The following is a 54,018-nucleotide window of genomic DNA, read 5'->3' as shown; positions in this document are numbered from 1 at the left end:
CCAGTAAGGACTGGCAGCGCTGATTAATACCACGGATTTTTGGCGTTAGGGTTAACGGCATATCCCATGCATTTGTACTGGATAGTCACGGTCTCGTTCAGACACACAGACCCGCTAATAAGGGTACAGGTTTTAATGGGCTGACCGTAGGCGGAGGCGGTGGCATATCCCATGGTCTGACACGCTTTTGCTGCAGTGCCGTTATTAACATACCCATCGGATTGGGCGTTTTGCAGTATCGCCTGGCCGTAATCAAGGCGGACTATCCCGTTTGGTGCGTCCAGACTGCTTACCTCTGCCTGGCGGTTAATGCTACACCCCGCGAGCAGCAGGATCGTACCGACAACGAATACTCTTTTCATAGTTCACTCTGAGTGAATGGAAATACGTTATCGTACCCGCAGACGTCCGGCGCAATGCCTGGAATAGCCGGACAATCTGCCCTTTCTCTTTGCAACGGGCCGGATTAGTCGGCAAGACTGTCAAAAATCGTTTTGAACTCAAGATGATGCTTACGGAACAGTGTAATAAGCTGCGGGTCAAAATGACGGCCAGCGCCCTCAAATATCACTTCGCAGGCCTGCTCGTGGGTAAAACTCGGCTTATACACCCGTTTTTGTCTCAGGGCGTCATACACATCCGCCAGCGCCAGAATGCGAGCCTCAATCGGGATTTGCTCGCCGTGCAGCCCCTCGGGATAACCGCTACCGTCCCATTTTTCATGGTGCAAGTGGATAATATTTTCTGCAACTGCTCCCAGCCCAAGCCCCTGAATGATTCGCCACCCCTTAACGGTGTGGAGTTTCATCTCAGCAAACTCTTCGGCGGTCAGTGGGCCTTGCTTACGCAGAATGCGATCCGGCACGGCGATTTTCCCGACATCATGCAGGGAAGCGAAATGTCCTATCTCACGGATCATTTGCCGTGATAGCCCAAGTTGGCGCGCCATTAATTCACAATATCTGGAAACGCGCTGAATATGGCTACCGGTTTCGTCGTCATGTGCGCGGTTTACCTTCTCCAGCGCCTGCACCATATTACGGTTAACAATCCGGCTTTGCCTCATATGGCGGCGCATCATAATGAGCATGCTGATACTGAACAGCGCAACGATCAGTAAAATTAGGCTAATAATTTTCAGCGTATTTTTGGTTAAATCGGGGAACCATTTCTGCTCTTCCTGACGTTCAATCTGGGTGCGGAATTCGGACAACCGATGGATCTGCATAAACAGATGAAAGAGAGGGTGGTTCGGTTCCACCCAGGGGCCAATGACAAACTCGGAGCGGGTGACGCCCGCCACTTTCAGCACCCCACGAAACAGCTCGTTGCCGCGAAGCGTTGATTCCAGCGAACTGAGATCGCCAAGAATATAATCAATTTTATTGTCCTCCATTGCATCAATAAGGCCATCAATGCTGCGGTGGGGCACGATTATCACATCACTACCAAAATGCTGGCGTAAATAATTCGCGGCAAAAGACCCATCCAGCACGCCTACACGCTGGCTTCGGATACTTTCTTCATTCCACAAAAATGGCTTGTCGATGCGGTTGTAATAAACGTTATGCCAGGCAATGTCCGGGCCAATGCGCCCCTCTGTGTGTTCTTCGTTGTACCGGTCGGCAATATCAACCAGCCGGATGGGCCACTGCTGCCGGGAGAGGTTCGAATAATTATCGACAAAATTGACATCGACCTTCATACCTAACAAATCACGCATGTCGTTAATCATATCCATTGCCGTGCCGTGGTAGCCCTTGCTGTCACGCCAGATTAGCGGTGCAAAGTTTTCATTTTTAGGCAGGGTGATGCGCAGACGGTTATTTGCAATCCAGGCACGTTCACTTTCCGACAGCGTAATACGGCTTAGCAGGTAATTGCGCTTACTCTCCTCCAGCATTTTGTGCATTTCGCCATTGCGATACCAGAGGCCAATGATGTCGTTGATGGGTTCACGCAGGGGCAGGAGTTCAGGGCTGAATGCCAGAACAACCGGAGTACGTAATTCAGGAAACGGTCGCGAAATGAGGTAGTAGCGTTGGGTGTTTTCCATCTCGGTGGCATCATTAATATAAAAATCAGCCTGATGTTCACCCAGTAAACGGAAGGCCTCGTCGCTGGTGTCCACGAGCCGCAGAGAGCGGAATTTGAGATCGGGATAACGTTGTTGCACGCTTTCGAGCGTCGCGTCATCTTTACGGAACAACACACGGGCATGGCTTAGCTGCTCTGGCGTTGCCGCTGTCATCGACAGGCTGGCGGCAACCACTTCATTATCAAATAATCGTGACGAGAGTATCTTGGTTTTGGCTCGTTTTTCGGTACGTAATACGCCCGCATACACTCCATAGCCATCATGCGCAAAACGTTGACCGATATCCGCACCGGAAAGCGGCCTGAGCTGTAAATTCATCCCCGTTTTTTGATTGATGGCATTAATTAAATCGGGATAGAACCCCTGTAATTCCCCCTGCGGTGTATGCCAGGATTCAAAATCATTGGCGTCATAAATCCAGACCGGGACAGGTTCTCCGGTCTTGGCTGCCCACAGAGCAGGGGGACAGATCAGCAGAAGACCTGTTAATCCGAATAAAAAGAGAATGCGAAGCTTCCGGCAGCGCGAATTCACAGGTGTTCACCAGGCGGTTTTTAGGGTGTTTTGTTGCAGTCTAGCTAACAGTTTCTACTGATGACAGATTTTTTTAACTTTTAAATAACGTCCAGAAGACCGTTGAGGCATAACAGAATTGTGAACACATTCTTCTTGTTTAAAACGCAATTTCATTTAATTTGAAAGTTGGTTTTCTTGATAGTAAGGTGAGTGCCAAAAGGTATCTACGGCGGGTTGACCCGCGTCGCACTCGGGAGAGACAAGATGAAAATTGCACTGATGATGGAAAACAGCCAGGCGGCTAAAAATGCCGGCATCCTTGCTGAGTTAAAAACGGTAGCCGATGAAAAAGGCTTCCCGGTTTATAACGTGGGGATGAGCGACGAGAACGATCACTCGCTTACCTATGTCCATCTGGGGATTATGGCGAGCATTTTGCTGAACGCTAAAGCGGTTGATTTTGTTGTGACGGGGTGTGGTACAGGCCAGGGCGCACTGATGTCTCTGAACATCCATCCCGGCGTTGTCTGTGGCTACTGCATTGATCCGGCTGACGCTTTCCTGTTTGCCCAGATTAACAACGGTAACGCGCTTTCCCTGCCGTTTGCAAAAGGGTTTGGCTGGGGAGCTGAACTGAATGTTCGTTTTATCTTCGAAAAAGCCTTCACTGGCCGTAAAGGTGAGGGCTATCCGCCAGAGCGCAAAGCACCACAGATACGTAATGCTGCGATCCTGAACCAGGTGAAAGCGGCGGTGGTGAAAGACAACTATCTGGACACCCTGCGTGCAATTGATCCTGAGCTGGTGAAAACTGCCGTCTCCGGCTTGCGCTTCCAGCAATGTTTCTTTGAAAACAATCAGGACAAAGAGATCGACGCGTTTGTGCGTGCAATTGTCGGTTAATCACGTGTCTGGTGGGGATGATGCTCTGACAAAAACCTGCACTGGCAGGTTTTTTTGTACCCATCAGCGATGAGAAGGAGATGAAAGGGCGTGCGTTTTGCTACTATGGCGGCCTTTACATGAGGAGAAAGTCCATGTCACAAAACCTGAGCGCCGATCAGGAACTGGTGTCTGACGTCGTTGCATGCCAGCTGGTTATCAAACAAATTCTTGATGTGTTAGATGTTATCGCACCCGTTGAAGTGCGCGAGAAAATGTCCACCCAACTGAAAAACATTGATTTCGCCAGTCATCCGGCGGCCGCCGACCCGGTTACGCTTCGTGCGATCCAGAAAGCCATCGCTCTGATTGAGCTGAGATTCACTCCGCAGGGTGAGTCTCACTGAGACAGGCTGATACGTTGAACCTGGTTTTCTGAGACAACGTGAAAGGGCGACAGTCTCTGTCGCCCGGAGAAGGGTCAGAAGAAGGCTTGTACCAGCAGATAGCTGGCCGCGCACGCGCAGCTCACGCCAATCAACCCTGGCAGAATAAAGCTGTGGTTGATGATAAATTTGCCGATACGGGTCGTACCTGAACGGTCAAACCCGATGCAGGCCAGGTCGCTTGGGTAGGTTGGCAGCACAAAGTATCCGTAAGACGCGGGGAAGAAGGCGATCAGCATTTTGGGTTCGATTCCCAGCATTAAGCCCATTGGCGCAACAGCGGTGAGCGCCGCCGCCTGGCTGTTCACCAGCTTAGAGACCAGGAAAAGCACAATGGCATACGTCCACGGGTGACTTTTCACCACGCCTTCCAGCGCCATTTTTAGCTCGTCGAGGTGTGCCTGGAAAAACGTATCACTCATCCACGCGACGCCAAACACCGAGAAGATTGCGACCATCCCCGCTTTAAACACCGCTCCGTTAGAAATGGCAGAGGCTTTTACCTGGCAGGACATCAGCATAATGGCCCCGGCAATGAGCATCATCATCTGTATGACAAGGTTCATCGACAGCGCTGTCATTTTGCCTTTCACCTCGAAGGCAGGGCGCAGCTCAGGCAGTGCCCCCAGGAGGACAACAACGGCAATCCCGGCGAAGAAGATCCAGGTTGACCAGTAAGCTTGCTTAGGAAAACGCTGATTCATCAGCGTTTCAGCCCCACCGTAGATAAACTCGCGCTGTTTCGGATCTTTCAGCTTTTCCTGAAACTCCGGGTCATCCGCCAGATCTTTACCCCGGCGCAAACTCCACAATGCGGCAATAGCGACGCCAAATAGCGAGGCAGGAACCGATACGGCGAGAATTTCGAGGATCCCCCACGCGTGGCCGATACCGTGTTGCGCACCCAGGATGGACACCAGTGACACGACGGCAACCGAAACCGGGGAGGCAGTGATCGCCATTTGCGACGCTACCGACGCCACGGCCATTGGTCGTTCCGGGCGGATCCCTTTTTTCAGCGCGATATCCGCAATAATGGGGAACATGGTGTACACCACGTGCCCGGTTCCGCACAGAAAGGTCAGCATCCAGGTGGTAAAGGGCGCGAGAAGGGTAATGTGTTGAGGATGTTTACGCAGCAGACGCTCTGCAAATTGCATCATCACATTCAGACCGCCAGCGGTCTGTAAGGTGGCCGCACAGCCAATGACGGCCAGGATGGTCAGCATCACGTCAACCGGTGGTTTGCCGGGTTGCAGGCCAAAAATAAAACTTAAAATAAACAGGCCGATACCGCTTATCAGCCCAAGCCCCATGCCGCCGAAACGCGTACCAACCAGCAGGCAGAGAATAATGACAATAAACTCAATGGTGATCATGATGCTCCCTCGTCAATAATTATGTAACTAAATAAATCATTACATGTTGTGAGGTTATTCATTGGGAGCAAGATCTGATTTGTTAAAAGTCAGCAAAAGCAGAGAGTTGGTAGTAAAAGCGGAGGGGGGGACGTGGGGCTGCCTGCACCTGGGTACAGGTACAGGCGGCAGAATCAGTGATGCTGGTAATTAACGACGTTGAGCACGTGCTTGTCGGTTTGTTCAGGACATAATCCGGCGCGTTTTGCATTGCGGATTTCGTTGGCCAGCGTTTTTAGCAGTACACCATCCTGTTGTTGCTCTTTGTCCATATCACGCAGGAAATTGAGCGTGGTACTGTCTTTTTGCGCTTTGGCTTCATCGGTCAGTTTGCTGAGGGTTGCGCAGCGTTGTTCATACTCTTCCAGTGTTTTCTGGAACAGGTCTTCCAGACAAGAGTAATCATCGTTCATGACATCCAGCGCTTTCACAATGGGATTTGCACCAGAATCTTTCATAAAATCAAACACGCGCATCATATGTGTGACATTGCTTTGTGCCTGGGTGCGGAAGAAGGTGGCGGTACCGGTGAGACTGTTCTCTGAGCACCATTCACTCAGGTACAAGTGCAAATTTGAGGCATAGAACTCAAGGTTCATCTGTGCATTGAGCTTTTGAATCATCGCTTGGGTAGCCATACTAATATCCTTATTTATGTGGGACGCAAAGTCAGCTGCTTAACCTGGCTCTTCAGGCTGGAAATACCTATCGCGCATCACCATTACGCACGATAGCGGGTAACAGAATAGCGTTTTACTCTTTCTCCGGATGGTCTCGAATATTCACATCCTGTGTTCGATATCCACAAGCATACGCTGGTTATTCCTTTAAGAAAACTCCTGGTTTCGATAATTTTACGCTACATTACAAAATTTAATGAAGTTGAAGTTTTGTAATAAGGGAATGTGGATGGGTTTATTGTAATTTATTGAAATTTATAAGTTTATATATTTTATTTTTCGTTTTGATGGAAATGGTAGAGGTTCTCACTATTCACTGCATGATAATAAAAAATAAGTGCTGTTAATGTTATCAGATATATTCTTCGCTTTAAAAATTGCGCTAGATCATTTTTATTGACTACCCGACCAGGTCGCTCCTGCGCACGGTTATTTTTGTTTCAGATGAAAAAAAGGAACAAGGGTTTACATTATTTTTCCGGCTGAGGGGGGATGTGACGAAAGTTGCGGTGCCGTAACTACCAGGATTTGAGGAGCCAGAAGGCGTTACCACTATTCAGGGATTTCTTAGCTAATCTTATGGATGATTCTGCTCAGTGTATTTTTATTTGTCTGACAATTACTGCCATTTTTATGTCATTTTTCGCTGAATTTATGTACGCAATTACTGTAATTCTGCGGTGTGATGGCGCTCTCTTATGGATGATTAATTTCCCGCTAAAACTATCACCAGCACTAACGCTTATGACGAGGTAAGCGCTAATGTCTTGTTTTAAGTCCGATTAAATAAGAAGTACGCACGTATTCCCTACAGAAAAGATTGCTAAAGCTGGAGTTTACCATGCACAAATTTACTAAAGCGCTGGCGGCCATCGGTCTGGCTGCTGTTATGTCACAATCCGCTATCGCAGAAAATTTAAAACTCGGTTTTTTGGTCAAACAACCTGAAGAACCCTGGTTCCAGACCGAATGGAAATTCGCCGATAAAGCCGGGAAAGATTTAGGTTTTGATGTGATTAAAATCGCCGTGCCGGATGGTGAAAAAACGCTGAACGCCATTGATAGCCTGGCAGCCAGCGGCGCGAAAGGGTTTGTTATCTGTACGCCAGATCCAAAACTGGGGTCAGCCATTGCAGCCAAAGCGCGTGGTTACGGCATGAAGGTCATTGCCGTTGACGATCAGTTCGTCAATGCCAAAGGCAAACCGATGGACACCGTACCACTGGTGATGATGGCGGCGACCAAAATCGGCGAACGTCAGGGCCAGGAACTCTATAAAGAGATGCAAAAACGCGGCTGGGATGTGAAAGAGACTGCCGTGATGGCCATTACTGCTGATGAGCTGGACACCGCGCGTCGCCGCACTTCCGGTTCAATGGCCGCACTGAAAGCAGCCGGTTTCCCGGAAAAACAGATCTATAAAGTTCCGACCAAATCCAACGACATCCCGGGGGCTTTTGACGCGGCGAACTCCATGCTGGTGCAGCATCCAGAGGTGAAACACTGGCTGGTGGTCGGTATGAATGACAACACCGTGCTGGGTGGCGTGCGTGCAACGGAAGGTCAAGGCTTCAAAGCACCTGATGTTATCGGGATCGGTATCAACGGCGTTGATGCCGTCAGCGAACTGTCTAAAGCACAGGCAACAGGTTTCTATGGCTCTCTGCTGCCAAGCCCGGACGTGCATGGCTATAAATCCAGCGAAATGCTCTACAACTGGGTGACCAAAGGAGCCGAACCGCCGAAATTTACCGAAGTGACCGACGTGGTGCTGATCACCCGCGATAACTTCAAAGAGGAGCTGGCGAAAAAAGGACTGGGCGGTAAGTAATACGCTGTGATTGTGCCCCTCACTCACCGTGAGGGGCCTGACGTACACACTACAGGAATTACGGAGACGTTATGCAACAGTCCTTACCGTATCTCTCTTTTCGCGGCATCGGGAAAACGTTCCCCGGTGTCAACGCGCTGACCGATATCAGTTTCGACTGCTATGCCGGCCAGGTTCACGCCCTGATGGGGGAGAACGGCGCGGGGAAATCCACGCTGTTGAAAATCCTCAGTGGCAACTACACGCCAACGACCGGAACGCTGGCCATTCGCGGCGAAGACGTTGCTTTTGCCGATACTACAGAGGCGCTAAACGCCGGGGTTGCCATTATCTATCAGGAGCTGCACCTGATCCCCGAGATGACCGTGGCGGAAAATATCTATTTAGGACAGCTCCCGCACAAAAGCGGCGTGGTTAATCGCTCGCTACTTAATTATGAAGCGGGGCTGCAGTTAAAACACCTTGGTCTGGATGTCGATCCCCAGACGCCTCTGAAATATCTCTCCATCGGCCAGTGGCAGATGGTCGAAATTGCCAAGGCGCTGGCACGTAATGCCAAGATCATTGCCTTCGACGAACCCACCAGTTCGCTTTCGGCGCGTGAAATCGAAAATCTGTTCCGCGTGATCCGCGAGCTGCGTCAGGAAGGCCGTATTATTTTGTACGTTTCGCACCGTATGGAAGAAATCTTTGCCTTAAGCGATGCCATCACCGTGTTTAAGGATGGCCGCTATGTGCGCACCTTTACTGATATGCAACAGGTTAACCATGATCAGCTTGTTCAGGCGATGGTCGGACGTGAGCTGGGGGATATTTACCACTGGCAGCCACGTGAATATGGTCCTGAACGCCTGCGTCTGGATAACGTGAAAGCACCCGGCGTGCGGACACCGATTTCGTTATCGGTGCGCAGCGGTGAAATCGTCGGGCTGTTTGGTCTGGTGGGGGCGGGACGCAGTGAGCTGATGAAAGGCTTGTTTGGCGGCACACGTATTACGCAGGGGCAGGTCTCTATTGACGGACAACAGGTTGATATTCAGAAGCCTGCTCATGCCATTAACGCAGGCATGATGCTCTGCCCGGAAGACCGCAAAGCAGAGGGGATCATTCCGGTGCACTCTGTGCGCGACAACATCAATATTTCTGCAAGGCGTAAATATATTCGGGCGGGATGTTTAATCAACGACAGCTGGGAATCGAGCAATGCCGACCACCACATTCGTTCACTGAACATCAAAACGCCGGGTGCTGAGCAACTGATCATGAATCTTTCCGGTGGTAACCAGCAAAAGGCCATTTTAGGCCGCTGGTTGTCGGAAGACATGAAGGTCATTTTGCTCGATGAGCCGACGCGCGGTATCGATGTGGGGGCAAAACACGAGATTTATAACGTGATTTATGAACTGGCAAAACGCGGTGTGGCGGTGCTGTTCGCCTCCAGCGATCTGCCCGAGGTGCTTGGCGTTGCTGACCGTATCGTTGTGATGCGTGAAGGTGAAATTGCCGGTGAATTGCTGCATGAACAGGCGAATGAACAACAGGCGTTGAGTCTCGCCATGCCTAAAGTTAGCCAGGCTGTCGCCTGAGTAAGGAGTTAATGATGTCCTCTGTTACTACATCCGGAGTGCCGAAGTCGGCTTTCAGTTTTGGACGCATCTGGGATCAGTACGGCATGCTGGTAGTTTTTGCCGCACTGTTCCTCGCCTGCGCGATATTTGTACCTAATTTTGCCACCTTCATTAATATGAAAGGGCTGGGGCTGGCTATTTCCATGTCCGGCATGGTGGCCTGCGGGATGCTGTTCTGCCTGGCGTCCGGTGATTTCGACCTGTCCGTGGCCTCCGTGATTGCCTGTGCAGGCGTCACGACGGCGGTGGTGATCAACATGACCGAAAGCCTGTGGATTGGCGTGCTGGCAGGTCTGCTGCTGGGTGTCATCAGTGGCCTGGTGAACGGTTTTGTGATTGCGCGTCTGAAGATTAACGCGCTGATCACGACACTCGCGACCATGCAAATTGTGCGCGGTCTGGCCTATATCATCTCTGACGGTAAAGCCGTGGGGATTGAAGACGAGCGCTTCTTTACCCTGGGCTATGCCAACTGGCTGGGCTTGCCTGCGCCAATCTGGCTGACGGTGGCCTGCCTGATCCTGTTCGGTTTCCTGCTCAACCGTACTACCTTTGGCCGCAATACGCTGGCTATCGGCGGTAATGAAGAAGCGGCACGCCTGGCGGGTGTTCCGGTTGTGCGTACCAAAATCATTATCTTTGTGCTTTCCGGACTGGTATCTGCTGCGGCGGGGATTATTCTGGCTTCACGTATGACCAGCGGCCAGCCAATGACCTCCATCGGTTACGAGCTGATCGTGATTTCAGCCTGCGTACTGGGGGGCGTTTCCCTGAAAGGCGGCATCGGAAAAATCTCATATGTGGTGGCCGGGATCCTGATCCTGGGGACCGTTGAGAACGCCATGAACCTGCTGAATATCTCTCCGTTCTCGCAGTATGTGGTTCGCGGTCTGATCCTGCTGGCAGCGGTGATTTTCGACCGTTACAAGCAAAAAGCGAAACGTACCGTATAACGCGATCCCTGCCTTTTTATTGCTCAACTTATAACCATAGTTGACTTCTCAACCGCTCCGCCAGTTTTGCTGGCGGGGCGGTGGTCAAATGGCGAGCAACGTCACACTGTCTATACTTACATGGCGATGATTGAGGTAATGGCTTTTACCTCTCGAAAACTGTAAGGAGGAAAAGGGTGGCTGACTCGTTAACCGCACCGCCTGTACTGCCCGGAAATTTTGCATTCTTTTTTGACCTCGATGGCACGCTTGCTGAGATAAAACCACATCCTGACCAGGTGGCGATCCCTGCCACGGTTCTTCAGATGTTGCACCAACTCTCGCAGATGAATGAGGGAGCACTGGCATTGATATCAGGGCGCTCAATGGCTGAGCTGGATCAGCTCTCCAGGCCTTATCGCTTTCCGCTAGCCGGTGTACACGGAGCGGAGCGCCGCGACATCCATGCTCACACGCATATCGTTTCACTCCCCGATGCATTAACACAAACGCTACAGGCGCAGCTCTCTTCGGCACTGGCTGAACTGCCAGGCACGGAGCTGGAAGCCAAAGGTATGGCGTTTGCTTTGCACTACCGGCAGGCCCCACAGCATGCCGACGCGGTACTTGCGCTGGCCGCTGAGATCGTCAGCAGGTACCCACAGCTGGCCCTGCAGCCGGGAAAATGCGTGGTGGAACTGAAGCCCAAAGGGGTTAATAAAGGTGCGGCGATTGCCGCGTTTATGGTGACGCCGCCTTTTCGCGGCAGGACGCCGCTCTTCATGGGAGATGACCTGACCGATGAGGCAGGGTTTTGCGTGGTGAACCAGGCCGAAGGGATCTCAGTCAAAGTGGGGCCAGGTGAAACCATCGCCGGGTGGCGTCTGGCCAATGTCGCCAGCGTCTGGCAGTGGATCACTGACGTCGCCAGCCAGCAACAACACATAGCGCGAAACAACGGGGGAAACCATTATGGGTCGTTTAATCGTCGTTTCTAACCGTATCGCAGTGCCTGATGACAAAAAGGTCAGTGCCGGTGGACTGGCAGTAGGCGTTTTAGGTGCCTTAAAAGCCGCTGGTGGGCTGTGGTTTGGCTGGAGTGGTGATATCAGTGATGAAGAAAAACCGCTCAAAAAAGTGACGCGCGGCAATATCACGTGGGCATCCTTTGCCCTGAAGGAGAAAGATTACGAAGAGTATTACTCCGAGTTCTCCAATGCGGTGCTGTGGCCTGCATTTCACTACCGTCTTGACCTGGTAAAATACCAGCGCGATGCCTTTGATGGCTATATGCGGGTAAATGCACTACTGGCGGATAAACTGCTGCCCTTAGTCGGGAAAGACGATATTTTATGGATCCACGATTACCATCTGCTTCCCTTCGCCAGAGCGTTGCGGGAGCGGGGGGTGAATAACCGGATTGGCTTTTTCCTGCATATTCCGTTTCCTACACCGGAAATTTTTAACGCCATTCCGCCACATGAAGATCTGCTGGAGGCGCTGTGTGACTACGATTTGCTGGGCTTTCAGACGGAAAATGATCGGCTGGCATTCCTGGACTCTGTATCAGGCAAAACGCGGCTGGTGACAAAAGGCGGTAAAACGCACACAGCCTGGGGAAAGGCATTTCACACCGAAGTGTATCCGATCGGTATTGAGCCGGAGGAGATTGCCGAACAAGCATCCGGGCCATTGCCACCAAAGCTGGCGCAGCTCAAGAACGAACTGAAACACGTAAAGAATATCTTTTCAGTGGAACGGCTCGATTATTCCAAAGGGTTGCCGGAGCGTTTTCTGGCGTACGAAACCCTGCTGGAAAAGTATCCTCAACACCGCGGTAAGATCCGTTATACGCAGATAGCGCCAACGTCGCGGGGTGAAGTTCAGGCTTATCAGGACATCCGCCATCAACTGGAGATGGAGGCGGGGCGGATTAATGGTCGCTATGGACAGCTAGGCTGGACACCGCTGTTTTATCTGAATCAGCATTTTGAACGCAAGATCCTGATGAAGGTGTTCCGCTACGCCGATGTTGGTCTGGTCACGCCGCTGCGTGACGGGATGAATCTGGTCGCAAAGGAGTATGTGGCAGCACAAGATCCTGCTGATCCTGGCGTGTTGGTGTTATCTCAGTTTGCAGGAGCCGCGAATGAGCTAACGTCAGCGCTTATCGTTAACCCTTACGATCGCGATGATGTTGCTAATGCGCTCGATCGTGCGTTAACAATGCCGCTAACGGAACGTATTTCCCGCCATGCTGAGATGATGGACACTGTCCGTAAGCATGATATCAACCACTGGCAGGCGCGTTTTATTCACGATCTGCGCAAAATCATCCCGCAAAATCACGCCATGCAGTTGCAAAAAAAGATCGCAACATTCCCTAAACTGGCGTGATATTCCTCCTGGGGGTTAATGGCCCCCAAGAGGCACTAACAAAACATCAACCTGGCTTGAGGCAACAATCGATTTTGCCGCACAGGCTGCGCGAGAAAAAAAACTGTGGTTATGATTACCGCAAATAACCAAATCAATATTCTGCTTACGGCACATGCTAAGAATATGTTCGTTTAATTCCCCTGTTGCAATGACAGTCTGGTGAACAGGGTATTGAGCCTTTTCGACCAGCTCCAGCAGAAATTGCTGCGTTTCCTCCTGAAGAACGTCACGAATATCTTCAAGCATGGGCGCTGCCAGTTGATTATACATTTCAGGTTCTGCTGCAAGGGTGATCAGGCTGATACGGGCATTGTTCGGTCTGGCGATGGAGACAGCACGGGCGACAAGCTGGTGGCTTTCCGGTGAAACAGCAACAGAAACAAGAAGATGAGTGTAACCCATCGCATACTCCTTAGACGTCTGAAACACGGTGTTTTAGCCAGCTTTACCGCGAATCTCCCGCTTCTGCAAGAGGTGAATACGACATTAGTGTGAAGCTTATCATAATTATTCATTAATTATTCTTATAAGAAGAATAATTGAAAACGAAGTCTCGATGAAAAAAATTAACAACTTAACGTAAATCACACAAATTTCTGTTTGCAGCATGAAATCGTTGTGGCGGGGGATAAACACAATTCGAATGATTAGGGTGCGAAATTGTTACCTTGCGCACCGATTATAACTATATGTTTTTTATGAATAATAAAAATCACCCTCCGGGTGTGGTATGACCTGTTCAGGTGGCGTAGTCAATAATGCGCAATAAAGCAATTGGTGCTACCCCGCCAGACCATGCTTTTGCATGAGTATTCGTCTTCTAAGAATACAAAATAGCATTTTTTGTTTAAAAAACGACCAAATTACAAGTCGCGCTGATGGATTTATGGGTAATATTCACTTAAATTGTGTGATGTGGATCACATTTTTTTAAATTTGGGAGTGGCTGCATTGTATGTGGCAAAACTGACGAGTAGAGTTTGCGTCGAATTAGGAAAAATCTTAGTTATTTGTAAGAAATGATAAAGCGTGTAAGGGCACATTTTTGTGTACCTGTTGCGCGTTTTGCTGCATACAAACCTTAATTCAACTATGCATTTGGCCTTTTCTTTTTTTTTATACCGGGTGTTTTCCCGGCGACATCACGGGGTGCGGTCTTTCCGCATAAAAATAATAGTTGGTTATTCGGGATGGGAAAAATGCATACATCCGAGTTGCTAAAACATATCTATGACATCAATTTGTCATATTTACTGCTTGCACAGCGTTTGATTAGTCAGGACAAGGCGTCCGCGATGTTTCGTCTTGGCATTAACGAAGAAATGGCCACCATGCTGGGCGGATTAACGCTCCCGCAAATGGTAAAGCTGGCCGAAACGAATCAACTTGTTTGTCAGTTCCGCTTTGATAATCCGCAGACCATCACACGTCTGACACAGGAATCCCGTGTTGACGATCTTCAGCAGATCCATACCGGTATTCTTCTTTCCACTCGCTTGCTCAACGAAATCAGCCAGCCTGATGACGTAGCCCGTAAGAAAAGAGCTTAAAAATGAGCGAAAAAAGCATTGTTCAGGAAGCGCGTGACATACAGCTGGCAATGGAACTGATTACGCTGGGTGCTCGTTTGCAAATGCTGGAAAGCGAAACTCAGCTGAGCCGTGGTCGTCTCATCAAACTGTATAAAGAGTTACGCGGTAGCCCTCCGCCAAAAGGGATGCTGCCGTTTTCAACAGACTGGTTTATGACCTGGGAACAGAACATCCATGCATCCATGTTCTGTAACGCCTGGCAGTATCTGCTAAAAACCGGTTTGTGCAGCGGCGTTGATGCCGTGATCAAAGCGTATAAACTCTACCTTGAGCAATGCCCACAGCAGGAAGATGGCCCCCTGCTGGCGCTGACCCGCGCATGGACGCTGGTGCGTTTTGTTGAAAGTGGAATGCTTGAACTGTCGCGCTGTAATTGCTGCGATGGCAATTTTATTACCCATGCTCATCAGCCTGCTGGCAGCTTCGCCTGTAGTTTATGCCAGCCTCCATCCCGTGCAGTAAAAAGACGTAAACTTTCCCGGGATGCTGCCGATATTATTCCACAACTGCTGGATGAACAGATCGAACAGGCTGTTTAACCCGAACGTGTGGGCAAGATTCCAGCAGCGGTAAGCAATTACCGCTGCTTTTTTTTACCCCGCGTTCCGGTAACACACTCGAAATGAACGTCCTGCCTTAGTCACTAGCGGAAGGATGATGTCGTGCTTATCTTATTAGGTTACCTGGTAGTTCTCGGTACAGTTTTCGGCGGTTACATGATGACCGGCGGGCACCTTGGAGCACTCTATCAACCGGCTGAACTTATTATCATTGGCGGCGCAGGGGTAGGGGCTTTTATCGTTGGTAACAACGGTAAGTCGATCAAGGGAACGCTGAAAGCGATTCCGTTGCTGTTCCGTCGCTCGAAATACACCAAAAGCATGTACATGGACCTGCTGGCGCTGCTCTATCGTCTGATGGCGAAGTCCCGTCAGCAGGGGATGTTCTCGCTGGAGCGAGACATCGAAAATCCAAAAGAGAGCGAAATCTTTGCCAGCTATCCGCGTATTCTGGCTGATGCCATGATGCTGGATTTCATCGTCGATTACCTGCGTCTCATCATCAGCGGCAACATGAATACCTTCGAAATCGAAGCACTGATGGACGAAGAGATCGAAACCCACGAGAGCGAATCCGAAGTGCCGGCAAACAGCCTGGCGCTGGTGGGCGATTCCCTTCCTGCCTTCGGTATCGTTGCGGCAGTGATGGGGGTGGTCCACGCGCTGGCCTCCGCTGACCGTCCTGCGGCAGAACTGGGCGCACTGATTGCTCACGCGATGGTGGGAACCTTCCTCGGTATTTTGCTGGCGTACGGCTTTATCTCTCCGCTGGCCAGTGTTTTGCGCCAGAAGAGCGCCGAAACCACCAAAATGATGCAGTGCGTGAAGATCACGCTGCTCTCTAACCTCAACGGTTATGCACCACCGATCGCCGTGGAATTTGGCCGTAAAACGCTGTACTCCAGCGAGCGTCCGTCGTTTATCGAACTGGAAGAACACGTGCGTGCGGTGAAAAACCCAAACCAACAGACGACAACTGAGGACGCATGAAAAATCAGTCCCATCCGATCGTCATCGTAAAAAAGCGCAAGCACAAGGGGCATGGGCACGGTGCGCATGGCTCCTGGAAAATTGCTTACGCCGACTTTATGACCGCTATGATGGCGTTCTTTCTGGTGATGTGGTTGATTTCCATCTCCAGCCCGAAAGAGCTTATCCAGATTGCGGAATATTTCAGAACGCCGCTGGCGACTGCGGTGGCTGGTGGGCCACGCATTTCTAACAGCGACAGCCCAATCCCCGGTGGCGGCGATGATTACACCCAACAGAAGGGTGAGGTGAAAAAAGAGCCTAACATCAACGAACTGAAAAAACGGATGGAGCAGGCGCGTCTGAAGAAACTGCGTGGCGACCTGGACCAACTGATTGAAGCCGACCCGAAACTGCGCGCACTGCGACCACACCTGAAGATCGATCTGGTGCAGGAAGGTTTGCGTATCCAGATTATTGATAGCCAGAACCGCCCGATGTTCAAAACTGGCAGTGCGGAAGTTGAACCCTACATGCGCGATATTTTGCGCGCAATCGCACCGGTGCTGAATGGTATTCCAAACCGGGTGAGCCTTTCTGGACACACGGATGATTTCCCGTATGCCTCGGGTGAAAAGGGATACAGCAACTGGGAACTTTCAGCCGATCGTGCCAACGCCTCGCGTCGCGAGCTGGTGGCGGGTGGGCTTGATGATGGCAAAGTACTGCGCGTAGTCGGCATGGCAGCAACCATGCGCCTTTCCGACCGCGGGCCGGGTGATGCCATCAACCGTCGTATCAGTCTTCTGGTGCTGAACCAACAGGCGGAGCAGGCCATCCTGCATGAAAACGCCGAAAGTCAGAATGAGTCACTGGACGATTTAAAACAGCCTGGGGCCGTTCCTTCGGCTGCCGTTCCAACATCGCCACCAGCCAATCCGAGGTGATAGCGTGAGCATGGATATTAGCGATTTTTACCAGACATTCTTTGATGAAGCCGACGAATTGTTGGCCGATATGGAGCAACACCTGCTGGATCTGGTGCCCGAAGCACCAGATTCAGAGCAGCTCAATGCCATCTTCCGTGCAGCGCACTCTATTAAAGGCGGAGCCGGAACGTTTGGATTTACCATTTTGCAGGAAACGACCCATTTAATGGAGAACCTGCTTGATGAAGCACGACGCGGTGAGATGCAGCTCAATACCGACATTATCAACCTGTTTTTGGAAACCAAAGATATTATGCAGGAACAGCTCGACGCCTATAAAAGCTCGGCAGAGCCTGATGCCGCCAGCTTTGAATACATCTGCAATGCACTGCGCCAGTTAGCGCTGGAAGCAAAAGGTGAAGTGACCGCAGCCGTTGTCCCCGCGGCGAAACTGAGTGTTGTCGATGCCGTTGCCGGACAAGATGCTGCTCCGGCCGCAGCACAACCGGGCAAATTGCGCGTTGTGCTGTCTCGCCTGAAAGAGAGCGAAGTTAACCTGCTGGAAGAAGAACTGGGTAACCTGGCGACATTAAGCAATGTGGTGAAAGGCAAAGACAGCCTTGCCGCGACGCTTGACGACGGTATCAGCCAGGACGACATCGTGGCGGTGCTGTGCTTTGTTATTGAAGCGGATCAGATTGCTTTTGAAACCGAAGCCGCGGTGGTGGAAGCACCTGCCGGGGTGGAAGAAGTGGCTGTGGTTGCACAAGCGGCTGCACCTGCCGTGGTGCCAGCTGCGCCTGCACTGAAAGCGGTGCCAAAAGATGCCGCTGCACCAGGTCGTGGTGAAAAACCGGCCGCCCGTTCCAGTGAGTCCACCAGTATTCGCGTAGCCGTTGAGAAGGTTGACCAGCTGATTAACCTGGTTGGCGAACTGGTGATCACCCAGTCGATGCTGGCGCAACGTTCTAACGAACTGGACCCGGTAACCCACGGCGATCTCATCACCAGCATGGGGCAGTTACAACGTAACGCCCGCGATCTGCAGGAATCGGTGATGTCCATCCGTATGATGCCGATGGAATATGTCTTCAGCCGCTTCCCGCGTCTGGTACGTGACCTGGCCGGTAAGCTGAACAAGCAAATAGAACTGACGCTGATGGGCAGCTCTACCGAGCTGGACAAGAGCCTGATTGAACGCATTATCGACCCGTTAACGCACCTGGTGCGTAACAGCCTCGACCACGGGATTGAACTGCCGGAAAACCGCATAGCCGCAGGGAAATCGCCGGTTGGTAACCTGATCCTGTCAGCGGAACACCAGGGCGGTAACATCTGTATCGAGGTGACGGATGACGGTGCGGGTCTGAACCGGGAACGTATCCTGGCGAAGGCCATTTCGCAGGGAATGGCTGTTAACGAAAACATGACCGACGAAGAAGTGGGCATGCTGATCTTCGCACCGGGCTTCTCCACGGCAGAGCAGGTGACGGACGTCTCCGGGCGCGGTGTCGGTATGGACGTGGTGAAACGTAACATCCAGGAGATGGGTGGCCACGTTGAGATCAAGTCTAAGCAAGGTTCAGGTACCACCATACGCATTCTGCTGCCGCTGACGCTGGCGATCCTGGACGGTATGTCTGTCAAAGTGGCGGACGAAGTCTTTATTCTGCCACTGAACGCGGTGATGGAATCGCTGCAGCCGCGTGAAGAAGATCTGCACCCGCTGGCGGGTGGTGTGTCCTCGAAGTGCGTGGTGAATACCTGCCGCTGGTGGAACTGTGGAAAGTCTTCGAAGTGGACGAGGCCAAAACCGAGGCCACGCAGGGTATCGTTGTGATCCTGCAAAGCGCGGGTCGCCGCTATGCGCTGCTGGTCGACCAGCTGATTGGTCAGCATCAGGTGGTGGTGAAAAACCTCGAAAGTAACTACCGTAAAGTGCCAGGTATTTCAGCCGCCACCATTCTGGGTGATGGTAGCGTGGCGCTGATCGTCGATGTGTCGGCGCTTCAGGGATTAAATCGTGAACAACGTGTGGCGTACACAGCCGCCTGATTAAGTAAAAGGTAATAACATGACCGGTATGAGTAATGTAACGAAACTGGCGGGCGAGCCATCAGGACAGGAATTCCTGGTATTCACTTTAGGCGATGAGGAGTACGGCATCGATATCCTGAAAGTGCAGGAAATCCGTGGTTACGATCAGGTGACCCGCATCGCTAACACGCCTGCATTTATTAAAGGTGTTACTAACCTGCGTGGCGTGATTGTGCCAATCGTTGACCTGCGTGTGAAATTCAGCCAGGGCGACGTTGACTACAACGACAACACCGTGGTGATTGTCCTGAATCTGGGTCAGCGCGTGGTGGGTATTGTGGTGGATGGTGTGTCTGATGTGCTGTCGTTAACGTCTGACCAAATCCGCCCGGCACCGGAGTTCGCGGTCACGCTGTCCACCGAATACCTGACAGGGCTGGGTGCGCTCGGCGATCGTATGCTGATTCTGGTGAACATTGAGAAGCTGCTGAACAGCGAAGAGATGGCACTGCTGGATATCGCGGCGAATCACGTAGCGTAGGTAAAAGCAAAACGGCAACTTCGGTTGTAATGCCGATCAGTTAAGGATCGGTTGACCGATCCAGTGGCTGTGTAAGAATCCGGAAATGCTCACCCGTTTCCGGATTTTTTTATGCACATTGGACAGGCTCTTGATCTGGTATCCCGTTACGATCCTCTGCGTAACCCGCTGACTTCTCTGGGCGATTATCTGGACCCGGAGCTCATTTCCCGCTGTCTGGCCGAATCAGCTGAGCTTCTCAGAATCATGCGGAATGGTCATGAGAATGCTGATGACCCTGCAGGGAGCGTCACCAGGTCGTATCCCTGAGCTAATGCGAGATCTGGAAAGTATGGGGCAGATGGTCAGGTTGCCGACAAGAAGGGAAAGGGCCTTCCAGAGGGTGGTGAATGAGAGGCCCTGGAGATACCCCACAGCCCCGAAAAAGGGCCAGTCAGTTGCTTAACTGACTGGCATTACAACTGAGGTTGCTGTTTTTAGTGTTTGCTCCCTCTCCCGTGGGAGAGGGTTGGGGTGAGGGCAACAGACCTCACCTTTTTTACATCTTAAGCTTCCTGCTCCACCAGCTCCGTTTCCGCTTCCCGCTTCCCTTCATTTTGCGACAGCATCGCAGTAGCAATACCGTTACCCAACACGTTAATAGCGGAACGGCCCATATCCAGGAAGTGATCGATACCCATCAGTAACAGAATACCTGCCACCGGAATATTGAAGCTTGGGATAGTCGCTGCCAGTACCACCAGAGAAGAGCGTGGTACGCCTGCAATCCCTTTTGAAGCCAGCATCAGGGTCAGCATCAGTACCGTAACTTCCGAGAAACTCAGGTGAATGTTGTACGCCTGTGCAATAAACATCGAGGCAAAAGAGCAGTACACCATTGAACCTACCAGGTTAAAGGAATAACCAATTGGCAGGACGAAAGAGGCGATATTGCGTGAGCAGCCAAAACGTTCCAGCTGTTCCAGCGTTTTTGGATATGCTGCTTCAGAGCTGCTGGTGGTAAACGCAACCAGCACCGGATCTTTCAGCATGCTGACCAAACGAAACACCTCTTTTTTCAGCACCATGTAGCCCACTGCCAGCAACACCATGCAGGTGAGGAAGATCGCCACATAGTAACCGCCAATGAAGGAGGCATAGTTCAGCAGGATGCCGAGACCCTGTGTGGCAATAACGGATGAAATGGCGGCGAAAATTGCCAGCGGTGCCACGTACATCACGTAACCGGTCACTTTCAGCATGATGTGAGAGACGACGTCCAGCGCTGCCACCAGCGGGGCGTTGAATTTCTGCCCCAGAGACGCGCCGCCAATGCCGAAGAACATGGAGAACACCACGATCTGCAGAATTTCATTGTTCGACATTGCCCCGGCGATGCTGGTGGGAATGGTATGAGACAGGAAGGCTTTCAGCGTCATTCCGCCGACTGCCAGGCCGGTATCCACCGCTTCCGTTGGGATTGTCAGGTTCAGACCACTACCCGGGTGTTCCAGGGTGACAATAAACAGCCCCACCAGAATAGACAGCACGGATGAGCTAATAAACCACACCATCGCTTTACCGCCTACGCGACCAATGGTGGACGTTTCGCCCAGTTTCATGATACCGACCGTTAACGTACTGAAGACCAATGGTGCAATCACCATTTTAATCAGTCGCAGGAAAATATCGGTCAGGAGTGTGATGTTATCCGACCAGGTTTTGATGGCATCCGGTGAGGCATATTCATGAATTGCCGCCCCTGAAAGAATACCCGCCAGCATGAATATCACAATGAAGAGTGTGAGTTTGTTTGCACTTGCCACGAAAAAAGACCCTCTATGCGCTTAAGAGTGAGCCCACGCTGCTACATATAGAATTTTTATTACAGCGCAGGAAAAGATTCGGCACATAAATTGAAGTAAAGCGGGGGGAGATACAACTGATTTTTAATTTTTATTAAATTTGTTGTCGCTGTTACGACGATATATTGTGAGGTAGATCACATTTTCATGGGTATATACTCAGACTCTGGAAAGAAAATTTTCTTTAAATCATTATAACGAATTGTATTTAAAGTAAATTCCTTGTCAATACAACAAATGTAGCAGGGGGTGGTTGAAGTAGTAACCATAAACTAGATTCTCAATAACCCCCCTTTGCGGCGTATTTAGCGGGGCTAACATGCTGAGCGGTATAAATAAAATTTGGAAAGCGAACGGAAACGTCTTCTGGAGGTGGGTAAATGAAAAGAAAACGCCTTTTGATATGTGCAGGAGCCTTGCTGCCCGTCGTAACAGCCCCGCAGGCGCTGGCGGTAACCAGTAGTGGCACCATCGGGGTAACGCTGACACTCACCAATGGCTGTCTGATCAACAGCTCGCCAACCCAAAACGGCATTAACTTCGGCACCCTGGATTTCGGGACCCATCCTGCAACCTTTTCCACGCTGACCACCCAACTGAGCGGAGCCAGCGGCGGCAATACCTTCACCATCCAGTGTACAACTGCCAGCTATTCGGTGGCGATCACCGGCAACACGAATGCCACGGCACCAGGCAACGTTGTTGGCACGCCAGGCACGCCCGAGCGTTATCTGATTAATACCGCCAATGCGGCGCAGGGGGTGGCCTATAGCCTTTACAGCGACGGTGGGTTTAACACCGTGGTTGCCAATAACGTCGCTCTGCCGGTTGCGTCGACGGCAGGCGGGGTTGATAGCTATACCCTCTACGGGCGGATCACCGGGGGTGGCAACAGCGTCACGGTTGTGCCAGGTACCTACACCGATACCATTAACGTTAGCGTGACCTACTAACTTCAGAGTCAGTCATGAGGGAAGCCATTTCGCGTTTGCGCGCGGGCGCAAAGGGTGTGTTGTGCACGTTTTTTACGCTGGCGATGGGGGGAATGGTGGCTCTCCCGGCTCTGGCAGTGACTTCTCAGTCCTTTAAAGTCAGCGCGACCATTGTGCCGGGATGTTCGGTCTCTACCGGAACCGGAGGGCTACTTGGCTCGCTGGATTTTGGCACGCATAACGGCGTGGAGAGCGCCCCGGTTAGCACCAGTTTTGTACCCAGCGGTGCGTTGTCTATCGCCTGTACGCCTGGCGTGTCGTTGAGCATGACTATTGACGGCGGGCTGCATTACGCCTCAGTACGAAGGATGCAGCGTGCCGGTGGCACTGACGTGGTGGGTTATCGACTTTATAGCAGCAGTTCGCTGGCCGCTAACAGTGAGATTGGGGTCAACCAGGCAATCGCGGTGACCTATACCAACAGTAATAACATCGCGCTACCGCTTTTTGGCGTGGCGCTTATGACGGGGTTCAGCCCCGCAGGCACGTATTCTGATCAACTTACTGTGACATTGTCATGGTGATAAAGGGAGATAATCGATGAAGCTGTCTGTCTGGCATTTGTGCCTGGTGAGTCTGTTGGGGGTGACCGTCGCAAAGAATGATGCAAATGCAGCGGCGACCATTCTGTTATGGCCCATTGATCCCTGGCTGTCGGCAGACGCCAGTGCGACGGAGTTATGGATCCAGAATCAGGGCAACAGTGCGACAACCATGCAGGTTCGCATCGTGCGCTGGCAGCAGGAGAATGGCTTTGAACGTTATACCGCGCAGCAGGATGTCGTCGCCAGCCCGCCGATTGTGACAATCGGCACAGGAAACAAGCAGCTTATCCGCCTGATCCGACAGGGCACGATCCCGAAGGGGGTTGAACAAGCCTACCGCATTATTGTGGATGAAATTCCCCAGCCTGATGTGAAAGCGAGCCCGGCTATTGGCCTGCGGCTACAGATGCGATATTCCATTCCACTCTTCGTTTATGGTCAGGGGATCCCGACGGTCAAAGAGGGCGCATATCATGCGCTGGTTGATACTAAAAACCTGAGCTGGCGGGTGATGCAGGAAGGTGGTCACCCCGTACTTGAGGTGCGTAATCAGGGGGATGTTCACGTCAGGCTGAGCCAGGTGGCGCTGGAACAGGGGGGACAGACGCGTACGGTGGCGCAGGGGTTACTGGGTTATGTTCTGCCAAACAGCTTTCGCAGCTGGCCAATACCAGCAGGAATACGCCAGCCAGATCAGATAAGCGCGCAGATTAATGCCAGGGATGCACAATGGCAGTCGACGCCCGTCAACTGAAGCCGCTGATGATGATTCTGCTTTGCGTCAGTACCCGCTCCTGGGCCGAACCCGGTGATGACCGTTTACCGCCACCACCGGATGCGCAGGCGATCAATAGCGAGGCGGTATTCCAGCTTGCCATCGTACTGAATCACTATGACACCGGTCTGGTGGTACCTGTGACGCAGCGTAGCGGTGCGTTTTTTATCTCCAGTGCCGATCTGCTACGCGCAGGGTTGCCGCCAGAGCACGTACCGACAGGCGAGGTTAATCTTTCCACGCTGTCGCAGGTTCGCGTGGAGTATGACAGCGCAGCACAGCGTTTACTGCTAACGGTTCCCCGGGACTGGGTGGCTTCCCGTGTCACCTCCTTTAGCGAACAAACGGCGCAAAACAAACCCCATTTTGGCCGGGGGGCGCTACTGAATTACGATCTCTATACCAACCGTACCGAACATCTCGGTGGACAGGCCTCCCTCTGGCATGAGTTTCGTTATTTTAACGAGAAGGGTTCACTCTCTTCGACCGGCTATGTCCGGGAAAATTTCGACGGTAATGCGGATCAGCAGCAAGGGTATGTACGCTATGACACCACTGTGCTGATGACCAACGAGGAGGATGCAATCACCTGGAGCGCAGGGGACGTGATCAGCGACGCGCTGAGCTGGAGCTCCAGCGTGCGGATGGGCGGGGTCAGCTACGGGCGTGATTTTTCCCTGCGTCCTGACCTGGTGACCTGGCCGTTGCCTGAATTCTCCGGTGAGGCTGCGGTTCCTACCTCGGTTGACCTTTTTATTAATGGCTACCGCTCCGGCTCGACCCAGCTGCAGCCTGGGCCGTTCACGCTCACCAATCTGCCGTATATCAACGGCGCGGGGGATGCGGTACTGATCACCACCGATGCGCTGGGTCGCCAGGTGAGCACCACGCTGCCGTTTTACGTCACCAGCGATTTGCTTAACGCTGGGCTGAGTGATGGGGCTATGACGCTGGGAAGTCTGCGGCGCAACTACGGTATCAAGAACTTTGACTATGGCCCGGCGGCAGGCAGTGGCTCGTATCGCTATGGGATGACGGACTGGTTAACGCTGGAAGGCCATGCCGAAGGGGCAGAAGAGCTGGCGCTGGGAGGGGTGGGGACGGTGGTAAAGCTGGGGCGCTTTGGTGTGGTGAACTCCGCGTATACCCGCAGCCACATGCGCGGGGAAGATGGTGGGCAAATCAACTGGGGGTACCAGTACAGCACCAGCACATTTAGCGTGGCCACGCAGCATACCCGGCGTGACCGCGAGTTTGGCAACCTGGCATTGTATGACCAGCCGACCGTCTATGATGAAAACGACAAACCCATCGCCAGCCTTAGCCGCAATACCGACCAATATTCCCTGACGTTTAACCTCGGCCAGTACGGCAATATTGGTACAGCCTGGATAGGCGTCGAGAGCTTTGACAGGCAGAAAACCGAGCTGTTGAATCTCTCCTGGAGCCGCAATTTGTGGGGCCGTAGCAGTGTTTATCTGGCGGCCAGCCGCGATCGGCAACAGGGTGACTGGACCTTTGCGCTGTCACTGCAGGTGCCGCTGGGTGAACGCGAAAGCGCTGCTGTCTCTTTTGAGAAAACACCAGATGCCGGCAGCACGCAGCGCATTAACTACAACCACTCCATGCCATCCGACGGCGGGTTCAGCTGGAATATGGCGTGGGCCAACCAGTCGCAGTCGGACAACTATCAACAGGCCACGCTGGGCTGGCGCAACAGTAACATTGAACTGCAGGGGGGCGGCTATGGCGAGCAGGACATGATGACCTGGTGGGGTGAGGCGATGGGCTCCCTCGTGCTGATGGATGGCGAGCTGTTTGCGGCGAACAAAATCAATGATGCTTTCGTGGTGATCAGCACCGACGGTCATCCGGATGTCCCGGTTAACTATGAAAACCAGCCGGTCGGGAAAACCAATAATCATGGCTATCTGCTGGTCAGCGGCGTGTCAGCCTATTACCCGGCAAGCTACAGCATTAATACCCTCAACCTGCCCGCCGATACCCGCCTGAAAGAGACGGAACGGCGGGTTGCTGTTCGCCGTCACAGCGGCTATCTGGTGGATTTCCCGATGGAGCAGGAGCGGGTGGCCAGCGTTATTCTGCATGATGCGCAGGGGCAGGTTCTTCCTGTGGGAAGTCTGGTAAGTCGAGCTGCGCGTAGCAATGCCGTTGTGGGATATGACGGTATTGCCTGGCTGGAAAATCTTGATGATGTGAATGCGCTCGACGTGACAATGCCCGACTGTGGGGAGGTGATTGTTTCTGCATGAGGGAGAGAAGCTTGATAAATCGGCGGAAGCCTTGGATAGCAAGGGATGCGAGGCGCGAGGGGTATTCCGCACGGCTCGACGAAAAATGATAAATTATGAGGAAAATTGCACTAAGTTTTGCACAGTAATGATAGCGAGTGGATCGCTATTAAACACATTTTAAAGCCTACTAAATTACTCTTCCGTACCAGACTACTTTACCAATCACGTCGAAATCACTTGGGATGTTATCCAAATCAATCAGGAAAGGCTCAAAGGCTGGATTTGTGCTGCTAATCCTGAGCTGAGCACCCGGTAAGCGCTGCACACGTTTGACAAGTAATTGACTATCCAAGCGAATGACATAAATGCCCTCATGAGGATCTCTATCCCCATGGTTAACAAGGATGACGTCTTTATCATTTAGGACCCCCATCATTGAGTCACCTATGACACTGATAACTGATAATTTCCTAGGGTCAGCCTTAAGATGATTCACAACCCAATATCGGCGGAAGCTGACAGTAAACATCGGGCTTTCATCGTCATTTAAAGCCCCGTAACCAGCCGATGCAGAGACATTGTATCTAGGTACAAAGACAAACTCTTCTAGGTCCACTTCGTTGCCCTTAACATCAATAGCAGTTGACCCAGATGTTACTACTGGCAAAGAACTGGAGGGCTCTGCCACTTCATCACCTGCGACTAGCCATGCTACAGATGCATTCAGGCACTCAGAAAGCTTGAGTATATGAGTAGCACTAGGTTCCCTGTCTTCATTCTCCCATGCTTGGAGCGTTGATAGCGCGACCCCAAGCTTATCCGCAACATAACTCCTCGAAAGTTTTAAAGCCTCTCTCTGAGTTCGAATACGAGTACCAATTTCACTCTTTAGTTCGTTTTCAGGTTTGTTGGCCATATCTGGAAAAATCCCTCAACTTATTTTCAAGTTTTTCATGTTTGATGTAAGAGATTGAATTCAAAACAAAACAGTCTGTTTTTTGGCTGTTTTGATGACGTGAGCAACCTGAAAACAGAAAATTTAGTTTGTTTTCAGGTTTACATAACTCGAATTCGATCATATTGTACTTATGAGTTGAACCACGGAGATTAACTAATGAGTACATTCGAGAGCGCAAAAAAAAGCCAGAAAGATTCTGACTGGCATAGAGCCGATATCGTTGCAGCTCTTCATAAGCAAGGTTGGTCACTTCGTCGTTTGTCTTTGCACCATGGATACAAAAGTGCTGGGGCACTGAAAAACGCATTGGACCGACCGTGGCCGAAAGGTCAGCAAATCATTGCTGAAGCTATCGGCATCGCACCAGAAAGCATCTGGCCTACTCGTTATCATAAAGCATTTTCAGGTGAATGGAATTAATCATATGAACCAGATTAACCTGAAAACACATTATACAGCTCAAGAGTTGGCCTTGTTGCGCTTACCGGGATTACCGGAGACACGACCAGGTATAGCTGCAAGAGCTAAAAAGCACCAATGGATTTCACGATCAAGATCTGGTCGGGGGGGCGGTATTGAATATTCAGTAGATAGCTTACCTCTTACTGCCCAAGAAGCCCTACGTGACCAGCTCTATCAGAGCATACTCACAACAAAAAATGATGTTTGTGAAGTGTCACGAAAAAAAAGCTCAGTCAAACCGCGCGAAGAATTGGTATTAATCCGCCAGTGCCCGGCTCTTCTTGAGCGTGAAGTGGGCTCTCTGACTGATAAACAGAAAGAGATCGCCGATGCTCGTGCCGTTCTGGCAATGGAAGTGGAGAAACTGCGCGATGCCGGGATGTCCCGTACCGCAGCGGTTAACTACATCTCTATCGAGTCTCGTAAAGGTACACTGCCTGCACATCTGCTTAAGGCTGCTGAGATGGCCAATGCCCGCAAAGGCTCCAGCCGTGCCGGTGTTGGTACCCGTAGCCTCCAGGAATGGCTGACCATTTTTGAATCCACAAAGCCTGGCGTTGAGCGTATGGCCATGCTGGCCCCTGGCCATCTTAAAGCGAAGAAGCCTGAGCAGATTACCTGGCTCCCGGCGTTCCTTGCTCACTGGCGTAACCGCAAAGGCCCAACCCTGCGCGAGGCATACCGGGATTTCCAGGAGGAATGGTCTGTTATCTATGCTGACCAGCCTGCAATGGCTGCTGCATGTCCCTCTTATGATGCCGTTCGTCGGGCCATGGAGAAGCTGCCACGTCGCGAGAAAGCCCGTGGCCGCGTAAGTGGCTCTGCTGCGCTGGCTTATGAATGCTTCCAGAAGCGTGACTGGTCCCTTATGCCGGTTAATGGCTGCTGGATTGCGGATGGTAAATCCCTGGAGATGAAAGTGGCACACCCTGACCATGGCCGCCCGTTCACTCCAGAGCTGACGTTAATTATTGATGGCCGGACACGCTTTATTACGGGCTGGAGCCTGGCACTTTCAGAAAGCGTTATTGCTGTTGCTGATGCCTACCGTTACGCCATGCGTCATTTCGGCAAACCGTTATTTGTGTATTCCGATAACGGCGGCGGTGAAACAAACAAAACGCTTGATGCCGATGTGACGGGTATTTTCAGCCGCCTTGGTATTGAGCACCCTACCAGTATTCCGGGACGTCCTCAGTCTCGCGGCATCATCGAACGGCTTAACAAGGGTGTTCCCCGCCGTGTGGCCATGCAGTTCGATACGTTCAGCGGCGACAGTGCTGACCGGGAGCATGCCCGCATCACGTCGCGTGCCATCCAGTCAGCCATCAAGGCGCAGGAGAACGGACGGGAGCTGACGCCAGTACAGCGTAATGCCCTGGGTAAATTGCCCTCCTGGCAGCAGCTGCTTGACGCAATCGCCAGCGAAGTTGATGCATACAACAACACGCATGAACATCGTGAGCTTCCAAAACGTAACGGGCGTCACATGACTCCGGCTGCCTATCGTCGTGCCGTTCTCGAAGCTGAAGGTGACGATATTGAATATCTGACTGATGTTGAGCTGCGCGAAGCCTTTATGCCGGAGATGGTGCGTACCGCGCAGCGTGGCTGGTTGCGTCTTTTTAACAACGACTACTTCTCTGAAGAATTGATCCAGGTGGATAGCGAAGAGGTGCGGGTGGCTTTCGATATTCACGATCCCTCTTCCGTTATCGTTCGCCGGATGGATGGTACCTACGTCTGTACTGCGATCTGGAACGGTAATAAACGTGCCGCAATACCGGTGAGCGCAATGGATGTGGCAGTTGAGAAACGCCGCCAGCGCCGCCTCAACCGTATTGAAGACAAACGCCAGGAAATTGAGGCAGAGGGCCGCTCTGTATTACCGGGCCAGCGCTTCGACGATCTGGGGAGCTTTATCCCGGCTGAATTCAGCCGGATTACGGAAGAAGAACATTATTTCTTCCTCGAAACCGACCGTGAAGAATATCTGAAAAAAACCGGTAATACCCGGTAAGTGAGAGACATATGAGCCTACAAACAGAACTGAATGAACTTATGTCCCGCAAGGGTTACAGCCAGACACAGGTGGCCCGCGCTTTTGGTAAAAGCCCGGCAGTGGTTAATCAGTACCTGCAGGGAAAATATCAGGGTGATGTGGACAGCATCGACGAGCTGGCCCGCAGCTTCATTGCCCGCGAAGCCGACAAGGAAAAATCGCGGCGCATCACGCCGCGCTATATCCCCACAGTGACCTCCCGCAAGGGTATTGAGGTCATTCGCCTGGCGCACCTGGATGGGGAGATTAACGTTCTCTATGGCGCTGCTGGCCTGGGTAAAACCATGATTTTGCGTGAATACGCGTCCAGGCATCGTGATGCGCTGCTGATAGAGGCCGACCCCGGCTATACCGCCCGTGTTGTGCTCGAAGAGCTGTGTGGGCTGCTTGGCCTCAGCAAACGCGGCAACATGCATGAACTCAGCGAAGCCTGCATTGCTGCCCTGCGTGATTCAGGTCGCCTCCTGATGGTCGATGAGGCTGAGAACCTTCCATACCGTGCGCTGGAAACACTGCGCCGCATCCACGACAAAGCCGGTATCGGTGTCGTTCTGGCCGGGATGCCTCGCCTCATTATCAACCTTAAAGGCAAGCGCGGTGAGTATCAGCAGCTTTTCAGCCGCGTGGGTCTGGCGCTCAACATCGGCGAATCCCTGCCGCAGGCCGATATCAGCGATATCGCGATCAGTATGCTGCCGGATGCTGAGAACCCTGACGTATCTGAGGCGCTATTCCGGGCGAGCAACGGAAACGCCAGACGTCTTTTCAAACTGGTGCGCGGTGTCAGCCGTCACAGCGATATCAGTGGCCATGCAGTCAGCGCAGGCGCTGTCCGCAAGTTCGCAGAAATGCTCATTAACTGAGGATTTAACCATGACCAGAACATCAGGAAACACCGACAACGCAGGCGTTATCTCTGCGTTGATCCGGGCAGAAACGCTGATTTTATTTCTGTCAGCACAGGGAGTTCAGGTGAAAAGTGTATCCCTGCGCAACACACAGCCGGTCATTCGTATCGTGCGCCATGCATGGTGCGAGCGGATGAAAAAAGAGGGTCTGGCTCGGTTTGATATCACAGGCAATGACCGCCACGGGCGCTTGCGCCAGGGCGTCTATCAGGATGAAAGCGGGTGTCGGGTGGTCTGGTCTGAATCACTTCATTAAGCAGAGGGATATATGGCAAAGATTGTTATTGAAATAAAGGACAAATCTCGCGGTTTTGAAGTCGGTTGCAGGGTTATCCCTGATGACGGCGACAGCGATATCGTCAGCAAAGTGGCTGACAAAGTGGGTAAAGGTCTGGCTGGTCATGTGCTGGCAAAGGTTAACGAAGTCGTTAAGAAAGTAACGCGTCAATTTAAGGAGAGTAAAAATGTCCACTGAAAACAAGCAATTCACTGAAAAAAAAGCGCCAGAGGGTTACTGGATTGACGCCAAGGGCGTACTGACCCCTGTCAGTCTGATCAAAGATACCGACCAGATGCGTGACGATCTGGTGCGTAGCATCGTCGAAAAAGCGACGGCCCTGAGTGCTGCACTGGCAGAGTTCAAGCTTAGCGGCTTTTCCGATATCGGAGCCTTTGTTGATATCTCCGCCAGTCAGTACGGCGTCAGCCTGGGCGGCAAAAAAGGTAACGTCACGCTCTACAGCTATGATGGCCGCTATAAGGTTCAGCGTGCCATGCAGGACCGTATCGCATTTGACGAGCGCCTGCAGGCTGCTAAATCACTGATTGATGAATGTCTGGCAGACTGGACCGAGAATGCCCGCCCGGAGATTCGCGCCATCATCACCCGTGCATTCCAGACGGAAAAAGAAGGTGAAGTGAATACCGGCGCGGTTCTGGCATTGCGCCGCCTCGATATTACAGACGCTCGCTGGGTTAAGGCGATGGAGGCCATCGGCGAGGCTGTTCAGGTTGTCGGCAGCCGTTCTTATATCCGTGTTTATGAGCGCGTTGGTGAAAGCGATCAGTATCGCGCCATTCCTCTCGATATCGCTGGCGTGGGGGTGTGAGATGGCCATTCTGTTTGATCGTGCTAAATCGGACAAACCATGCAGCCCTTTCATGTCGTATGCAACCAGCGCTGTCATTGCCGAACAGAACGGCGAGTTTCAGCGGGCGGCGGATTCATGGAAACAGGCATTCAGTCTGGCAAAAATGGAGGTGAACTCTATTTATGCGGCTTCGCGTATGGAGTTCTGTCGTCATGCCGCACATCGTGGCTGGGGTGTTCCAGATGAAAGCTAAAGAATTCAATGCCCTTTACCCTAAAGGCAGTTCATTTATCTATCAGCCAGCCACAGGTTTACGCGGTGGCCGTGTAGTCAGAACGGTAGATGTGGCAAATGACCTTTATAAGGTCACGGTCGTGGAAATAAATCAGGAGCCTTATTTCGCGAATATTAAATCGCTGAAACCCGTCAACTGATTTTAACCGTAATTTAAATCACTTTTAAAAATGGCGTAAACCCGCAGGGGCTGGCTTACGCCAAATTCAGGAGTTGAACAATGGAAAATAAAGAGAAATATATCCAGAGAATTAAAAAGCTGATCGCGATGGCGCGTAATAACTCCAGCGCTGAAGAAGCTGCACTTGCCCTGCGCCGTGCTCAGCGTCTGATGGAAACCCACAAGCTGACTGAGGCTGATGCTGATTTGATTGATATCAATGAAGCTTCTACCCAGAAGGCCCCCTCTCATGCTGAGAAGATGCCGGAATATATGGCAATACTGGCAGAGATGGTCGCCCGCGTTTTTGGCGTGAAGTTTTACACCAGCCATGGCACTGAGCAGTGGGGCAAGCCAGCAAAACGCACCATACACTATTACGGCCCCGACGAACGCCCTCAGATAGCGGCATACTCATTCGAAGTTCTGGGTAAGCAACTGGTGAAAGCCCGCCGTGATTACCTATCCACATTACGCAAGAACATCAAACAGGCCACAAAAGTTGCCCGCGCCGATACCTTCTGCTCCGCATGGGTCAACGGTGCTTATGCCGTTGTCAGTGATTTCGCCGTCACGGAGGCGGAGACAACTCTGATGGAGTGCTACCGCAGCAGGAAATTAAGCGAAGGCATGAAAAGGCTGGAACCGCGCAAACCCGGCAAAGCCAGAGGAACGGATAAGGCGGAAAGCGAGGGATATCTGGCTGGACGTAATGCGCAGCTACATCACGCGGTAAGCAGTTCAGCTAATAAATGCGAACAGATCGGAGTGACAAAATGAAAACCTCGCCTCAACTGGAAACTACGCCAGTCAAAGAACTCGTAGCAGCCGGGCATGCGCTGGCGAAAGAACTACATTGCGCTGAGTCTGCCGCGCTGGTTCGCAATCTGGCTACAGCGCTTGATGTCCAGTTTGCTCGTGCCAACGCGCTAACGGTTGTTGATGTTTGTGACCCTAATGTGCTGGCGCAGCTGGATGAGCTGGAAGCTGTGAACGAGCTGTTTTTACGTGCAAGGCAGCTGATGTATCAATCAGGAGGGGCACCAATCGAAAACTCATTGAATCCGATTGATGCATGGCTGTATGACGCAGAACGCGTTGCCGGTAAAGGATAGTGACATGGCTACCAACGAAATTCTCATAGTTAACAAAATTGGGCGCGCTGATGGTGATTACGGATGCTACTGCCCTCACTGCGGAGAGCCGATGTTTTTCAGCGATGATGAACTGGAAGATATCCGAGGCTCTCAATACCAGCATTCTCGCGTGATAAATCTCAGAACCGGTGAACGGTGTGATGGATGGCTGGAAGTATCTACCAATGCGGGTTACTCGCGAATCTTGTTCGACCAGGGAGATGAATAGAGAAATGACAATCACCGAAATTTTGAATACCGGGCTCGCCTTCATGGGTTGGCTATTCATCATGGTCCAGACCGGTAAGTGGTTTACCTCTGCTGTTCTGAAATCGTGGGATAAACACCGCAAGTCATCACGTCGTCAGAAGGCTATTGATGAGTTATACGACGCTTTCGAACTGCAGAGCATTGAGCCTGGTACAACCGTTCGTCTTGCCACAAAGGGCGCTCTGACAATCATGATGTTTCGCTCTGAGGAGGCTGCCAAATGACAAACCGCAAAGCAAGAAGACTGCTGCGCATGCCTTTCAAATTCAGTAACCGTAAAGCGATGACAGGATGGCCGGCAACGATACCCCAGCCTGGCAACGAGTGGTGCGACAAGAAGAAACGCAGCGCTGCACAGAACCGCTGGAAAAATCATGTGAGGTATCTCTGATGAATTTAAACAAACATTCTGAGCGTAAGCCGGTGGTTTTCATTGCAGGTCCAATGACCGGGTATCACAACTTTAACCGCGATGAATTCAACGCTGAGGCTCGCATCCTGGAAGAGCGCGGCTTCACCGTCCTCAATCCGGCCATTCTTCCTGACGGCCTGCAGCATGAGCAGTATCTGCAAATTACATTGTCCATGCTTGAGCAGGCTGATGCTGTTTTCCTCCTGAACGGCTGGGAAAAGAGCACAGGCGCAACCAGGGAGTTTGATCGCGCCTGTGAGCTTGGTCTGTTGTTTCTTTACCAGGACTGGGAAAGCGTGTCGATTGCGATCCACCGTAAACGTCACCCATTAACGGAGGTGAGTTATGCATAGCGTAACGGGTTGCCAGTTCCAGGATAACGGCAACCGCCGTGTCTGGTTCTTCCGTGATAACAGCCAGGTTGTTGAGTTGTTGTCGGTTCCTCTTAAGTTGCGGTTCAACTATTACGACGCGAGTAACCGCAACGTTCTTAATAAGGGGATTCAGGCTGATATGAGAAAGGCGATTGAGTCTTTCAAGAAACTTCGGGGAATACAGTGATGGATATAGCTTTCATCCTCATATTTCTGGCGATGTATTTGACACTTGGCTGGTGTTGGGCATGCATCCTGGTCCGATTGGTGGGATTGGCTAATTTATCCTGCCAGAATTGCTGGTTCGCATTTCTCTTATGGCCATTAAGCATTATTGCAACCGATGCACATATGGAGGAGAACGATGAAAAGTCTGCTCAGAAACCTGACGGCGAAGACATTTAACCAGCGTTTTCCTGTCGGCTCCAGTTTCCTGTATCACCCGACACCAGGTATGCCCGAACGGGAGACCGTAATAACCCGCTCAGAAGCCTGGCATATGCGCAATGGTCGTCTGGTTGTCAGGGTTGAAGGGAAAATCGGTGGTATATCCGTCAGCAAAATGGAACCTTTAAAGTAAGTCATTACAGCAGGCACTTCACAAAGTGCCTGCGATAATGGCAACCAACAGGAGAAATATTATGTCCACGCCAGCAAAACGAGGCCTTATCGGGGCTATTAAAGCGGGTCAGGCATATCTTGGGTGGGATGATGTAACCTACCGTAGTGTTCTGTCTCGCTTATGCAACGGTAAAACATCATCCACTAAATGCACTCTCGACGAACTGCAGGCTGTCAGGGAATATATGCATGGTAAGGGCTTTCCTCGCTACTCAGCAAAACATGGTCGACGTCCAAAGGTTGCCAATACGCGCGAGTCAATTCTTGCTAAAATTCATGCATTACTTGCAGATGCAAAACGTCCGTGGAATTATGCCGAGAAAATGTGCGATCATATGTTCCACGTCAAATACATCGAGTGGTTGACGACAGAACAGTTAACCAAACTCATGCAGGCTCTCAGCATTGATGCGAGTCGGCGAAAAAAGCGGGAGCGTAATAATGAATCTGGAACAGGTAACGGAGCTGCTGCCATCAGCAGTGATACAAATAGCTGACCTGATAGGCTTCCCGGCGACCGAGCAGCTTCTTTCTGCTTTTGGTGGCACCACGTTCCCGATAGGTAAAGGCCTCCGCGCTATGGGGGCCAGCCGCGCAGCCCTCCTGCGCGATACTATCGGCGATGAGAAAACCCAATTACTCATCAAGAATTTTGGCGGCGAAGTTCTCTATTTACCCCGCTGTGATCGTGCCCTTCGTGAATTACGTAACCGTCGCTTTCTAGCCGAGTTCGCCGAAGTGCGTGGACAAGGTTCATCCTCTCTTATGGCCATGACCTTTCTTTGCCCTAAGTATGGTTTTAGTGATCGCTTTGCGTGGGAACTTCTTGCACAGCAGAAAAACAAAGATTGTAACAGTCAAGGAAAATTATTCTAATGGGCAATGCAATGAGATATGTGGCATTTTTCTTGGTGGTATTTAGTACTACTGCAGTAGCAAAAACAGTACCCAATACAAAAGCAGTTGAGACTTATAAAAATCAACTTGAGGAAACTAAGAGAATATTTAATGAAACGCAGAGCACTTTAATGGGTGCAACTGCTGTTTTTGATATGTACAAGAGTCTGGGATATCTTACACCTGAAGTTGTTGCAGTGAGTCGTCATTTCCTCCTCCTTGATGAGGATGCGAAAAAATTGTATGGGGAGAATCTTCTTTTAAACCCTACACCTTTTAGCTCTTGCGCTACGTTACCAGCAGCAGCTTACTCATATTGGATATCAAGGCTATCTTCATTAAAAACTGATAATGTTAAGGCTGTGAATGCGCAGGGTGAATCATACATAAAACAGGGTAAGGAATGTAAATTTGCAATTAACAACCCACCTCCTGCGCATATTGAAGAAAGTGACGATGTAGAGATAATTGATGTTAGTCAATAAGCCACTGAACCCCTTCACCTGATTATTCACCTAACCCGATGAAATACTGACGCCATCCCTTTTTAACCGGATGGCGTTATGCTTTTAACACTCCCACAATTTCAGCGAGCAGCGGGCCTTTCGCCAGTGATGGCGCAACGCTGGTTTGAACCATTCAGTAAAGCCACCGCTGAATTCCAGATTAATACACCAGCCCGGCTTGCCGCCTTTATTGCTCAAACCGGCCACGAGAGCGCGGGCTTCAGTCGGCTCAGTGAAAATCTCTATTATTCAGATGCTGAGCGCGTGGCGCGTATTTTCCGCAGCGACTTCGATCTCAATAAGAATCGTATTATTGAGCCCAGCGAGATTGAATTTGCCCGCCGCTATACCCGTAACCCTGAAAAAATGGCGAATTATGTTTACGCAAATCAGGGTGGTAACGGTAATGAAGCATCAGGCGATGGCTGGCGCTTTCGCGGGCGTGGCCTGATTCAGATTACCCTGCGCAATAATTACCTGCTTTGTGGTAAGGCGCTGGGTCTCGATCTCATCGCTAATCCCGATTTGTTACTGGAGTATCTCAACGCAGCCCGCAGCGCGGCCTGGTACTGGAAGGCTAATGGCTGCAATGAGCTGGCGGACAAAGGCGATTTTCTGGCTGTCACCCGCCGTATCAACCCTCCGGCTGAAGGTCAGGCCGACCGCGTGGCGCGGCTGAATGTCGCCAAGGCGGCGCTATGACGATCTCTCTGCGCGATCTGGTGACGAACCCGGCCACCGGTCGTCTCTCAACGTCAGACACCATCGTTTTTCTGGCCTTTCTGGTCAGTTCCTTCGTGCTGGTCTGGCTCACCGTTACCCGTCCAGAAACACCTGGTGAGCTGTATCTCACCTATCTGGGCGCATGGGTGGCACAGAGCCAGGCATCAAAACACATGTCCATCAAACGAGCCAGAGAGGTGCGCGATGTGGGAAGCAGCCCTGAAAATCCTGAAGGTTAGCTGGAAACCGCTGCTCGTCGTCGTGGTGCTGACAGGCTGCGGGATATGGTTCGGCACCTTCATCACAGGCAACAAGCTGGACGCTCAGGCGCTGGCCTTCAGCCAGGAGAAGCAACGCCTGACTGATGGTTTCAGTGAAAAAGAACGGCAGTGGGATCAGGAGCGTCTCAGCGCTGCGAATCAGTATGCAGCTGACCTGAAGGCTGCTCTTGATAAGCAGAACGCCTGGCAGCAGAAAGCGGATGCGCTGACGCGCGAGCTGGCTGAAAAGCAAAAGAAACATGATGAGACTGTTCGCGATCTTAAAAAGAGGCTTGACGATGCACTTGATAAAGATGGTCCTGGTTATACCGGCATTGGTCCTGGCGGCCTGCAGCTCTTCCGCGAAGCCTTCGGCTACCCCGGAGCCGAAGGTCTCCCCGCTGGTCAGTATCTGCCAGCCACCGCCAGCGGCACTTCTGGTCATTCCGGCCAGGCCACAGGCTCCGGTGGCGGACTCTCCCCCAGGGGTATAGTGGCGTTTTCAGCGGAATACGGCGCATGGTGCCAGCTCATTGAGAGCAGGCTGCAGGCAATAAACGAGTATTACAGGAAGTGAAAAACATTATGACTCTTGATATGGCCTTTCAGATTGCGCTGGCGCTGGCAGCGACCTTCGGCACCATCTGGATACGTCGTCTGCAAAAAGACATCACCGACCTGGAAAAGGCGGTTGATCGCATCCGGGATGAATACCAGCGCCGTGAGGATGCAAAAAGTAACTACACCGCAATGATGGATGCGATGAGGGAGCTGCGAGCGGCTATCGAGCGCATTGATAACAAACTGGACAGGAAACAGGATAAATGAAAGCCAGACACAAGCGCCGAACCCGCCGCGCGACAATCAGCCAGAGCGAACAGGAAACACTGAGCCGGATTTCCGCTCAGCTCGATCGCCTGCAGGCTCCCGTCAGCCCGGACATTCTGGGCGGGATTAATGACAAGCTGAGCCGGATTGATGTTCGTCTCACTACCATCAGCGACGATGCCGCTCGCCGTGGTGCCTCTGCGGGTGCGATTACAGGTGGCATCGCGGGCGGCGTCATCACGGTAGCGATTCTGCTCATTCGCGCAAAACTGGAGCTGTGATATGGCGCATCCGCAGGAAACACGGGAAAAACTGCGACGATCTTATATCTTCGGCCAGATGTCGCTCGAAATCGCCTCCGCTCAGGCTGGCGTGGCATTTGCGACAGCTCGCCGCTGGAAAAAGGAAGCACAGGACGCAGGCGATGACTGGGATAAGTTACGCGCCGCTCACCTTATGGCCGGTAATGGACTTGAAGAGATTGGCCGCGCCATTCTCACCGGGTTAATGACCCAGTATCAGACCACGCTGGAACTGCTTACAACCGAGTCTCAGCTCCCTCCGGGGGAACGCGTCGAGCTTCTGGCAAGCCTTGCTGATGCATTTAACAAAGCTGTCGCAGCAAACAAGAAAATACTGCCGGAGGTAAGCCAGCTGGCGGTGGCGCTGGATGTTATCCAGAAGCTCAGCGCATTTGTCGCCGAGCACTATCCAAAGCATCTGGCCGCATTCGTGGAAATCCTTGAACCCTTCGGCAAGGAGATGGAGCAACACTATGGCTGACCAGTTAATCCGGGTTAACAGTGAAAACTATGTGATGGCCAGTGACGTGCTGGGCGTCCGGTTCGCGGGCGGCAGAAACGTAACCGTCGCGACGTCGACAGGCTGCTACAGCCTCGATGTTGAACGAGATAAAACCGGCATCGAGTCGATGAACCGCTTCATCAGCGAGGTTAATAAAGCCCTCCGCAATCACCATTAACAGGCTGTTAAGGGCAAATTAATCATGGCCAGAACTAAGTTATCCAGCAAAGATTTTCTTGCCGAACTGGCGGAACTCTCCGCCAGTCTGCGTCGCACCATTGAAGCCGAAGATGTGGGCTTTGACCCCTCCGCTGCAGCAATTGCTGAGCGTCGCGGCCTCGTTGCTGACCCTGTAACGGGGTTTGAATACTTTGTGCAGCATTATTTTCCGCACTATGTCCGCCATTCCGCCCGCAGTGAGCTGCATAACTATCTTTATAAGCGCCTGCCTGAAATCATCCAGGCCACGGGGAGCCAGAACGATGCGATCGCAGCTCCGCGTGGTGAAGCCAAATCCACCATCGTGAGTCAGCTTTTTGTCATCTGGTGCATTGTGCTGGCGCTCAAGCATTACCCGGTCATCATTATGGATTCCATCGACCAGGCCTATCCGATGCTGGAGGCGATAAAGGCGGAGCTGCAGTTTAACCCCCGCCTGTTGATGGACTTCCCTGAAGCGACGGGCGGTGGCCGCGTCTGGCAGGCCGGGACAATCCTCACCCGAAACGACATTAAGGTACAGGTCGCCGGTAGTGGCAAAAAGCTGCGTGGTCTGCGCCATGGCCCGTATCGTCCTGACCTGGCTGTGCTCGATGATATCGAGAACGATGAGCTGGTGCGTAACCCTGAGCAACGCGACAAGCTCGATAACTGGCTCAAAAAAACCGTACTGCCGCTCGGCGGCGCGGGGGCCAAATTCGATGTGGTGTATATCGGGACAATCCTGCACTACGATTCCGTGCTTTCCCGCACCCTTAAAAATCCGCTATGGACGCGGGCCCGGTTCAAAGCGCTTATCAGCTGGCCGCACAATATGTCGCTGTGGGATAAGTGGGAAGAAATCCTGCGCAACAACGACGAAGATGGTCAGATGCTGGCACAGGCGTACTACCGTGAGCATCAGGCTGAGATGGATGAAGGAGCCGTGGTGTCATGGGCTGCGCGTCCGCTTTATGCCCTGATGCTCATCCGTGCCCGTGATGGCCACAGTACCTTTGATGCGGAATATCAGAACGATCCCGTCAGCGGCGAAGATGCGCCATTTACCGGCTGTATTAATTTCTGGGTCAACCGCCTTAACGAGTGGCGTTTCTATGGCGCATGTGATCCGAGCCTGGGTAAACACGGCAACAGCCGGGACCCTTCTGCGTTGCTGGTTGGCGGTTTCAACCGCTTCACCGGCATTCTGGATGTTGTTGAAGCGCGTATCCGAAAGCGTGTGCCGGACAAAATTATCTCTGACGTTATCGAGCTGCAGCGGGAATATAACTGCCTCGTCTGGGCGGTCGAGTCCGTCCAGTTCCAGGAGTTCCTGCGCACCGAACTGGTGAAGCGCTCCGCTGCGATGGGTATCCCCGTTCCTGCCAGAGCCGTCACGCCTTCGGTTGATAAGCTCCTGCGCATTGAGTCACTGCAGCCACATATGGCCAACGGCCTGATACGCCTGCACCCTTCGCAGACTACTCTCATCGACCAGCTCCGGCACTTCCCCAAAGCTGACCATGATGACGGGCCTGATGCCCTGCATATGCTCTGGATGCTGGCCGTTTCCGGCGCTGGTAATTTCGAATTTAAAGCTGTTCCCCGCCGTGGACATAGCGGGGACAGGTTCGGTCCTTCAGGAGGATTTTGATAATGGTTCAGATTCTTGACCAGTATGGTCGCCCGCTTAATAAAGAGGTGCTTAAAGCCCCCCAGACCTCCCGCACGTTCGAGCTGCAGCGTGACTGGCCAACTCACCCCTCACGGGGAATGACCATTGCTCGGCTTCCTAGACTGCTGGAAGCGGCTGAACGCGGCGACCTGGCGGCTCAGGCTGACCTTTTCGAAGATATGGTTGAGCGGGACGGGCATATCTTTTCTGAAATGGCCAAGCGCAAGAATGCGCTGCTCACTCTGGACTGGAGCATCGAGCCACCGCCGAACGCGACGGCGGAAGAAAAGCAGATCGCCGCGATGGTGGCCAGCTGGTTCGCTGACCTTCAGGAGATGGAAGATATTACCCTGAATGCGGCTGAAGCTATCGGGCATGGCTTTTCCGCTCAGGAGATTGAAAAGTGGGAACTTGACGGCAATCTTTGGCTTCCCGTCAAAATCAAACTGCGTCCGCATCGCTGGTTCTGTACCACGCCGGAAGCCGGGGATGAGGTGCGTCTTAACACCGGCACGCTGGGTGGAGAAGAACTCTGGCCGTTTGGCTGGCTGGTGCATACGCACAACGCCAAGTCAGGCTATATCGCGCAGTCCGGCTTATACCGCGTACTGGTCTGGCCTTATCTGTTTAAAAACTACAGCGTGCGCGATCTCGCTGAGTTCCTGGAAATCTACGGGCTGCCACCGCGTATCGGGTCGTATATGTCCGGGGCCAGCCAGGATGAACAGGATAAACTTATGGAGGCGCTGGTCAGCATCGGTCATAACGCCTCGGGGATCATCCCTGATAACACCAAAATCGAATTTAAGGATGCCGCCGAGGGGCAGTCCGATCCTTTCATGGCGATGATTAACTGGTGCGAACGTACCGAATCAAAGGTCATTCTCGGCGGCACGCTGACGTCACAGGCGGACGGCAAGTCCTCAACAAATGCCCTTGGTAATGTGCATAACGAAGTCCGGCACGATCTGTTGACCGCTGATGCCCGCCAGCTGGAAGGGTTTTATCGTGGCTTCATTCGTATGTTACTGGCCATTAATGGTTATAACGTCAGCCCGCGCCGTCAGCCGCGCCTGGTATTTGATACCCGTGAGCTGGAGAGCATTGAAACCTTTGCCAATGGTGTTTCCGCGCTGGTACGCGCCGGGATGGACACTATCCCGACGTCATGGATACACAAAAAGGTCGGGATTCCGGTGCCAAAAGAGAACGAAGCTGTGCTGACGCCGCCTGCTGTTTCCTCTCCGGTAGGGCTGAGCACCACGCCGGTATTCCGCCATTTCGCGGCACTGAGCACCACGGGCGAGGTTGTTGACCCTGCTCAGGATGCGCTGGACAGCGCCACGTCGCCTGGGGAGAGCATCGCGGTGGCCATGGATAAGCTGATTGCGCCGCTGGTTTCGGCTCTGAGAGAGGGGCAAAGCCCTGATGAGGCACTGGATATCATTGCTGCGAGTTACCCTCAGCTGGATGATACGCAGCTGCAACAGCTGATAAAACAGGCACTGTTTGTCAGCGAAGTCTGGGGGCGACTCAATGCCGAAAGCTGATGTTGATCTGGGGTACGCCATCGGGTTAAAGCCCGAAGAAGCGATTGCCTACTTCGAATCGAAGGGCTACGCCACCGGCTTTAACTGGCACGATATTGAAGCCCGCGCCCATGCCACCAGTTTCACCGTGGCGGGCGTCCTTAAACAGGATGTGCTTGAGGATATTCATAAATCGTTGCGCGAGCATATTGTTAACGGCGGCACGCTTCGTGACTTCGAACGGCAGATTACCCCAACGTTGATCCGTAAGGGCTGGCTCGCCGACCGTACCAGGCTGGTCGCCGATGACGATGGCGTTCTGGAGGGTAAGCAACTCACGCCACGCCGTCTGCGCACCATCTTTGAAACCAATATGCAGGCGGCCTATGGTGCCGGTCGCTATGCGGAGCAGATGGCCAACGCGGAATTTCGCCCCATATGGGAACGCGTGGCCGTCATGGATATGCACACCCGGCCACTCCACGCCAGACTCAATGGCTTCACTGCCCGCTATGACGATCCAGTGTGGCAGTTTATGTACCCGCCTGACGGTTACCACTGCCGCTGCCGCATTCGTGCCCGAACTCAGGCAGATGCAGACCGCATGGGGATTGAGGTCAAATCATGGGAGCAGGACATTGTCACGGTACAGCAGGCATGGGGACCAAAAGAAACCCGTGACGTTAAGGCGTTACGCTTCAACGGCGAGCTTTATACGCCTGATGCCGGATTCGGGCACAATCCGGGTCAGGGCTGGCTCTCTTCTCTCGGACAGCGCCTGATGGATAAATCTGCAACTACCACGCCCCGGATTGCCTCTCAGGCTATCCATGAAACCCTGTCTGAACCAGCTGTGCTGGATGCCGTCAGCGATGATGTGCGTCGCTGGGTCGACACCGTCAGCGTGCGGCAGAAGACCCGTGGCGACCTGAGGCGCGTTGGCGGTATCCAGCCTGAGCTGCTGAATCGCCTCGAAGAGCGTGGTGTTAACGGTGCGATCACATTAAGTATTCACGAAGAGGATGTCCGGCTAGCTCCGGGCCCGATGTGGTCAGAGCTTCCCGTTCTGCTCCGTCAGCCTGCTGGTGTCTGGCTTGATGATGACGCTCTGGTGTGGCTCCTGTCCGGGCAGAACGGCACCCGCGCCGTGCGTGGTGTGCAGTCTGACGATGGCTGGCGTCTGTCGCTTGTAAACGCCGGTGCCACAGTCACCCCTGGCGATGTGTTATCTGAACGCGCGGCGCAGCTGCTGGAGCTGAAATCATGAGCTACGCCATCAGGTATGACATTGGTGACTTTGAGCGCTCACTCGGTGAACTCATTAAAAAGCTGGAAAACCGCGCCCCCCTGATGCGTGAGATGGCCGCTGCTATGGGAGATGCGGTTGAAGAAAACTTCGCGCAACAGGGGCGGCCCGCGTGGATGGGCTGGAGCCCGGCATATGCCCGTCAGCGCCGGGGAGGTAAAATTCTCCAGAAGAGCGGTCGACTGGCGGCAAGTATCACGCAGTACAGCACGAATGATGAGGCGACGGTCGGGACCAATGTGAAATATGCCCGCATTCATCAGGAAGGTGGGGAAATCAGCATTCCGGCCCGCAGCCAGAAAGCCTACTACCGCCAGAACAAGGATGGTTCAGTGGGTAACCGGTTCGTTAAAAAATCCCGTTCCAACTTTGAGCAGTGGAACACAATCGGGGCGTATAAAATTAAGATGCCCGCGCGTCCTTTCCTGCATCTCACCGAAGATGACGTGGAGAAGATGGAGAGTACGGCTGAGCAATATCTGAAACGTATTTTAGACTGAGGGCAAATTCGTCCTGTAAGGCGCTGTGACGCGTTCAGTCTGATTGTGCTAGAGTGATTCGGCCAGAAGGTATTCAGACGTTTTTAAAAGCGGTTTAAAAAGGTCTGGGCTCATAAATGCATTACGGGAGCGAGCAACTGGACACATTCAAAGCTTTCCTTGATTATTTCACCCCGCAGCAGTGGGTTTTCATTGGCATCTTTGGGGGCCTGGTTATAAAGGTTGCTGAGTGGCTCACTGACCGATACTTTGCCCGCCGGCATCAGAAGCGTCAGTCTGCTAAACCCGATAAGCCGACAACCAAAGAAAACGATCCTCAGCAATAATCCACTGAACCTCTTCATCTGAACCTCCCCGCAGTGGTGCCGTATCGTCGGCACCATGAAAAAGACACTCATCGCTTCACTCACCCAGGAAATTAACACCGCCACTCCCGGTGTCATCCAGCTCTTCCCGGCTGGTGAATTCCGCGCCCGAGATGGCCGTCCGACCGAATGTGCCGCCTGGCTGATGACGCGTGAAATCGCCGAGCGGTTGATTGCCGCAGCCGATGAACGCGAGACGCCGTATGTCCTGGACTATGAACATCAGACTTTACGTTCAGCCAAAAATGGTCTGCCAGCTCCCGCTGCGGCCTTTTTCAAAAAGCTGGAGTGGCGCGAAGGTGAAGGCCTCTTTGCTGTCGATGTTGAGTGGACCACTGCCGCTGCAGACATGGTGGCAGCAAAAGCATATCGCTTTATTTCCCCCGTATTTTCTTACGACAAAACCGGTCAGGTGCTGGAGTTGCTCAACGCCGCGCTGACCAATACACCAGCGGTCGACGGGATGGAGGAAGTGTTACTTGCTGCCGCCTCCCTGATGGCCGCGCATTTAACCACAGAGGGTCAGACCGAAATGGATGAAGAATTTCTCAACGAGTTACTGAGCAACCTGCGCTGGATGCTCAATCTGCCAACCGCTTCAACGAAAGAAGAGATCATGGCTGAGCTGCAAAAAATCATCACCATGATTTCCGGTGGCCAGGGGACTGCAGCGGCGTCGGTCAGTCTGCTGGATATCCTGAACCAGAACGCGCAGAACATCGCCGACTTGACGGCGAAACTCGACACGCCTGACCCGGCTAAGTGGGTTTCGGTGGAGGTCATGCATTCAGCCGTTCAGCAGGCGACAGAGCGTGCCGGTGCGGGAAATACCGCCGCACTCGCCACGCAGCAGGCTGAAGCGCTGATTACGGTTGCCCTCGGCGACGGTCGTCTGCTTCCGGCACAGCAGGAATGGGCTGCATCACTGGCGAAATCCGATCCGGCCAGTCTTACCGCCTTTATCGAAAAAACGCCAAAGATTGCCGCACTGACTACCAGTCAGACTCAGGGGCAACCGCCTGCAGGCCTTCCGTCACGCCCGTCACAGGGTGCTGAAGATGATGCGATTGACCCGGCCATCTGCTCAATGATGGGCAATGACCCGGAAAGCGTCGCGAAATACCTCAAATAAAGGAGAGCGAAATGGATCGTCATACCCCTTATCGCGACGGCCAGCTGTTTGCCGTCCCGGTTGCGGCAGCCACAGAACTCTTTGGCGGCCACATTATTGCGGCCAACGCAGCGGGCTTTGCTGTACCAGGCAGCGCCACTGCAGCCAATACCACCCTCGGAATCTGTGATGGCTGGGTTGATAACACTGCCGGTGCAGCCGGTGATGCGAGCGTGCTGGTTCGTCGCGGTAAAGCCTGGTTCCTTGCCAACAGCACTGCTGACCCGGTCACGCTGGCGCAGACTGGCAAGGATTGCTACGTGGTGGACAGCCAGACCGTGGCCAAAACCAGTGATACCAACGCCCGCCCGGTCGCCGGAAAGGTGCTGGGTCTTGAGAATGATGGCGTCTGGGTTCTGATTTAATAAGGAGAGAACCGTGTTAATTAACGTAAAAAATGTACGTCAGATTTTCATTAATCTGAAAGCGACCTTCCAGAACGCCTTTGATCAGGCTCCGTCCGACTGGCAGAAGATTGCCATGGTGGTGCCGTCGACCGGGAAAGAAAACGACTACAGCTGGCTAAGCCGTTTCCCGAAAATGCGTGAGTGGATTGGCGACAAGGTGGTGAAAGCGCTCGCCGCGTTCAACTACACCATCCGCAACAAAGACTGGGAAGCGACGGTAGAAGTTGAGCGTAACGATATCGAAGACGATCAAATCATGGGCTATGCCCTGCAGGCGAAAGGTGCGGGCCAGTCCGCTGCAGAACTGCCTGCCGATATCGTCTTCGCTCTCCTGAGCAAAGGTTTCACCAATCTTTGCTACGACGGTCAGCCCTTCTTTGATACCGACCACCTTTCGGGGGGCAAGTCGGTCTCTAACAAAGGCACGAAAAAGCTTGCCGTTACCTCGCTTGCCGCCGCAAAAGCAAGTTACGGGGCTGCACGAACGGCCATGCGCAGCCTGAAGGATGATGAAGGCGCGTCCCTGAAAATTCGCCCGACCATCCTGGTTGTGCCTCCGGCTCTTGAAGACGATGCCAACTATCTGATGACGGCTGACCGCTTCCCTGACAATACGCCAAACCCATACAAGGGGACGGCTGAAGTTCTGGTTGTCCCAGAGCTGACGTCAGATACCGCCTGGTTCCTTCTGGACACGTCAAAACCCGTGAAGCCCCTGATTTATCAGGAGCGTAAAAAACCGGTCTTTGTCGAGCAGACCGACTACAACGCTGACAACGTCTTTATGCGCAAGAAGTTCATCTTCGGTGCTGAAGCCCGTGCAAATGGTGGCTACGGCTTCTGGCAGATGGCGTATGGCTCCACCGGGGAGGACGCATAATGCCGATTCAAATCACTGCCCGCCGCGATGGCTTTCGCCGTCTCGGCATCGCCCACAGCGCGAATACTGTCACCTGGCCGGATGACCATTTCAGCGACAGCGAACTCCAGATTCTGGAAAACGATCCCAATCTGATTGTGGTTCGTTTGCAGGATGTGCCTGAAAACGCTGGCGACGGCGATGCTGTTTCCGCCCTGACCACCGAGCGTGACGGCCTCAAGGCACGCGTCAGCGAGCTGGAGGCGACGGTTCTGCAGCTCAACCAGGATGGCGACGCGCTTAAGCAGCAGCTTGCCAGTGCAAACGGCACCATCACGGAGCTGGAGACGGTACGTGATGCACTGAGTCAGAAGCTGGATGCGCTGCAGGCCGGTTCGGAAAACCCGGACAAAAAGGCCAAGGGGTAAGCCATGTACGCGAACCGGGAGGACATGGTCAGGGCGTTTGGTGAGCGCGAATGCGTGTCGCTCACCGACCGCAACTACACCGGGCAGATTGACGATGATGTGCTGAACGGCGCACTCGTTCAGGCCAGCGCTGAAATCGACGGATATCTCTGCGGTCGCTATCCGGTGCCCTGGGCTGATGAGCCCCGTGTTCTCGTTGGTCGCTGCTGCAACATCGCCCGCTATCTTCTGTGCGGCTCTGAGACCCAGATGACAGCAGAAATCCGCGAGCGGTATGAAGACACCGTTCGCTACCTGGAAAAAGTTGCATCCGGGCGAATCAATCTGGGCCGCACGACGACAGGTGAAGTGGTGAAAAGCGGAACCGGTGCGCGGATGGTGTCAGGTGGTCGCGTCTTCGGGCGTGACCAGACTGGCGGAGGAAGTTTCTGATGGTGATTACGGATATTGAAAAAGCCATCGTGGAGCGCCTTCGCAAAGGTATGGGGCGTATGGCGAAGAATGTGCGCTCCTACGGTGGCGAGCTGGATGGCGAGCCTGCAGAGGTACTGCGCCAGCTGCCTGCCGTCTGGGTGACGTTCGGCGGGGTGCAAAAAACCGAGCCATACAGCACAGCACGGCAACGGTTTGTCACTCACGGTCGCTTTGTCGTGGTGGTAGGCGAGCGCAGCCTGCGCAGTGAAGAAGCGGCCCGTATGGGTGGGCCGCACGTACAGGAGGTCGGTACGTACATTCTTGTTGCTGCCGTTCGTCGTCTGCTGTCCGGTCAGGATATGGCGGATACGGGTATCAAAATCGACCCGCTCAGCCCAGGTCGCGTGCGCACGCTCTTCAACACCCAGATAGAGTCTCAGGCATTTTCCGTATTTGCCTGCGAGTTCGACACGAAATGGATTGAGTCAGCGCTGGAGAACGGGCGTTACCCGCTGACGGATGCGCCGGAAGGCCATGTTGATCATATGTTCCAGATTTATGGTGGTGCCACCACCGACGATGACCCGGCATGGCTGAAAACCCGACTCAGTTACGATCTTAAGCAGCCTGATAAAGACAATGCAGCAGAGGACATTATCAGTCATGAGCAAAATTAAAGTAAAAGCCGCCAGTGGGTTGAGCGTGCCGCGCGAAGATAATGCGCGCCGCTACATTACCGATGCGGAACCCCTTGAGGTGGAGAACACCGCTTATTACCAGCGTCAGGTAATGGCCGGTGATCTGATTATTGTCACCAGTAGTGACAAGAACGCCAAAAGCAAAAATAACGTTGCCAGCACGGAGGTGAACGGTGAGCAGTCCTAATATCAGTTTTGACACTATCGGTACGAACCGCAAACCGGGACAGTATTTTGAGTTCAACACCCGTCTGGCCGTTCGTACCCTGCCGGGTAATACCCAGAAGGTGCTGATGATTGCGCCAATGCTGGCCTCCGGTTCGTCTGCGCCGCTTGTCATTCAGAATGTTTTCTCTGATGAAGAGGCCGCGACGTACTTTGGCCGTGGCTCAATGGCGCATCTGATGGCCACAGCGGCTATCGGTGCCTATCCCTACCTGCAGCTGCAGATGGTCGGCATCAGCGATGCGGCCACTGCAACAGCAGCTTCGGGCAAGGTTACCGTGACCGGCACCGCGTCATCCAGCGGGAAGCTGAGCGTAACCATTAATGGTACCCGTATTGATGTCGGCATTTCGGCTGCAGATACGGCGGAGACCATTGCGGCAGCGTTGACGGAACTGATTACCCAGAAAGACGGGTTGCCAGTCACAGCGACGGCAAACGCGGGGGAAGTGACCCTGACCTGCCGCCATAAAGGGGCGGTTGGTAACGACATTATTGTCTCTTCCGGCGTGACGGCAGCGGGTATCACAGCGGCGGCGACCACTCTTACAGGCGGTAATGTTGATCCGGATATTACGCCAGCGCTGGCAGCGGCGTTCTCTGCAGGTCATAACATTATTGTTTGCCCGTTCTCCACCCAGGAAGCGATGACGGCGCTGCGTAACCATCTGACAAACGTCAGCAATGCGATGGAGCAGCGCGGCGCAATCGGTGTGGGTGGGTGGCGCAAGTCGCTTTCCACAGGCATTGCACTGGCCGCCTCACTGAATGACGGGCGTATCACGCTGGGCTGGCATAGCGGTTCGGTAAAAACCCCGGCGCAGATTGCCGCTGCCTATGCCGCTGTTATCGCCAGTGAAGAAGACCCGGCCCGCCCGCTGAACACCCTTGCGATGAGCACGCTGGATGTGACTGCAGTGGAAAGTCAGCCAGGGCGAACCGAGCAGGAGAACGCCCTGCGTAATGGTCTTACGCCGTTTGAGATTGGCCCCGGTGACAAAGTGCAGATCGTTCGCGCTATCAGCACCTACACCAAAAACGCCCAGGGCGTGGATGATGTGGCGCTGCTGGATATCACCACCATCCGAACGCTGGACTACGTGCGCAAGGCCTGCCGTGAACGCATCGCTCTGCGATTCCCGCGCGATAAGCTCAGCTCAAGGACGCCGCCGAAGGTGCGCAGCGAACTGCTTGATGTGCTTTACAAGCTGGAGGAGCTGGAGATTGTCGAGGAGGTGGATGCCAACAAAGACGGTCTTATTGTTGAGCGCGATCTGCAGGATGTTAACCAGCTGAACGGTCGCATTCCTGCGGATGTTGTGAATGGCCTGCACGTCTTTGCCGGTCGAATTGATTTGCTGCTCTGAGGAGTAAACCAGAATGGCTCTTGAAGAATATGTTGGCGCGATCGTCATGGAAGTCGACGGCCAGGAAATTGAAGTGACCGACCTCAAGGAAGATGTGACCACCGGGCGAAAGCTTGTGAAGACGATGAACAAAACGGGCCGGGCCAAAGGTTTCTCCCGTGGCATCGAAGAGATCCAGCTGACCGTTACGGTGGTCATCCCGGAATCCGGCGACCTGAACTGGGGCGGTATTGAAGGTGCGAAAATCACCCAGTATCCACTCAACAGCAGCGGTAAACGTGTTTCTTACCTGGACTGCTTCAGCACTCAGGCCGGGGCTCAGTATACCGTCGACAACGAAGCGAAGCGCGATATCACCATGAATGCGCTTCGTCGGGTGGAGGAATAAATGGAAAAGCAGCAGCTTTTATATGGCGTTAAATACGGTGATAAAGTCCATTTTGACTTTGCCGTCAGGCTGCCTGTTGTCAGGGACACTATTGAAGCCCTGCGTCTCACGGATGAGGCTTGCGGAACAACCGAAGGGGCTTCGGCGGGGATGTATTATCGTGTAGCGCTGATGGCACAGGCAATTGAAGAACTTGGTTCACTGAATAAGGAAGACATAACACCAGAGTTACTCCTTGATGAGTTGAATGATGATGACTTTGACATCATTGATGCTCAGATTAACGCTGTTAAAAAAAAGCGGATGGATTTGAACAAAAACTCACCGGCTACCGAACCCTCGTCCTCGCACTCGGACGATACGGGATCAGTGAGCAGCAAATCGGAAGCATGACACGAACGGAACTCGACGGCTACACCGAAGCACTTGCCCGGTTACACGGAAAGAAAACCGGGCAAACTACCACCCGCACAACCCGTACGGCCAAATCGCAACGCCTGAAGAAAGTCGGCAAACGGAGATAACCCATGGCGCGTAACTTACAACTGGCGCTGCAGTTGCTGGCACGTGATACCGGCTCCAAAGTGCTTAAGCAGGCACTGCAGGGTATCAGTCGTGATACCAAAGCGGCGCAAAAAACCGATGATGAGCTGGCGAAATCCCGCCAGCAGAACGCAGCCACAGCGATTCGCTCCTCCCGTTCTCTTCAGGACGAATACCGTCGCGCCAGTTCGGCGCGATCTACCCTTGGTATTCGTTCAGAGCGAGAGATTCAGCGCGAAATACAGCAGACTATGGCCGCCTATAACCGCTTATCTCGTACCGGTGCACTGTCCGCTAATGAGCAGACAAGAGCCTTCTCTGCCATGAAAGATAAAGTGCGCAATTTGCGCAGTGAATTGAACGGTGTTGGTGAAGGTATGAGCCGAATGCAAAAACTAGGTACTGCGGGCTCAACTATCTCAGCTGTAGCCGGTGGGGTCATGGCAGCAGGCGCTACACTGGTCCGTCCGGTCTCGAATCAAATGAGTTACCAGCAGAGACTGGCAATGATGGCTAACACAGCCTATGCAGATCAGGGCCTGGAGGGCCGGCGCACTGGTATGAATGAAATGGATTCCCTTATTCGTCATTCAGTTAAAACTGGTGGCGGGACTAAAGAATCAGCAGCAGAGACTCTGGATGCAATGCTTGCATCAGGCTCTGTAAGCATGCAATCGGCGAAATCAATATTGCCTTTGATTCAAAAATACTCAACTGCAACGGGAGCAGCTCCCGCTGACCTTGCAAATATCGCAATTAAATTAAAACAGTCATTTGGAATTCAGGATACAGAGCTTGATAAAGCACTCAATATGTCGATCAGTGCCGGACAAAACGGTTCATTTGAGTTGAAGGATATGGCAAAGTGGCTTCCATCACAACTTGCAAGCGCCGGTAATGCTGGTATGAAAGGTCTGGACGACTTTGCAGTGTTATTGGGTTGGAATCAGGCATCAGCCATTACCGCTGGCTCTCCTGACCAGGCAGGTAACAATCTTAATAATCTTCTCTTGAAATTAAATAGCCAGGATGCCGCTAATGCCGCCGCAAGAGTAAAATTACCGAGTGGTCGAGGAATCGATCTTTCAGGTAGTCTCGCCAAAGGTGTTGGTAAAGGAGTTAATCCTCTCGAAACATTTAACCAAATTGTAGATAAGGTTGTTGCATCTAATCCTGCTTATAAAAGGCTAGAAGAAAAACTTAAAATAGCGCCTGAAAACGAAAAAAGAGAAATTATTAACTCTCAAGCAAAAATACTGGAAGGGTCAGGTATTGGAAAAATAATTGCAGACCAACAGGCTTTACTTGCACTCCTGGGATACAGAGGTAACAAATCCTATACGCAGGGTGTTATTTCAGAAGCTAATTCTCAACGTAACTTATCAGATGGAAAAACGGCTGGCGATCTTAGTTTTTTGTTAATGTCGGAACAACCTGGATTCAAACTGGGACAACTTGATAACGAGAGAGACTTTCAGGAGATGGATTCAGTCAAGCCGTTATCAGATTCCCTGGGATATCTTTCAGATAAATTACTGAAGTATGCAGAGGAATATCCTGGTTTAACCAGGGCTGTTTCTGATGCAGCTATTGGAATTAAAGCAATGGCTGCGGCTGCGGCGGTATTTGGTGCGATAAAATGGATGTCAGGACGGGGAGGGGCTGGGGGCAAGCCAGCAGGCTCAAATCCCCTTGAAATTCTCGCGGAAGGTGCTTCTGGCAACAATGCCGTACCTGTTTATGTAACTAATGCTCAGGAAATCGGCGGCGATAAAGAAGGCTTCCTTGACAAATTTTTGGGGGGAAGTAGTGATTTGCCAGGCCAGTTAGGAAAATGGGCTTCATATGCAAATGTGGCAAATATTATTTATGAGTCTGCCCAGGATAAATTCGATTCTGCTGACGAGGAAGCTAAATCAAAAGGGATCACTACTGGCGAGCTTTTTAGACAAAAGTTTCAGGAAAAAGAGAATAACAAGAAACCTCTTTTCGATGTTGATCTCTTTTCAATGGTCAAATCCTGGTGGAGTTCACCTGCCACTATAGGGCAAAACACACCTGCAGCAACAGGCGTGCCGTCTTATCTGTTGCCTCAGCAGCAACAAAAATCACAACCCATTAACCTCACCACAAAGCTGATACTGGACGGTCGTGAAATAGCATCAGCTGTTAATGAATACAACGGCGAACAATCCGTTCGCGGCTCAACAGGAGGCCCGCAGTGAGCTGGGAAGATTCATTACAGGATGCCTCATTCAGGGGCGTCCGCTTCGATGTGGTTAATACCCGTGACAGCGCCAGCCGCGACATTGCGACCTATGAGTATCCCTATGTGGACGGCGGCGATGTTGATGACCTTGGCCGCAAGCCTCGTAACCTGCGAATGACGGTCCTTTTCTGGGGTGACGATTACGAAGTGCGACTGCAGGCGTTTCTGGCCGCGCTGGATACACGCGGTAGCGCGGAGTTAATCCACCCGGTTTTCGGCTCCATGACGGGCATGCAGTGCATTGAGTATCAGGCATCGCATGAAGCGGAGAACGTTGATTACTGCGTTGTCGAAGTGGTCTTTATCCAGGGTGGACTTAATCTGCCTTTCTTTGGCAGCGACTTCCCGCTGTCGAAGGCCGATATCATTTTCAACCAGGCGCAATCTGCTCTGGAGAAAGCCCAGACGGCCATCGACAATATTCTCTCGCCTCTGCGTACAGCGAAAAAGTGGATGAAGAAAGCGAAATCGCTGGCAACCACGACGCTGAATATGGTTACCGTACTTAAGGGGGAACTGACGGGATTTGTCAGTACCACCTCGGATTTTGTTAATTACCCGAAAGCGTTCATGAATGACCTGCAGAGTGCGCTGAGCCTGACGTCGTTTCAGTCCAAATCAAGTGTCAGTAATAATCCAGGAAGCTATTCACAGTCTTCAGACGTTTCCGGTACAGCGGGCATCGTGATGGCCGACTGGAAGAATGGCCGTAACAATCTGCAGGAGGTGGCCGCATTACCTCAGCAAATCGTGACCGGGCAAAAGACTGTTGCCGTCACCGTTCCGGCGGGATCATCAACGTCTGATATCACTGAGCTGGTAACGGCGGTAAAAATCCAGGTTGCAATCCAGCTGGCGCTTGATGCTTCCGACATACTCAGTGACAGCAGCATCAGCGATATTCTGTCGCCTGTCGATATTGAGCAGATCACCAACGACACCAGGACGGCCATTCAGACGGCAATCGACCAGACGCGGGACACCTTTGCTGCCGATACGCA

67 protein-coding genes and 3 pseudogenes (1 of these 70 running past the window's edge) are annotated in these 54,018 nt (G+C 52.6%); 63 read left to right on the top strand and 7 right to left on the bottom strand.

Annotated features, from left to right (window positions below; translation table 11 throughout):
* Positions 1-23 precede the first annotated feature (23 nt).
* Positions 24-362 (bottom strand): YecR family lipoprotein, encoded by a 339-nt coding sequence (gene yecR, locus ACHHZ6_RS01990; RefSeq protein WP_182271862.1) that lies wholly within the window; start codon positions 360-362, stop codon positions 24-26.
* Between the two features lie 104 nt (positions 363-466).
* A complete protein-coding gene (locus tag ACHHZ6_RS01985) occupies positions 467-2,632 on the bottom strand; it encodes an HD domain-containing phosphohydrolase (RefSeq protein WP_395121644.1) in 2,166 nt (721 codons plus the stop codon).
* Positions 2,633-2,878: 246 nt separating this feature from the next.
* Here ACHHZ6_RS01985 and ACHHZ6_RS01980 point away from each other — a divergent pair, with 246 nt between their 5' ends.
* Both ACHHZ6_RS01980 and ACHHZ6_RS01975 read left to right on the top strand, forming a co-directional pair.
* Positions 2,879-3,517 carry an RpiB/LacA/LacB family sugar-phosphate isomerase gene (locus ACHHZ6_RS01980; protein WP_395121643.1) on the top strand — a complete coding sequence of 213 codons (639 nt, stop codon included), beginning with the start codon at positions 2,879-2,881 and terminating at the stop codon, positions 3,515-3,517.
* 134 nt (positions 3,518-3,651) lie between these two features.
* Complete coding sequence (locus ACHHZ6_RS01975; protein WP_008500405.1) at positions 3,652-3,903, top strand: DUF2766 family protein; 252 nt, start codon at positions 3,652-3,654, stop codon at positions 3,901-3,903.
* Between the two features lie 74 nt (positions 3,904-3,977).
* Here the strand turns inward: ACHHZ6_RS01975 and ACHHZ6_RS01970 are convergent, their stop codons facing one another.
* Positions 3,978-5,321 carry an anaerobic C4-dicarboxylate transporter gene (locus ACHHZ6_RS01970; RefSeq protein ID WP_182271859.1) on the bottom strand — a complete coding sequence of 448 codons (1,344 nt, stop codon included), beginning with the start codon at positions 5,319-5,321 and terminating at the stop codon, positions 3,978-3,980.
* A 173-nt stretch (positions 5,322-5,494) separates the two neighbouring features.
* On the bottom strand, positions 5,495-5,998 hold the full coding sequence (locus ACHHZ6_RS01965; protein ID WP_182271858.1) for a non-heme ferritin-like protein: 504 nt from the start codon (positions 5,996-5,998) through the stop codon (positions 5,495-5,497).
* 883 nt (positions 5,999-6,881) lie between these two features.
* Here ACHHZ6_RS01965 and araF point away from each other — a divergent pair.
* From araF to otsA, 5 genes are all read left to right on the top strand, one after another.
* Positions 6,882-7,871, top strand: coding sequence for an arabinose ABC transporter substrate-binding protein AraF (gene araF, locus ACHHZ6_RS01960; RefSeq protein ID WP_182271857.1), 990 nt, complete (start codon positions 6,882-6,884; stop codon positions 7,869-7,871).
* A 71-nt stretch (positions 7,872-7,942) separates the two neighbouring features.
* On the top strand, positions 7,943-9,457 hold the full coding sequence (gene araG, locus ACHHZ6_RS01955) for an L-arabinose ABC transporter ATP-binding protein AraG (protein WP_182271856.1): 1,515 nt from the start codon (positions 7,943-7,945) through the stop codon (positions 9,455-9,457).
* 14 nt (positions 9,458-9,471) lie between these two features.
* Entirely contained in the window at positions 9,472-10,452 is a 981-nt protein-coding gene (gene araH / locus ACHHZ6_RS01950; RefSeq protein ID WP_032666953.1) for an L-arabinose ABC transporter permease AraH, read from the top strand.
* A 176-nt stretch (positions 10,453-10,628) separates the two neighbouring features.
* The gene (otsB, locus tag ACHHZ6_RS01945; protein WP_182271855.1) at positions 10,629-11,429 is read left to right on the top strand and encodes a trehalose-phosphatase; all 801 of its coding nucleotides are present in this window, start codon (positions 10,629-10,631) and stop codon (positions 11,427-11,429) included.
* Complete coding sequence (otsA, locus tag ACHHZ6_RS01940) at positions 11,404-12,828, top strand: alpha,alpha-trehalose-phosphate synthase (protein WP_395121642.1); 1,425 nt, start codon at positions 11,404-11,406, stop codon at positions 12,826-12,828. Before otsB ends, otsA begins: the two co-directional genes overlap by 26 nt.
* Positions 12,829-12,843: 15 nt before the next feature.
* On the opposite strand, the gene uspC is transcribed toward otsA, so the two are convergent.
* On the bottom strand, positions 12,844-13,272 hold the full coding sequence (uspC, locus tag ACHHZ6_RS01935) for a universal stress protein UspC (RefSeq protein ID WP_182919867.1): 429 nt from the start codon (positions 13,270-13,272) through the stop codon (positions 12,844-12,846).
* Positions 13,273-14,069: 797 nt separating this feature from the next.
* Between uspC and flhD the strand changes: the two genes are divergently transcribed.
* The 8 genes and pseudogenes from flhD to ACHHZ6_RS01895 all read left to right on the top strand — a co-directional run.
* Entirely contained in the window at positions 14,070-14,420 is a 351-nt protein-coding gene (gene flhD, locus ACHHZ6_RS01930) for a flagellar transcriptional regulator FlhD (RefSeq protein WP_196390118.1), read from the top strand.
* Between the two features lie 2 nt (positions 14,421-14,422).
* The gene (flhC, locus tag ACHHZ6_RS01925) at positions 14,423-15,001 is read left to right on the top strand and encodes a flagellar transcriptional regulator FlhC (RefSeq protein ID WP_010432486.1); all 579 of its coding nucleotides are present in this window, start codon (positions 14,423-14,425) and stop codon (positions 14,999-15,001) included.
* Positions 15,002-15,124: 123 nt separating this feature from the next.
* Entirely contained in the window at positions 15,125-16,012 is an 888-nt protein-coding gene (gene motA / locus ACHHZ6_RS01920) for a flagellar motor stator protein MotA (RefSeq protein WP_008500417.1), read from the top strand.
* A complete protein-coding gene (gene motB / locus ACHHZ6_RS01915; RefSeq protein WP_182271851.1) occupies positions 16,009-16,938 on the top strand; it encodes a flagellar motor protein MotB in 930 nt (309 codons plus the stop codon). Before motA ends, motB begins: the two co-directional genes overlap by 4 nt.
* Positions 16,939-16,942: 4 nt before the next feature.
* Positions 16,943-18,975 (top strand): annotated as a pseudogene (cheA, locus tag ACHHZ6_RS01910) (chemotaxis protein CheA).
* A 19-nt stretch (positions 18,976-18,994) separates the two neighbouring features.
* Entirely contained in the window at positions 18,995-19,498 is a 504-nt protein-coding gene (gene cheW / locus ACHHZ6_RS01905; protein ID WP_182271849.1) for a chemotaxis protein CheW, read from the top strand.
* A 111-nt stretch (positions 19,499-19,609) separates the two neighbouring features.
* Positions 19,610-19,807: a hypothetical protein gene (locus ACHHZ6_RS01900; protein WP_395121641.1), complete on the top strand. Its 198-nt coding sequence runs from the start codon at positions 19,610-19,612 to the stop codon at positions 19,805-19,807.
* Positions 19,716-19,943, top strand: a pseudogene (locus ACHHZ6_RS01895) (IS4 family transposase); the annotation flags it as partial. The gene ACHHZ6_RS01900 and the pseudogene ACHHZ6_RS01895, both read left to right, overlap by 92 nt.
* 100 nt (positions 19,944-20,043) lie before the next feature.
* Here ACHHZ6_RS01895 and ACHHZ6_RS01890 read toward each other — a convergent pair.
* The gene (locus tag ACHHZ6_RS01890) at positions 20,044-21,303 is read right to left on the bottom strand and encodes a dicarboxylate/amino acid:cation symporter (protein WP_182271848.1); all 1,260 of its coding nucleotides are present in this window, start codon (positions 21,301-21,303) and stop codon (positions 20,044-20,046) included.
* A gap of 419 nt (positions 21,304-21,722) precedes the next feature.
* On the opposite strand from ACHHZ6_RS01890, the gene ACHHZ6_RS01885 reads away from it, so the two are divergent.
* The 4 genes and pseudogenes from ACHHZ6_RS01885 to ACHHZ6_RS01870 form a co-directional block, all read left to right on the top strand.
* Entirely contained in the window at positions 21,723-22,295 is a 573-nt protein-coding gene (locus tag ACHHZ6_RS01885; protein WP_182271847.1) for a spore coat protein U domain-containing protein, read from the top strand.
* Positions 22,296-22,309: 14 nt separating this feature from the next.
* The gene (locus ACHHZ6_RS01880; protein WP_395121640.1) at positions 22,310-22,858 is read left to right on the top strand and encodes a spore coat U domain-containing protein; all 549 of its coding nucleotides are present in this window, start codon (positions 22,310-22,312) and stop codon (positions 22,856-22,858) included.
* Positions 22,859-22,874: 16 nt separating this feature from the next.
* The gene (locus tag ACHHZ6_RS01875) at positions 22,875-23,633 is read left to right on the top strand and encodes a molecular chaperone (protein ID WP_182271845.1); all 759 of its coding nucleotides are present in this window, start codon (positions 22,875-22,877) and stop codon (positions 23,631-23,633) included.
* Positions 23,609-25,900: pseudogene (locus ACHHZ6_RS01870) on the top strand (fimbria/pilus outer membrane usher protein); the annotation flags it as partial. The gene ACHHZ6_RS01875 and the pseudogene ACHHZ6_RS01870, both read left to right, overlap by 25 nt.
* A gap of 196 nt (positions 25,901-26,096) precedes the next feature.
* Here ACHHZ6_RS01870 and ACHHZ6_RS01865 read toward each other — a convergent pair.
* Positions 26,097-26,825, bottom strand: a complete 729-nt coding sequence (locus ACHHZ6_RS01865) for a helix-turn-helix transcriptional regulator (protein ID WP_075200074.1) — start codon at positions 26,823-26,825, stop codon at positions 26,097-26,099.
* 198 nt (positions 26,826-27,023) lie between these two features.
* On the opposite strand from ACHHZ6_RS01865, the gene ACHHZ6_RS01860 reads away from it, so the two are divergent.
* From ACHHZ6_RS01860 to ACHHZ6_RS01645, 44 genes are all read left to right on the top strand, one after another.
* Positions 27,024-27,287: a helix-turn-helix domain-containing protein gene (locus ACHHZ6_RS01860; RefSeq protein ID WP_038637756.1), complete on the top strand. Its 264-nt coding sequence runs from the start codon at positions 27,024-27,026 to the stop codon at positions 27,285-27,287.
* A 4-nt stretch (positions 27,288-27,291) separates the two neighbouring features.
* On the top strand, positions 27,292-29,349 hold the full coding sequence (locus ACHHZ6_RS01855; RefSeq protein ID WP_128299432.1) for a Mu transposase C-terminal domain-containing protein: 2,058 nt from the start codon (positions 27,292-27,294) through the stop codon (positions 29,347-29,349).
* An 11-nt stretch (positions 29,350-29,360) separates the two neighbouring features.
* Positions 29,361-30,254, top strand: coding sequence for an AAA family ATPase (locus tag ACHHZ6_RS01850; RefSeq protein ID WP_023311926.1), 894 nt, complete (start codon positions 29,361-29,363; stop codon positions 30,252-30,254).
* A gap of 10 nt (positions 30,255-30,264) precedes the next feature.
* Positions 30,265-30,555: a hypothetical protein gene (locus ACHHZ6_RS01845; RefSeq protein ID WP_181530773.1), complete on the top strand. Its 291-nt coding sequence runs from the start codon at positions 30,265-30,267 to the stop codon at positions 30,553-30,555.
* 12 nt (positions 30,556-30,567) lie between these two features.
* The gene (locus tag ACHHZ6_RS01840; RefSeq protein WP_058653834.1) at positions 30,568-30,774 is read left to right on the top strand and encodes a hypothetical protein; all 207 of its coding nucleotides are present in this window, start codon (positions 30,568-30,570) and stop codon (positions 30,772-30,774) included.
* Positions 30,764-31,408: a DUF3164 family protein gene (locus ACHHZ6_RS01835; protein ID WP_023311923.1), complete on the top strand. Its 645-nt coding sequence runs from the start codon at positions 30,764-30,766 to the stop codon at positions 31,406-31,408. Before ACHHZ6_RS01840 ends, ACHHZ6_RS01835 begins: the two co-directional genes overlap by 11 nt.
* A 52-nt stretch (positions 31,409-31,460) precedes the next feature.
* Positions 31,461-31,643, top strand: coding sequence for an ANR family transcriptional regulator (locus ACHHZ6_RS01830; RefSeq protein ID WP_230131605.1), 183 nt, complete (start codon positions 31,461-31,463; stop codon positions 31,641-31,643).
* Positions 31,633-31,824 (top strand): hypothetical protein, encoded by a 192-nt coding sequence (locus tag ACHHZ6_RS01825; protein WP_032663812.1) that lies wholly within the window; start codon positions 31,633-31,635, stop codon positions 31,822-31,824. The genes ACHHZ6_RS01830 and ACHHZ6_RS01825 overlap by 11 nt, the downstream gene beginning before the upstream one ends.
* A gap of 80 nt (positions 31,825-31,904) precedes the next feature.
* The gene (locus tag ACHHZ6_RS01820) at positions 31,905-32,624 is read left to right on the top strand and encodes a DUF2786 domain-containing protein (protein WP_111995282.1); all 720 of its coding nucleotides are present in this window, start codon (positions 31,905-31,907) and stop codon (positions 32,622-32,624) included.
* The gene (locus ACHHZ6_RS01815; RefSeq protein WP_023311920.1) at positions 32,621-32,959 is read left to right on the top strand and encodes a hypothetical protein; all 339 of its coding nucleotides are present in this window, start codon (positions 32,621-32,623) and stop codon (positions 32,957-32,959) included. Before ACHHZ6_RS01820 ends, ACHHZ6_RS01815 begins: the two co-directional genes overlap by 4 nt.
* A 4-nt stretch (positions 32,960-32,963) precedes the next feature.
* Positions 32,964-33,209, top strand: coding sequence for a hypothetical protein (locus ACHHZ6_RS01810; RefSeq protein ID WP_000224583.1), 246 nt, complete (start codon positions 32,964-32,966; stop codon positions 33,207-33,209).
* A gap of 4 nt (positions 33,210-33,213) precedes the next feature.
* Positions 33,214-33,474, top strand: coding sequence for a DUF4752 family protein (locus ACHHZ6_RS01805; protein WP_023311919.1), 261 nt, complete (start codon positions 33,214-33,216; stop codon positions 33,472-33,474).
* Entirely contained in the window at positions 33,471-33,641 is a 171-nt protein-coding gene (locus tag ACHHZ6_RS01800) for a hypothetical protein (RefSeq protein WP_158513304.1), read from the top strand. Before ACHHZ6_RS01805 ends, ACHHZ6_RS01800 begins: the two co-directional genes overlap by 4 nt.
* Entirely contained in the window at positions 33,641-34,015 is a 375-nt protein-coding gene (locus ACHHZ6_RS01795; RefSeq protein WP_023311917.1) for a DUF4406 domain-containing protein, read from the top strand. The genes ACHHZ6_RS01800 and ACHHZ6_RS01795 overlap by 1 nt, the downstream gene beginning before the upstream one ends.
* The gene (locus tag ACHHZ6_RS01790; protein WP_023311916.1) at positions 34,008-34,223 is read left to right on the top strand and encodes a hypothetical protein; all 216 of its coding nucleotides are present in this window, start codon (positions 34,008-34,010) and stop codon (positions 34,221-34,223) included. The genes ACHHZ6_RS01795 and ACHHZ6_RS01790 overlap by 8 nt, the downstream gene beginning before the upstream one ends.
* A gap of 177 nt (positions 34,224-34,400) precedes the next feature.
* Positions 34,401-34,616 carry a hypothetical protein gene (locus tag ACHHZ6_RS01785; protein WP_023063184.1) on the top strand — a complete coding sequence of 72 codons (216 nt, stop codon included), beginning with the start codon at positions 34,401-34,403 and terminating at the stop codon, positions 34,614-34,616.
* A gap of 61 nt (positions 34,617-34,677) precedes the next feature.
* Positions 34,678-35,154: a gp16 family protein gene (locus ACHHZ6_RS01780; protein ID WP_072001475.1), complete on the top strand. Its 477-nt coding sequence runs from the start codon at positions 34,678-34,680 to the stop codon at positions 35,152-35,154.
* Positions 35,099-35,533: a Mor transcription activator family protein gene (locus tag ACHHZ6_RS01775; protein WP_023311913.1), complete on the top strand. Its 435-nt coding sequence runs from the start codon at positions 35,099-35,101 to the stop codon at positions 35,531-35,533. Before ACHHZ6_RS01780 ends, ACHHZ6_RS01775 begins: the two co-directional genes overlap by 56 nt.
* Positions 35,533-36,039, top strand: a complete 507-nt coding sequence (locus tag ACHHZ6_RS01770; RefSeq protein ID WP_045261524.1) for a hypothetical protein — start codon at positions 35,533-35,535, stop codon at positions 36,037-36,039. Before ACHHZ6_RS01775 ends, ACHHZ6_RS01770 begins: the two co-directional genes overlap by 1 nt.
* A gap of 78 nt (positions 36,040-36,117) precedes the next feature.
* Complete coding sequence (locus ACHHZ6_RS01765) at positions 36,118-36,762, top strand: glycoside hydrolase family 19 protein (RefSeq protein ID WP_023311911.1); 645 nt, start codon at positions 36,118-36,120, stop codon at positions 36,760-36,762.
* Positions 36,759-37,022: a DUF2644 domain-containing protein gene (locus ACHHZ6_RS01760; protein ID WP_023311729.1), complete on the top strand. Its 264-nt coding sequence runs from the start codon at positions 36,759-36,761 to the stop codon at positions 37,020-37,022. The genes ACHHZ6_RS01765 and ACHHZ6_RS01760 overlap by 4 nt, the downstream gene beginning before the upstream one ends.
* Positions 36,988-37,620, top strand: a complete 633-nt coding sequence (locus ACHHZ6_RS01755) for a hypothetical protein (protein ID WP_023311730.1) — start codon at positions 36,988-36,990, stop codon at positions 37,618-37,620. Before ACHHZ6_RS01760 ends, ACHHZ6_RS01755 begins: the two co-directional genes overlap by 35 nt.
* Positions 37,621-37,628: 8 nt before the next feature.
* Positions 37,629-37,871 (top strand): hypothetical protein, encoded by a 243-nt coding sequence (locus ACHHZ6_RS01750; protein WP_000171281.1) that lies wholly within the window; start codon positions 37,629-37,631, stop codon positions 37,869-37,871.
* The gene (locus ACHHZ6_RS01745) at positions 37,868-38,152 is read left to right on the top strand and encodes a hypothetical protein (protein WP_021567611.1); all 285 of its coding nucleotides are present in this window, start codon (positions 37,868-37,870) and stop codon (positions 38,150-38,152) included. Before ACHHZ6_RS01750 ends, ACHHZ6_RS01745 begins: the two co-directional genes overlap by 4 nt.
* 1 nt (position 38,153) lies before the next feature.
* Complete coding sequence (locus ACHHZ6_RS01740) at positions 38,154-38,654, top strand: DUF1804 family protein (RefSeq protein WP_000941096.1); 501 nt, start codon at positions 38,154-38,156, stop codon at positions 38,652-38,654.
* Positions 38,647-38,853: a hypothetical protein gene (locus ACHHZ6_RS01735; RefSeq protein WP_023311731.1), complete on the top strand. Its 207-nt coding sequence runs from the start codon at positions 38,647-38,649 to the stop codon at positions 38,851-38,853. Before ACHHZ6_RS01740 ends, ACHHZ6_RS01735 begins: the two co-directional genes overlap by 8 nt.
* Positions 38,854-38,877: 24 nt before the next feature.
* Positions 38,878-40,527 (top strand): phage terminase large subunit, encoded by a 1,650-nt coding sequence (gene terL, locus ACHHZ6_RS01730; protein ID WP_023311732.1) that lies wholly within the window; start codon positions 38,878-38,880, stop codon positions 40,525-40,527.
* Between the two features lie 2 nt (positions 40,528-40,529).
* Positions 40,530-42,098, top strand: coding sequence for a DUF935 domain-containing protein (locus tag ACHHZ6_RS01725; RefSeq protein WP_063924408.1), 1,569 nt, complete (start codon positions 40,530-40,532; stop codon positions 42,096-42,098).
* Positions 42,085-43,344: a phage minor head protein gene (locus ACHHZ6_RS01720; RefSeq protein ID WP_085406139.1), complete on the top strand. Its 1,260-nt coding sequence runs from the start codon at positions 42,085-42,087 to the stop codon at positions 43,342-43,344. Before ACHHZ6_RS01725 ends, ACHHZ6_RS01720 begins: the two co-directional genes overlap by 14 nt.
* The gene (locus ACHHZ6_RS01715) at positions 43,341-43,883 is read left to right on the top strand and encodes a phage virion morphogenesis protein (protein WP_047063499.1); all 543 of its coding nucleotides are present in this window, start codon (positions 43,341-43,343) and stop codon (positions 43,881-43,883) included. The genes ACHHZ6_RS01720 and ACHHZ6_RS01715 overlap by 4 nt, the downstream gene beginning before the upstream one ends.
* Positions 43,884-43,999: 116 nt before the next feature.
* On the top strand, positions 44,000-44,209 hold the full coding sequence (locus ACHHZ6_RS01710) for a phage holin (protein WP_063161512.1): 210 nt from the start codon (positions 44,000-44,002) through the stop codon (positions 44,207-44,209).
* Positions 44,210-44,264: 55 nt separating this feature from the next.
* Positions 44,265-45,380 (top strand): phage protease, encoded by a 1,116-nt coding sequence (locus ACHHZ6_RS01705; RefSeq protein WP_096218649.1) that lies wholly within the window; start codon positions 44,265-44,267, stop codon positions 45,378-45,380.
* 11 nt (positions 45,381-45,391) lie between these two features.
* The gene (locus ACHHZ6_RS01700; RefSeq protein WP_045261517.1) at positions 45,392-45,784 is read left to right on the top strand and encodes a hypothetical protein; all 393 of its coding nucleotides are present in this window, start codon (positions 45,392-45,394) and stop codon (positions 45,782-45,784) included.
* A 13-nt stretch (positions 45,785-45,797) separates the two neighbouring features.
* Positions 45,798-46,706, top strand: coding sequence for a Mu-like prophage major head subunit gpT family protein (locus ACHHZ6_RS01695; protein WP_021567604.1), 909 nt, complete (start codon positions 45,798-45,800; stop codon positions 46,704-46,706).
* Positions 46,706-47,113 carry an HI1506-related protein gene (locus tag ACHHZ6_RS01690; RefSeq protein WP_045261516.1) on the top strand — a complete coding sequence of 136 codons (408 nt, stop codon included), beginning with the start codon at positions 46,706-46,708 and terminating at the stop codon, positions 47,111-47,113. Before ACHHZ6_RS01695 ends, ACHHZ6_RS01690 begins: the two co-directional genes overlap by 1 nt.
* A gap of 3 nt (positions 47,114-47,116) precedes the next feature.
* Complete coding sequence (locus ACHHZ6_RS01685) at positions 47,117-47,545, top strand: gp436 family protein (RefSeq protein WP_021567602.1); 429 nt, start codon at positions 47,117-47,119, stop codon at positions 47,543-47,545.
* Positions 47,545-48,204 (top strand): DUF1834 family protein, encoded by a 660-nt coding sequence (locus tag ACHHZ6_RS01680; RefSeq protein ID WP_023311741.1) that lies wholly within the window; start codon positions 47,545-47,547, stop codon positions 48,202-48,204. Before ACHHZ6_RS01685 ends, ACHHZ6_RS01680 begins: the two co-directional genes overlap by 1 nt.
* Positions 48,191-48,412: a hypothetical protein gene (locus ACHHZ6_RS01675; protein ID WP_023311742.1), complete on the top strand. Its 222-nt coding sequence runs from the start codon at positions 48,191-48,193 to the stop codon at positions 48,410-48,412. The genes ACHHZ6_RS01680 and ACHHZ6_RS01675 overlap by 14 nt, the downstream gene beginning before the upstream one ends.
* On the top strand, positions 48,399-49,817 hold the full coding sequence (locus ACHHZ6_RS01670) for a phage tail sheath subtilisin-like domain-containing protein (RefSeq protein WP_045261513.1): 1,419 nt from the start codon (positions 48,399-48,401) through the stop codon (positions 49,815-49,817). Before ACHHZ6_RS01675 ends, ACHHZ6_RS01670 begins: the two co-directional genes overlap by 14 nt.
* Positions 49,818-49,830: 13 nt before the next feature.
* Positions 49,831-50,205: a hypothetical protein gene (locus ACHHZ6_RS01665; RefSeq protein WP_023311695.1), complete on the top strand. Its 375-nt coding sequence runs from the start codon at positions 49,831-49,833 to the stop codon at positions 50,203-50,205.
* Positions 50,206-50,598 (top strand): hypothetical protein, encoded by a 393-nt coding sequence (locus ACHHZ6_RS01660; RefSeq protein WP_045261512.1) that lies wholly within the window; start codon positions 50,206-50,208, stop codon positions 50,596-50,598.
* Positions 50,595-50,729 carry a hypothetical protein gene (locus ACHHZ6_RS01655; RefSeq protein WP_262153027.1) on the top strand — a complete coding sequence of 45 codons (135 nt, stop codon included), beginning with the start codon at positions 50,595-50,597 and terminating at the stop codon, positions 50,727-50,729. The genes ACHHZ6_RS01660 and ACHHZ6_RS01655 overlap by 4 nt, the downstream gene beginning before the upstream one ends.
* Before the next feature lie 3 nt (positions 50,730-50,732).
* Complete coding sequence (locus ACHHZ6_RS01650; protein ID WP_045261511.1) at positions 50,733-52,973, top strand: phage tail tape measure protein; 2,241 nt, start codon at positions 50,733-50,735, stop codon at positions 52,971-52,973.
* Positions 52,970-54,018: the 5' portion of a DNA circularization protein gene (locus tag ACHHZ6_RS01645; RefSeq protein WP_060570685.1), read on the top strand. The gene runs 283 nt beyond the window's last position; the window shows 1,049 of its 1,332 coding nt (coding positions 1-1,049); the start codon lies at positions 52,970-52,972; its stop codon lies off the right edge, out of view. The genes ACHHZ6_RS01650 and ACHHZ6_RS01645 overlap by 4 nt, the downstream gene beginning before the upstream one ends.

The sequence above is a fragment of the Enterobacter cloacae complex sp. 2024EL-00214 genome (assembly GCF_043945575.1).
GTDB classification, from domain to species: Bacteria; Pseudomonadota; Gammaproteobacteria; order Enterobacterales; family Enterobacteriaceae; genus Enterobacter; species Enterobacter cloacae_P.
The sequence above is the reverse complement of the archived record's forward strand: the minus strand, read 5'-3'. Positions and strand labels throughout refer to the sequence as shown.

Excerpts from the sequence above, each read along its gene's own strand:
- ACHHZ6_RS01795 (WP_023311917.1), top strand. The coding sequence starts at position 33,641 with ATGAATTTAAACAAACATTCTGAGCGTAAGCCGGTGGTTTTCATTGCA.
- ACHHZ6_RS01805 (WP_023311919.1), top strand. The coding sequence starts at position 33,214 with ATGACAATCACCGAAATTTTGAATACCGGGCTCGCCTTCATGGGTTGG.
- ACHHZ6_RS01680 (WP_023311741.1), top strand. The coding sequence starts at position 47,545 with ATGGTGATTACGGATATTGAAAAAGCCATCGTGGAGCGCCTTCGCAAA.
- cheW (WP_182271849.1), top strand. The coding sequence starts at position 18,995 with ATGACCGGTATGAGTAATGTAACGAAACTGGCGGGCGAGCCATCAGGA.
- ACHHZ6_RS01810 (WP_000224583.1), top strand. The coding sequence starts at position 32,964 with ATGGCTACCAACGAAATTCTCATAGTTAACAAAATTGGGCGCGCTGAT.
- ACHHZ6_RS01685 (WP_021567602.1), top strand. The coding sequence starts at position 47,117 with ATGTACGCGAACCGGGAGGACATGGTCAGGGCGTTTGGTGAGCGCGAA.
- ACHHZ6_RS01975 (WP_008500405.1), top strand. The coding sequence starts at position 3,652 with ATGTCACAAAACCTGAGCGCCGATCAGGAACTGGTGTCTGACGTCGTT.
- ACHHZ6_RS01735 (WP_023311731.1), top strand. The coding sequence starts at position 38,647 with ATGGCTGACCAGTTAATCCGGGTTAACAGTGAAAACTATGTGATGGCC.
- ACHHZ6_RS01900 (WP_395121641.1), top strand. The coding sequence starts at position 19,610 with ATGCACATTGGACAGGCTCTTGATCTGGTATCCCGTTACGATCCTCTG.
- ACHHZ6_RS01885 (WP_182271847.1), top strand. The coding sequence starts at position 21,723 with ATGAAAAGAAAACGCCTTTTGATATGTGCAGGAGCCTTGCTGCCCGTC.
- ACHHZ6_RS01700 (WP_045261517.1), top strand. The coding sequence starts at position 45,392 with ATGGATCGTCATACCCCTTATCGCGACGGCCAGCTGTTTGCCGTCCCG.
- ACHHZ6_RS01785 (WP_023063184.1), top strand. The coding sequence starts at position 34,401 with ATGAAAAGTCTGCTCAGAAACCTGACGGCGAAGACATTTAACCAGCGT.
- ACHHZ6_RS01750 (WP_000171281.1), top strand. The coding sequence starts at position 37,629 with ATGACTCTTGATATGGCCTTTCAGATTGCGCTGGCGCTGGCAGCGACC.
- ACHHZ6_RS01790 (WP_023311916.1), top strand. The coding sequence starts at position 34,008 with ATGCATAGCGTAACGGGTTGCCAGTTCCAGGATAACGGCAACCGCCGT.
- ACHHZ6_RS01705 (WP_096218649.1), top strand. The coding sequence starts at position 44,265 with ATGAAAAAGACACTCATCGCTTCACTCACCCAGGAAATTAACACCGCC.
- ACHHZ6_RS01740 (WP_000941096.1), top strand. The coding sequence starts at position 38,154 with ATGGCGCATCCGCAGGAAACACGGGAAAAACTGCGACGATCTTATATC.
- terL (WP_023311732.1), top strand. The coding sequence starts at position 38,878 with ATGGCCAGAACTAAGTTATCCAGCAAAGATTTTCTTGCCGAACTGGCG.
- ACHHZ6_RS01720 (WP_085406139.1), top strand. The coding sequence starts at position 42,085 with ATGCCGAAAGCTGATGTTGATCTGGGGTACGCCATCGGGTTAAAGCCC.
- ACHHZ6_RS01745 (WP_021567611.1), top strand. The coding sequence starts at position 37,868 with ATGAAAGCCAGACACAAGCGCCGAACCCGCCGCGCGACAATCAGCCAG.
- ACHHZ6_RS01710 (WP_063161512.1), top strand. The coding sequence starts at position 44,000 with ATGCATTACGGGAGCGAGCAACTGGACACATTCAAAGCTTTCCTTGAT.
- ACHHZ6_RS01860 (WP_038637756.1), top strand. The coding sequence starts at position 27,024 with ATGAGTACATTCGAGAGCGCAAAAAAAAGCCAGAAAGATTCTGACTGG.
- ACHHZ6_RS01875 (WP_182271845.1), top strand. The coding sequence starts at position 22,875 with ATGAAGCTGTCTGTCTGGCATTTGTGCCTGGTGAGTCTGTTGGGGGTG.
- ACHHZ6_RS01845 (WP_181530773.1), top strand. The coding sequence starts at position 30,265 with ATGACCAGAACATCAGGAAACACCGACAACGCAGGCGTTATCTCTGCG.
- ACHHZ6_RS01725 (WP_063924408.1), top strand. The coding sequence starts at position 40,530 with ATGGTTCAGATTCTTGACCAGTATGGTCGCCCGCTTAATAAAGAGGTG.
- ACHHZ6_RS01880 (WP_395121640.1), top strand. The coding sequence starts at position 22,310 with ATGAGGGAAGCCATTTCGCGTTTGCGCGCGGGCGCAAAGGGTGTGTTG.
- ACHHZ6_RS01820 (WP_111995282.1), top strand. The coding sequence starts at position 31,905 with ATGGAAAATAAAGAGAAATATATCCAGAGAATTAAAAAGCTGATCGCG.
- ACHHZ6_RS01665 (WP_023311695.1), top strand. The coding sequence starts at position 49,831 with ATGGCTCTTGAAGAATATGTTGGCGCGATCGTCATGGAAGTCGACGGC.
- ACHHZ6_RS01855 (WP_128299432.1), top strand. The coding sequence starts at position 27,292 with ATGAACCAGATTAACCTGAAAACACATTATACAGCTCAAGAGTTGGCC.
- flhC (WP_010432486.1), top strand. The coding sequence starts at position 14,423 with ATGAGCGAAAAAAGCATTGTTCAGGAAGCGCGTGACATACAGCTGGCA.
- ACHHZ6_RS01655 (WP_262153027.1), top strand. The coding sequence starts at position 50,595 with ATGACACGAACGGAACTCGACGGCTACACCGAAGCACTTGCCCGGTTA.
- araH (WP_032666953.1), top strand. The coding sequence starts at position 9,472 with ATGTCCTCTGTTACTACATCCGGAGTGCCGAAGTCGGCTTTCAGTTTT.
- ACHHZ6_RS01690 (WP_045261516.1), top strand. The coding sequence starts at position 46,706 with ATGCCGATTCAAATCACTGCCCGCCGCGATGGCTTTCGCCGTCTCGGC.
- otsA (WP_395121642.1), top strand. The coding sequence starts at position 11,404 with ATGGGTCGTTTAATCGTCGTTTCTAACCGTATCGCAGTGCCTGATGAC.
- ACHHZ6_RS01760 (WP_023311729.1), top strand. The coding sequence starts at position 36,759 with ATGACGATCTCTCTGCGCGATCTGGTGACGAACCCGGCCACCGGTCGT.
- ACHHZ6_RS01815 (WP_023311920.1), top strand. The coding sequence starts at position 32,621 with ATGAAAACCTCGCCTCAACTGGAAACTACGCCAGTCAAAGAACTCGTA.
- araG (WP_182271856.1), top strand. The coding sequence starts at position 7,943 with ATGCAACAGTCCTTACCGTATCTCTCTTTTCGCGGCATCGGGAAAACG.
- ACHHZ6_RS01850 (WP_023311926.1), top strand. The coding sequence starts at position 29,361 with ATGAGCCTACAAACAGAACTGAATGAACTTATGTCCCGCAAGGGTTAC.
- ACHHZ6_RS01835 (WP_023311923.1), top strand. The coding sequence starts at position 30,764 with ATGTCCACTGAAAACAAGCAATTCACTGAAAAAAAAGCGCCAGAGGGT.
- ACHHZ6_RS01715 (WP_047063499.1), top strand. The coding sequence starts at position 43,341 with ATGAGCTACGCCATCAGGTATGACATTGGTGACTTTGAGCGCTCACTC.
- ACHHZ6_RS01675 (WP_023311742.1), top strand. The coding sequence starts at position 48,191 with ATGAGCAAAATTAAAGTAAAAGCCGCCAGTGGGTTGAGCGTGCCGCGC.
- ACHHZ6_RS01800 (WP_158513304.1), top strand. The coding sequence starts at position 33,471 with ATGACAAACCGCAAAGCAAGAAGACTGCTGCGCATGCCTTTCAAATTC.
- ACHHZ6_RS01830 (WP_230131605.1), top strand. The coding sequence starts at position 31,461 with ATGTCGTATGCAACCAGCGCTGTCATTGCCGAACAGAACGGCGAGTTT.
- ACHHZ6_RS01775 (WP_023311913.1), top strand. The coding sequence starts at position 35,099 with ATGAATCTGGAACAGGTAACGGAGCTGCTGCCATCAGCAGTGATACAA.
- ACHHZ6_RS01660 (WP_045261512.1), top strand. The coding sequence starts at position 50,206 with ATGGAAAAGCAGCAGCTTTTATATGGCGTTAAATACGGTGATAAAGTC.
- ACHHZ6_RS01980 (WP_395121643.1), top strand. The coding sequence starts at position 2,879 with ATGAAAATTGCACTGATGATGGAAAACAGCCAGGCGGCTAAAAATGCC.
- ACHHZ6_RS01765 (WP_023311911.1), top strand. The coding sequence starts at position 36,118 with ATGCTTTTAACACTCCCACAATTTCAGCGAGCAGCGGGCCTTTCGCCA.
- ACHHZ6_RS01755 (WP_023311730.1), top strand. The coding sequence starts at position 36,988 with ATGTGGGAAGCAGCCCTGAAAATCCTGAAGGTTAGCTGGAAACCGCTG.
- ACHHZ6_RS01865 (WP_075200074.1), bottom strand. The coding sequence starts at position 26,825 with ATGGCCAACAAACCTGAAAACGAACTAAAGAGTGAAATTGGTACTCGT.
- ACHHZ6_RS01780 (WP_072001475.1), top strand. The coding sequence starts at position 34,678 with ATGTCCACGCCAGCAAAACGAGGCCTTATCGGGGCTATTAAAGCGGGT.
- ACHHZ6_RS01825 (WP_032663812.1), top strand. The coding sequence starts at position 31,633 with ATGAAAGCTAAAGAATTCAATGCCCTTTACCCTAAAGGCAGTTCATTT.
- uspC (WP_182919867.1), bottom strand. The coding sequence starts at position 13,272 with ATGGGTTACACTCATCTTCTTGTTTCTGTTGCTGTTTCACCGGAAAGC.
- yecR (WP_182271862.1), bottom strand. The coding sequence starts at position 362 with ATGAAAAGAGTATTCGTTGTCGGTACGATCCTGCTGCTCGCGGGGTGT.
- ACHHZ6_RS01840 (WP_058653834.1), top strand. The coding sequence starts at position 30,568 with ATGGCAAAGATTGTTATTGAAATAAAGGACAAATCTCGCGGTTTTGAA.
- ACHHZ6_RS01650 (WP_045261511.1), top strand. The coding sequence starts at position 50,733 with ATGGCGCGTAACTTACAACTGGCGCTGCAGTTGCTGGCACGTGATACC.
- ACHHZ6_RS01965 (WP_182271858.1), bottom strand. The coding sequence starts at position 5,998 with ATGGCTACCCAAGCGATGATTCAAAAGCTCAATGCACAGATGAACCTT.
- ACHHZ6_RS01770 (WP_045261524.1), top strand. The coding sequence starts at position 35,533 with ATGGGCAATGCAATGAGATATGTGGCATTTTTCTTGGTGGTATTTAGT.
- flhD (WP_196390118.1), top strand. The coding sequence starts at position 14,070 with ATGCATACATCCGAGTTGCTAAAACATATCTATGACATCAATTTGTCA.
- motB (WP_182271851.1), top strand. The coding sequence starts at position 16,009 with ATGAAAAATCAGTCCCATCCGATCGTCATCGTAAAAAAGCGCAAGCAC.
- ACHHZ6_RS01970 (WP_182271859.1), bottom strand. The coding sequence starts at position 5,321 with ATGATCACCATTGAGTTTATTGTCATTATTCTCTGCCTGCTGGTTGGT.
- araF (WP_182271857.1), top strand. The coding sequence starts at position 6,882 with ATGCACAAATTTACTAAAGCGCTGGCGGCCATCGGTCTGGCTGCTGTT.